Here is a 54,907-nt window from a genome sequence, read left to right as displayed (position 1 = left end):
TTTATTCTTTCAGCGATCCGATTTACTGTCAAATTCGGCGCTTCCGGAATTCCGACTTACCCCGTTTCCGGGGCAACCCCTCTAACTTACCAGCCGATCCGGACACATGCGAATCGTCCGTCATCGAGCGAGAAGAAGAGGGGAGTTGCGGGGCACCTCCGAGGCTCCTCAGAGCCTTCGGCTGCCCTGCGTCGGCAACTCTAGCAGCCTGACGCACCTGCTTTGTGCCACACAGGTAATCCCACGGTCCTTCCCTCCCCTCACGTCCTTCAAACCTCGCCATGCCCCACCTGACCGGACGAGGAGAGCCGGCTTGGCCGCGCGACAAGCCGACGTCAACCCATCCGCAATCGCCGAACGGTACGAAGTACGTACGAGCACTCTGCACCCATGGAGGTGTCCGCTATGACTCGCTCGGAGTTCGACGACATCCGTGCCTTCCTCGCCGATGAGGCGACCCACGCCGGTGACCTGCTGCGGGTCGCCCGGACTCTGATCGACGACCTGGAGCACGCCCGCATGCGCGAGGCCATCCTCCGGACGTACTACCTGCGTCTTCTCACGGCCGCCCGCGCGACCGTGGCGGCGGACAGCGTGGGCGCCCCCGACCCGCTGACCTTCCTCAAGCACGAGCTCGCCGAGCACGGCCAGCTGCCCGAGGACGGCGCGGCCGTACAGCGCATCCTGTCCGACGCGCGGGCGGCGGAGGCGCTGCTCGCATGCCTGGAGCAGAACGTCCAGCGCCGCCCGCAGGGGATGCGCCTGCGGCGTTGCGTCGGTACCGGCCGCCGGCTCTCCCACTGATGGGCCACCGACGGAGCACGGAGCGCCGCCGGCGGTCGCGCAGAGACCAGCGGTGCGCGATGCGCCGCCGCCGGGGTGACCGGATGACAACTCCGCAGATACCCGCCCTTGGTGCTATGGCTGTCAGACTGCGCGTATGTGGCAGCGAGGGTTGAATTGGGCGGCGGTCGCCTTTGTGGGGATATTCGGCCTGATGTGGGTTGGCGTCGTGATTTATGCGGACGCGGACTCCACCCTCTGGATGCGCATCGGAGAGACGATCTTCGGCCTCATTCTCACCGGCTGGGCCGTGCGAAGGGCGGCCATCATGATCATCAAAGTGTGAGCGCCATGAGCGAGCAACTCTACGAAATCAGTCATGACATGGGCGACGACGTGCAGGAGTCGCACGTCGCCATGTACCGCGACAGCTTCCCGCAACGGCATCGCATCGACGAGATCGACGACGAGGTGGCACGCGGCATCTCCCGATGGGTCCACGAGGAGGACCCACGGGAGTCGGACACGTACGTGGACCCGCTGGAAGAGTCCCGGTCGTACTTCGAGGACGGCAATCCGCGCTCGGACCGCTAGCACGTCGTTCAGGGCTGGTACGGCGGCGCGACGCCCCATCCCCACCGCGGCACCGGCGCGCTGGTCACCGGCGTGGCGTCCGGCTGCGAGTTGTGCAGCGCCAATCTGGTGCCCCACTCGATGTAGCCGGCGAACGCCGCCCTGAACTCGGGGTCGTCAGGCAGCCCCACCTCGTCGGCGGCGTCCATGAGGAGGCTCACCCAGCGGCGCCGCTGCGGCTCGGTGATCGCCTTGCCGAGATGCATGGACAGCATGTGCGCGTATCCACCGCGCTCCTCGGTGTAGCGGGTCGGGCCGCCGAACACCTCCCCCAGCCAGATGGCGACGTATCGGGGATGGTCAGGATCCATGTGCCGGAACAACGGCCCGATCAGGTCATCCTTGCGAACCTGCACGTAGAAGGCCTCGGTCAGGCGCGCCAGCGCCTCCGCCCCGCCCGCCCATTCGTAGAGCGTCGGCACCGTTTGATCAGTCATGTAATCATGTAATCATGCGCTGAGGGGCAACCTCAACCCGTTTGATCCACCGGGTGGCTCGTACAGCCGACTCTGCCTCGCCCTCCGGTCGGACATCAGCAACGGCCTGGCCGGTCAGGATGGCGTCGCCTGCAGGGCCGGCCCTCCGTTCCCGGGAAGCAGCCCCGCTGTGGTCGGGACAATCTCCGGATGACCTTCAATCACAACGATCACTACCACCCGGTGCTGATGAAGCAGATCCCGCAGGGGGCGCGCAGGGCGCTCGACGTCGGGTGCGGAACCGGGCGGTTCGCCCGCGCGCTGGCGGCCCGCGGGCTGGACGTCGACGCGGTCGACCCCGACAAGGCCGTGATCCACGCCGCGACAGGCACCGGGGTCACCTACGTCCACGGCGACATCACCACCATGGAGCTGTCTGCCGGTCACTACGACTACATCTCGTGCCTGGCGAGCCTGCATCATGTGCCCTTCGACACGGTACGGAAGTTGCGGGCGGCTCTCGCGCCCGGCGGGGTGCTGGCCGTGCTGGGCTGCTACCGCGCGAGTGCCCCCTCGGATTACCTGCACGACCTGGCCGCCATCCCGGCCAACGCGGCCATGCGGCTCGCGTTGATCCGGCGTCCCGCCCCGGAGGTCAGTGCACCGGTGACGGCGGCGAGCATGACGTTGGAGGAGATTCGGAGCGAGGCGGCGACACTGCTGCCGGGGGCGCGGATCAGGCGGCTGCTGTTCTGGCGGTATCTGCTGACGTATCAGGCGGTCTGACGCCGCTACCGGGCACCCGTCTGCTCGGGCCCGCCGCGATTGCCCGCCTGGACGGTCCCGCGCGGCGGGGCGCTTCTACGGTTGCCTGAACGGGATCTTGAGGGGAACGGGATGACCAGCAGGTCGGCCTGCCCGTGTTCGGTGGGCGGAAGCCCGGTACGCGTACCGGGCTGCGGGTCAGCCGATGGCCAGGGCCTCGTCGTTCGGGTCGTCCGCGAAGCCGGGGACCCAGCGGATCACCTCGTCGCGGAACCTCGCGGTCGTGTTGAGCTGACACAGGACTCCGATGCCGGCCGCGTGAACCCGGTGGATGAGGACGTACGACACCGGGAGGTTGAGCTGGCGTACCACGTTCGTGGGGCGCAGGTCCGTGACGCTGGCGGCCTGGGCCTGGAGCCATTCGCGGCTGAAGGTGAACTCCTCCACCGCCGTGGGCTCGACGTACGGGGCGAGGAACGCGCGCAGGGCGTCCGGGTCCACCTCTATCCCGGGGCGGATGAAGCCCTCCTCCCGCAACCCGTTGATCACGGTCTCCATGTCGCCCTTGTTGAAGATCCGCGTCAGCTGGCCGAACGCCTTGGGGTAGCCCTCGGGAAGCCGGTTGACCGCGCCGAAGTCGAGGATGCCCAGCTTGCCGTTCGGCAGCATGCGGAAGTTGCCCGGGTGGGGGTCGGCGTGCAGCATGCCGACACGGGCCGGCGAGCAGAAGAGAAAGCGGACGAACAGCAGCCCCATCCGGTCGCGCTCTTCCTTGGTCCCGTCGGCGATGATGCGGGACAGCGGCGTGCCGTCCATCCACTCGGAGACGAGGACCATCTCGTTGGCGGCGATCACGTCGGGGACGTGGAAGTCGGGGTCGTCCATGAACTCGAGGGCGAAGGCGTGCTGGGCCTCCGCCTCACGCAGGTAGTCGAGCTCCTCGGCGATGCGCTCGCGCAGCTCCTCCAGCACCGCCTTGATGTCGAGACCGGGCAGCACGACCCCGAAGAGCTTGCCGAGCCGGGCGAGCTGCGCGAAGTCACCGAGCAGCGCCTTGCCCGCCCCCGGGTACTGGATCTTGACCGCGGCTTCCCGGCCGTCGTGCCACACGGCCCGGTGGACCTGGCCGATGGAGGCGGCGGCGGTGGGCTTGTCGTCGAAGGAGATGAAGTTGTCGCGCCAGTCGTCGCCGAGCTGCTCGGCCAGCACCTTGTGAACGGTGGCCGCGGGCAGCGGCGGCGCCGCCTCCTGGAGTCTCGTGAGCGTGGCGCGGTAGGGTCCCGCGATCTCCTGGGGCAGGGCCGCCTCGAAGATGGACAGGGCCTGCCCGACCTTCATCGCTCCGCCCTTGAGCTCGCCGAGCACCTTGAAGATCTGCTCGGCGGTCCGCTGCTGGATCTCCAGAGCTACCGTCTCGGCCGGCTTGCCCCCGATCCGCTTGCCGAGTCCGAGGGCGGCACGGCCGGCGAACCCCAGTGGGAGAGAGGCCAGCTTGGCGGAGCGCGTGACGGCGCGGCGTGGAAGATCGCTCACACTGATGCGCGGCCTCTCGGGAAGAAGCCGCTCCCCCTTTCGACGGTCGTCGCCGGAACACGTCAGTCGCTGGTGGGCGACACGACCATTCTTAGCGAATAAGGATTGTTTCGCATACAACGACATTCGGGATGGGGTGTCCACGGCGTGCTGCCCCAGCGCCAGTCGGGGGTGACGTCCGCTGTGGAGTTGGTCACAGCCGATGCATGGCCGTCCAGCTGGGCCAGCGCGTGCCCGGCCGCGGCGGCGGCCACGACCGTCGCGAGGGTGGTGTCGCAGGCGATCTCTCCCGGCGGGTAGCCGCCCAGCCGGGCGGTCACCATCGCCCATCCGGGGTCGCGGTCGCGTCTGGTCAGATCGAGGCAGTGGAGGCATGCCGTACGGCCTGGCAGGACGAGCGGCCCGACGGACCCGTGCCCCTCGAAGGCGGAGACGAGCAGGTGGGGGATGCCGAGCTCGGCCAGCTCATTGACCAGCAGGAGGTCGAGCGGCTCGACGGGGGCGAGGATGACGAGGTCGGGGCGGTGCGTCCCGTCGCCGAGGTAGGGGCCGCCGGCTCGTACGAGGACGGAAGGCGTGCCGGGAGGGGCCGGCGGCGTGACGACCGGCGAGGCGCGGGCGTGATCTGGGTCCTTCACGGTACGCGCGCCGTCCTTCGTGGAGACGGGCTTCGGGCCGGCGTGCAGGGGACTGGGCTCCGGGCCGGCGTGGTCTTCGAGGGAGGCCGTTGTCATGGGAGCCGGGCCAGGGGGAGCGTGGTCCTTCACGGGACGGGTGCCGGCCTTCACGGGGCCCGGTCCAGGGCGTCGGCATCGGTCTGGGCGTGGGTCTGGCTCAGGGTGGGCGGTGTCTGCCGCTTCCGGAGGCGGCGGGGCTCCGCCGGACGTGAGGCGGCGGGCGACGGCCACCGCGCCGTCCTGACGGCTGAGGCCCAGCTCGCTCCACGTCAGGCCGCCCGGTGTGAGGTCGCGGGGCCGGACCGGACCCGGGTCCATCACGCGGATGTCGCCCACTCCGCACGATGCCAGCAGAGCGACGATCTGTGCCCCGACCCTGCCTGCTCCGTAGACGCGCACCCGTGCCCGTCTCCTTGCCTGGAACACACCGGAACCGCCGTCCGGGCCCGCCGACGCCAGGTCGAGGGCGTCGACGTCGGGCTCCAGCCGGTCGCGCTCGGCCAGCGAGAGCCCGCGCAGCGACACATGACCGGCTGAGGCGTCGTGGAGCACTCTTCGAGCGGTCAGCTGGTCGATCATGGCGCGGGCCATCGGCTCGTCCATGCCGGCGGCGGACGCGGCTCGCAGCACCTGCCTCATGTCGCGGCTGCCGTCGAGCAAGGCGATCCATCTCCGGACCGGGCCGGTCAGACCGGTCAGGACGACGGCCTTGGCGGGATGGACGCCGAGCTGCAGGGTGCGCTCGTCGCGGAGGATGCGTCGCAGGGCGGGCTTCACACGTGGCCTCATGGCCGGAAGGTTTCCACGTCGCGGCGGCTTCGCGCGGCGTCTTTCCGCGCGCTGTGGACAAGTGAGGAGGCGAGGGGGTGGGCTGTGGAAAACGCCGGTGCGATGGGCGGAGGCCGGGACCGCGCCGTCGCGGCATGAGCCGGACCTGGTGGTGGCGTAGACCGCCTGGAGTGCGGTGGGCGGTGGTCGTACGCTCCCCGCATGAGTGAGCTCCTCGTCGAGCGCGACCCCGACGGTGTCGTGCGGCTGACCCTGAACCGGCCCGACCGGCGCAACGCCATGACCGACGGCATGACCGAGCAGTGGCGCGACACCATGGCCGGGCTGGCCGTCGACCGGGACGTGCGGTGCGTGGTCGTCACCGGCGCCGGGTCCGCGTTCTGCGCCGGCGGCGACCTGTCCTGGCTGGGCGAGCGGAACGCCGAGCCCGTCCCGCGGCTGCGCGAGCGGATGCTCGGCTTCTACCGCTCCTGGCTGTCCATCGCGGCGCTGGAGGTGCCGACCGTCGCGGCCGTCAACGGACCGGCGGTCGGCGCGGGGCTGTGCCTGGCGCTGGCGTGCGACCTCGTGTACGCGGCCGACGACGCCCGGCTGCTCGCCCCGTTCACGTCGCTCGGCCTGCATCCGGGGATGGCGGCCACGTACCTGCTGCCGGCGAGGGGCGGGGCGGGGCTGGCGCGGGAGATGCTGCTCACCGGGCAGGCAATTTCGGGCAAGGAAGCAGAGATTAAAGGATTGGTAAATCGTTGTTTTCCACCAGCTGACCTCATGACGGAAGTGTCGGCGGTCGCCCGTAAGATCGCGCGGAACGCTCCCGTCGCCACCCGGCTCACCAAAGTCGCGCTGGCCTCCGGCCACGTAGATCTGGAAGCCGCGCTGCGCTGGGAGGCGCTCGCACAGCCCGTGACCATGGCCTCCGCCGACCTGGTCGAGGGGCTGGCCGCGCAGCGGGAAAGGCGCGTGCCCAAATTCACCGGGTCTTAATCATCTGACCAGGAGAAACAAGCACCTTCCCTCTGTGGAATTTCGCCGGTGTCGGCTAACGTGCATATGTGCCCCCCGAGACAGTCGAGGTCCGTCGCAGTTCTCGTCGCCGGCGTACGGTCTCCGCATACCGCGACGGCGACAAGACGATCGTGCTCCTGCCCGCCTGGCTGACCGGTCAGGACGCGGACGAATGGGTGAGCCGGATGCTCGATCGGCTTGCGGCCAGGGAGCGCCGGAGGAGGCCGACGGACGAGGGCCTCCTAGCGCGGGCCAGGGAGCTGTCGGCGAAGTTCCTCGATGGCAGGGCCGACCCGGCGAGCGTGCGCTGGGTGGACAACCAGCAGCACCGATGGGGTTCCTGCACTCCGGAGAACGGCACGATCCGCATCTCGACCCGGCTCAAGGGCCTGCCCGAATGGGTCATCGACTACGTGATCATCCACGAGCTGGTGCACCTGCTGGTGCCGAGCCACGGCCCCGCGTTCTGGAGGCTGGTGGAGCAGTACCCGCGGGCCGAGCGGGCACGCGGCTTCCTCGAGGGCTTCTCGGCCGCCGTCAGCGCCCCGCCGGAGGACGAGTGTTGAGGCGCGTCGCCGCGGTCCTCGTACGGCAGAGCACGGCGGGCGCCGTCCCCGAAGGCGTGGACCCGAGGGAGTTCCTGGAGGCGGTCGCCGAGGACGCCTACGAGGTGGTCGCCGGTCTCGACCTGGTGACCCCGGTGCTGGTGACGAGTGTTCCGGGGCTGGACGAGCTGGTCTGGCCGGGCACCGAGGTGATCGAGGTCGGCGAGGACGAGCCGTTGGCGGGCATCGCGGCGCGGCTCGACGGCGACCAGGCGGTCGTGATGGCGGCCGACGCCCCCGACCTGCCGCCGCTGCTGATCGGCAAGCTGTTCCGCGAGCTGGGACGAGCCCAGGTGAGCGTCTGTCCCGCCGAGGGCGGAGGGGCGGTCGCGATGGCGTTCGGGCTGCCGATGCCGGCGTGGGCGGGCTCCGGTCTCGACGAACCCGACCCGGTCACGGCGCTGCGCGCGCAGGCGCCGGGCAGGCGGACGGTGGCGACGGTCCCGGGCTGGCACCGGCTGCGTGCCGCCGGTGACCTGGCACGACTCGATCCGGGGCTGGAGGGGTGGGACAACACCCGCGCGCTGCTGTCCGAGGCGGGCCTGACCGCGCGCTGAGCTCACTCCAGAACGGGTTGCGGGCCGCATCGGCTCACTCCGAGGAACGGGTTCTACGGAACGGCGAGCTCGGCGAAGACCGCGCGGTGGTCCGTGCCCGGAACCGTGTGGACGCTGACGTCACGCACGCCGACCCGCCGGTCCACCAGCACGTGGTCGATCGTGATGATCGGCGGCACCCTCTTGTTGGCCGGCCACGTCGGGATGAGCCCGGCCCCGACCTGGTCGGCGGCGTCCTTGTAACCGCGGGACAGCACCCCGCGCATCGGCGCGTGGTCGAGCGAGGCGTTGAAGTCGCCCGCCAGCACGCGCACCACGTCCGTGGAGGCGGCCGGCAGCTCGCCGAGCGCCCGGCTCCAGTCCGCCGCCTGCCGCCCCAGCGGCGGGAACGGGTGGACGTCGACGAACTCGATCGGCTTGCCACCCGGCAGCGAGATCCGGGCGGCCGGCATGTTGTGACCGACGGACGGCGACAGCTCGGGCATCGCCTCCACCGGGTACTTCGAGAACAGGCCGCTCCCGGTGGCGCTCCACTCGGCCTGGAGCACACGGTTGGGCATCACCGTCTTCAGCCCCAGGGCGTCGAGCTCCTCCACGGCGCCGGGGGTCAGCTCCTGGGTGCTCAGCACGTCCGGATCGAGGCGGTGGACGAGGTCCATGACCGCCTGCGGGTCGGCCTTGCCGAACAGCATGTTGAGGGTGAGGACGCGCATCGGGCGGCCGGCCGTGGCGTCGGCCGTGCCCAGGGCGCGGGGCAGGACGCTGACGCCGAGCGCGGTCGTGGCGATCAGCGCGACAGCCGTGGCGGCGCGCTTGCGGCTGACCGCGGCCACAAGCAGCGGGAGGAGCGAGCCCGCCGCGACGTACGGCGTGGCGGTCATGAGCTGCGTCGGCAGTGATCCGCGTTCGAGGCCCGCGACCCTGGCCACGGCCCAGGCCGCGAACGGTGTGACGGCGAGCCAGGCCAGTGCGGTCGGCAGCCGGCGACGTGACCGCGCCGCGGTCACGATCGTGCCACCGACCCTGCCGTCGGCTGAGATCCCCACATCGCCCCCCTGTTGGAACGGTACGGACTCTAGCCGGACGGCTGTGAGCGCGGGGTAAGACGCGACAGGAGAACCTCCCTGCCGCGCGCCGCGAGGCGGCGGGTGGCCTCGTCGGACAGCTCGGGGATCTCGTCCACGGGGAACCAGCGCAGGTCGAGGGACTCCTCGCTGATGACCGCCTCCGCGCCCGGCGGCGCCACGGCGGCGTACTCGACGTCGAGGTGCCAGCTGCGCGGCGGGTGGCACCAGACCTCGTGCCGGTCGAGCGCCAGCGGGCCCGGCAGCAGCTCCAGGCCGGGGATGCCGGACTCCTCGGTGGCCTCACGCAGGGCGACGGCGCTCAGCGAGGCGTCGGACGGCTCGCAGTGGCCGCCCATCGGCAGCCACATGCCGGCCTTCGGGTGCAACGTGAGCAGCACCCGCCCGCCGTCGTGCGACAGCACCGCCGTGGTCGCCGTCAGGTGACCGGGGACGCACTCGCGCAGCATCGCGTCGTCGTGGTCGCGCAGGTGGCCGAGGAACCCGGTGCGGAGCCGCTCCTCCTCGGCGGTGGGCGCCGTCCAGCCGGACAGGACGGCCACCGCGTCGCCGTGCAGGCTCACTTCTGGTCGTCCTCGCCCTTCTCCTGGTCCTTCTCGTCGCCGCCGGTGCCCCCCACGCCGCCTTCGAGCTGTGAGATGTCCCACTCCGACTCGCCCCGTACGAACGCCCCGGGGTTGTCGAGGTCGTCGGCCGACGGCATCAGGTCCGGGTGGGACCACAGCGCGTCGCGCCCGTCGACTCCGCGCGCCTCCCGGACCGCCTCCCACAGCGCCGCGGCCTCGCGCAGACGGCGGGGACGCAGCTCCAGGCCCACGAGGGTGCCGAAGGTCAGCTCGGCCGGGCCGCCGGTCGCGCGGCGCCGCCGTACGGTCTCGGCGAGGGCGCCCGCGGACGGCAGCTTGCCCTCGGCGGCATGGCCGGCCACGGTGGCGACCCAGCCCTCGACCAGGGCGAGCGCCGTCTCCAGGCGCGCCAGCGCGGCCTTCTGCCGCTCGGTCTCCTCGGGCTTGAGCAGCGCGCCGCCGCTCAGCGCCTCCTGGATGGCCTGCGGGTTGTTGATGTCGAGCCCGCGGATCTGCTCCTCCAGGGCCGAGGTGTCGACCGTGATGCCGCGCGCGTACTCCTCGACCGCGCCCAGCAGGTGGGAGCGCAGCCACGGAACGTGCTGGAACAGCCGGTGGTGCGCGGCCTCGCGCAGCGCCAGGTAGATCCGGATCTCCTCGGACGGCAGCTCCAGGCCCTGGCTGAACGAGGCGATGCCGCCGGGAAGCAGCGCGGCCCGGTCGGACAGCGGCAGGCCGATGTCGGTGGTGCCGATCACCTCGCGCGCCAGCGAGCCGAGGGCCTGGCCGATCTGCTGGCCGACCATCATGCCGCCCATCTGCTTGAGCATGCCCATGAGCGGCCCCGCCATCTGCTGGGCCTCGGGCGGCAGGCCGGAGCCGCCGAGCGCGCCGCCCATGGTCTCGACCATGCGCGCGGCGATCGGCTCGCACAGCGTGCGCCAGACGGGGATCGTGTTCTCGATCCACTCCGAGCGGCTCCACGCCTCGGGCGCGCCGACGCCGCTGGGCAGCGTGGTGGCCTCGTTCAGCCACAGATCGGCCAGGCGCAGGGCTTCGACGATCTGCCGGCGCTCGCCCTCCATGACGCTGGGATCGCCCTCCGCCACCACGGCGTGACGGGCGATGTTCTTGGCCATGTCCCAGTTGACCGGGCCTGAACCCTGGGGTGCCGACAGCATGTCGGCGAACTGGCGCATCGCCTGAGCCATCTGCTCAGGGTTGCCGAACATGGCGAACGGGTTTTCGTTGGGGTCGTTTTCGCGACCTGGCAGGTCAGTCACCGCTCTACCTCGTGCAGGATGGAGGAGTCCACATCCGCCACGTTAGTCGTCCTGCGGCGGATCAGTGCAAAGTGAGGACCTGGTGCCTACCTCGAAACGCCCGCGCCAACCTGTCGTCGCCGTCACGGGCGCCGCCTCAGGGCTGGGCCGCGAGCTGCTCGCAAAGCTCGTATCCTCCGCGGATTTCCGCAGGGTGGTGGCCATCGACGAGGAGCGCGGCGACGTCCGGGAGGCGACCTGGAGAGTCATCGACGTCCGGGATCCGCTCTTGGCGAACCGGATCTCCGACATCGACGTCCTGGTCCACCTGGCCGGTGACTACGCGGTCGACTCCGACCCGCGTGAGCGCCGCGCGTACAACCTGAGAGCGGCGCAGACCGTGCTCACCGCCTCCGCCGCGGCGCGCGTGCGGCGGGTGGTGCTCGTCACGAGCGCGATGGTGTACGGCGCGGCGCCGGAGAACGACGTGCCGCTGCCGGAGGACGCCGCGGTCGCGGCCGAGCCCGACACCGGCGTCGTGGGCGACTACCTGGAGATCGAGGCGCTCGTGCGCCGGTCGCTGCGCAGCCATCCGGGGCTGGAGGTGACGGTGCTGCGGCCCGCCGCGGTCGTGGGGCCCGGGGTGGACACGGTCATCACCCGCCACTTCGAGTCGCCGCGGCTGCTCACGGTCAAGGGGTGCTCGCCGCGCTGGCAGTTCTGCCACGTGGACGACCTGCTCTCGGCGCTGGAGCTGGCCGCGCGGAGCGTGGTCACGGGCGTGGTCGGGGTCGGCTCCGACGGCTGGCTGGAGCAGGAGCAGGTGGAGGAGATGGCGGGGCTGCGCAGGTTCGAGCTGCCCGCGGGGCTGACGTTCGGCACCGCGCAGCGGCTGCACCGCCTGGGCATCACCCCGGCGCCCGCCACGGACCTGCACTACGTCGTCTACCCGTGGGTGGTCGACTGCGCCAGGCTGCGCGAGGCCGGCTGGAAGCCGGCGTGGACCAACGAGGCCGCGTTCCAGCAGCTCCTGGAGCTGCGCGAGAAGGCGACGACCGTGGTCGGCAGGCGCCTGCCGGTCAAGGAGGCCACGCTCACCGCGGCGGGCGCGACCGTCGCCGTCATCGGCACGGCCGCCATCGTCCGCCAGGTACGCAGGAAGCGCCGCCAGTGAGGCCCGGAGCGGTTCGGTAGGCTCTGGTCCGTGGACGTCATCCGGTTGCTCGGCATACGTGACACCTCGCTCTCCGTGGAGGAGGTGCTCGCCGCCGTGGGCGACCACGCCGCCGGTGGCACGACGCTGTTCGTGGGCACCGTACGCGAGCAGGACCACGGCAAGCCGGTGACCCGCCTGTCCTACTCCGCGCACCCGTCGGCCGGCGACGAGCTGCGCCGGGTGGCCGAGAAGGTCGCCGCCGACTTCCCCGTGACCGCGCTCGCGGCCGTCCACCGGGTCGGCGACCTGGAGCTGGGCGACATCGCCGTGATCGTCGCCGTGGCCGCCCCGCACCGCCAGGAGGCGTTCGCCGCCTCGCGCCGGTTGATCGACGACCTCAAGGCCGAGGTGCCGATCTGGAAACATCAGGCGTTCGCCGACGGGTCGGCCGAGTGGGTCGGCGCCTGCGAATAAGCTCGTCTCCATGTCGCGTCGCGCCTTGACCCTGCTGGTTGCGGGCTTCCTCGTGCTCTTGCTCGGCGTCGTGGGCGCGGTGATGAAGGTTCCGTACGTGGTGCTGAGTCCGGGGCCGACCGAGAACACGATCGGCCAGGTCGACAAGAAGCCGGTGATCACCATCTCCGGGCGGCAGACCTATCCGACCAGCGGCGAGCTCAATCTGGTGACCGTCGCCTACCAGGGCGGCCCCAGCAGCCGGATCGACCTGCTGACCGCGCTGCGCGGCTGGATCGATCCCACCGTCGCCGTCGTGCCCGAGTCGACGATCTTCCCCGAGACCCGCTCGCAGCAGCAGGTCGAGGAGGAGAACACCGTCGAGATGACCAACTCCCAGGACTACGCGACGGCCGCGGCGCTGGGCGAGCTGAAGATCCCGTACGGCACGGCCGTGTCGGTGCTGTCCACCGAGAAGGGCAAGCCGGCCGACGGCAAGCTGCGCAAGGGCGACGAGATCACCGCGGTCGGCGGCAAGACAGCCGCGAACGTGGACGCCATCTCCGAGGCGGTCAAGGCAGTCAAGCCCGGTGAGAGCGTGACGTTCACCATCACCCGCGGCAAGGACCAGCTCGACGTCTCCGTGCCGACCGTGCAGGGCACGGGCGGCAAGGCGGTCGTCGGCATGGTGATGCAGGCGAAGTACAAGTTCCCGTTCGACGTCGACATCAACGTGGGCGACGTCGGCGGGCCGAGCGCCGGGCTGATGTTCTCGCTCGGCATCCTCGACAAGCTCACGCCGGGCGAGCTGACGGGCGGCAAGGACATCGCCGGCACCGGCACCATCGACCCGTCCGGCGCGGTCGGCCCGATCGGCGGCATCGCCCAGAAGATGGTCGGCGCGCGCAAGGCCGGGGCGACCGTCTTCCTCACTCCCGCCGACAACTGCGCCGAGGCCCTGAAGGCCGTTCCCGACGGGCTTCGCCTGGTCAGGGCCACCTCGCTGCACGAGGCGGTACAGGCGCTCGACGCCATCCGCACGGGCAAGGGAGAGGTCCCGGCTTGCGCCGCGCGATGAAACTTCCGCCGACCCCCGTACGTTAATCGAAGCGCTGGCACAGCGGTGTAGGTTGCCAGACACGGACCGTTTGTTCATCACGACGAGGGGTTGGCCTTGAGCTTCCGGACCCCAGGCGCCGGCCGGGCGATGCGCTTGCCCCGCCGGCCGAGACTGCTTCTGCCTGTCGCGATCGCGCTCGTGGCGATCGTGGCGTTGTTCTTCCTTTTCTCCGGCATCTACACCGACTATCTGTGGTTCGACTCGGTCGACTACACCTCGGTGTTCTCCGGCGTGCTGCTGACAGAGATCGTGCTGTTCCTGGTCGGGGCGGTGCTGATGGTCGGCATCGTCGGCGGCAACATGCTGCTGGCCTTCCGCACCCGGCCGATGTTCGGGCCCGCCATGTTCGGCGGGGGCAGCGGAGCCGACCGCTACCGGATGGCGCTCGATCCCCACCGCAAGCTGATCTTCATCGTCGGCATGGGCATGCTCGCGCTCTTCGCGGGCTCCTCCTTGGCCGGGCAGTGGCAGACGTGGCTGGAGTTCGCCAACGGGGTGCCCTTCGGCAAGACGGACCCGTTGTTCGGGTTCGACCACTCGTTCTTCATGTTCGACTACCCGTTCATCCGGATGGTGCTGAACTTCCTGTTCACCGCCGTGATCGTCTCGATCATCCTGGCGGCGATCACGCACTACCTGTACGGCGGGTTCCGGCTCCAGTCGCCCGGCGTCCACGCCTCGCGCGCCGCGCGGGTGCACCTGTCGGTGCTGCTCGGCGTGTTCGTGCTTCTGAAGGCCGTGGCCTACTGGGTCGACCGCTACGGGCTGGTCTTCTCCGACCGGGGCTTCGTGGACGGGGCGTCCTACACCGACGTCAACGCCGTCCTGCCGGCCAAGACCATCCTGGCGATCATCGCGCTGATCTGCGCCGTGCTGTTCTTCGCGGGCGTCGTGCGGCCCGGCGGCATGCTCCCCGGCGTGTCGTTCGGCCTGCTGGTGCTGTCGGCCGTGCTGATCGGCGGCGTCTACCCGGCGCTGGTCGAGCAGTTCCAGGTCAAGCCCAACCAGCAGCTCAAGGAAGCCGCCTACATCGACCGCAACATCAAGGCCACCCGCGAGGCGTACGGCGTCGACGGCACCGAGATCCTGCAGTACTCCGCGGAGTCCGACCCGGCCAAGGTGAAGACCGACGGCGACGCGTCGGTGAGTGGCGTGCGGCTGCTCGACCCGGCGCTGGTGTCGTCCACGTTCGACCAGACGCAGCGCATCCGCGGCTTCTACGGCTTCTCGGACCAGCTCGACGTCGACCGCTACAAGGACGCGAGCGGCAAGCTGGTCGACCATGTCGTCGGCGTCCGCGAGCTGCTCGCCTCCCCCGAGGGCCCGAGCAACTGGATCAACGAGGCGCTGGTCTACACCCACGGCTACGGCATCGTCGCGGCGCCCGGCAACGAGGTCGACTACGGCGGCCTGCCGGCCTACGACGCCAAGGACATGCCGGTCACCGGCCCGCTGGTCAACTCCACCAAGCTGACGGAGTCGCGCGTCTACTTCGGCGAGAACAGCTCCAACGAGTACGTCATCGCCGGCGGCAACCCCCGCAACCCGCAGGAGCTCGACTACCCCGAGACCGGCGGCACCGGCCAGAAGAACACCACCTATGCCGGCAAGGGCGGCGTCCCGGTCGGCTCGTTCATCAACCGGCTCGTCTACGCGGCGAAGTACGGCGAGAAGAACATCCTGCTGTCGGGCGACGTCAACGACAGCTCGAAGATCCTGTACGTGCGCAACCCGCGGGAGCGGGTCGAGAAGGTGGCGCCGTTCCTGACCCTCGACGGCAACCCGTACCCGGCGATCGTGGACGGGCGCGTCACCTGGATCATCGACGGGTACACGACCTCGAACGAGTACCCGTACTCCCAGAGCGAGAGCCTGGGCGACATGACCCGTGACACGGCCGTCGACCGGCGGCTGGTCGCGCAGCAGCCGCAGGACAACATCAACTACATCCGCAACTCGGTGAAGGCCACGGTCGACGCCTACGACGGCACGGTCACGCTCTACGCCTGGGACGACAAGGACCCGGTGCTCAGGACGTGGGGCAAGGCGTTCCCCGGCATCCTGCAGCCGGCCTCGAAGATGAGCCCCGACCTGCAGAGCCACGTGCGCTACCCCGAGGACCTGTTCAAGGTGCAGCGCTACACGCTCTCGCGCTACCACATCACGAACGCCGCGGCCTTCTACAGCAACCAGGACGCCTGGAACGTCCCGAGCGACCCGTCGCAGGGCAACCAGTCGATCAAGCAGCCGCCGTACTACCTGACCACCACGATGCCGGTCCAGGACGCCAAGCCGTCGTTCTCGCTGACGACGACGTTCGTGCCGAGGGAGGGCCCGAACCTGGCGGCGTTCATGGCGGCCGGGTCCACGGTGGGCCAGGACTACGGGAAGCTGCGCATCCTGCGCATGCCGTCCAACACCGCGATTCCGGGTCCGGGCCAGGCGCAGAACAACTTCCAGAACAAGTTCTCCGGCGAGCTCGGCCCGCTGGGCCTCGGCAACGCCAACGTCAGGTACGGCAACCTGCTCACGCTGCCCTACGCGGGCGGGCTCATCTACATCGAGCCCGTGTACGTGCAGACCAAGGCCGGCACGGGTCAGGAGCCGTACCCGATCCTGCGGCGGGTCCTGGTGGCGTTCGGCAACAAGGTGGGCTCGGGCGACAAGCTGGAGGACGCGCTCGCGCAGGTCTTCGGTGAGAGCCAGCAGCAGGCGCAGCCCAACGACCAGCAGCAGGCGCAGCCCAACCAGCAGACGACGGCGCTGGCCCAGGCCATCACCACGGCGCAGAAGGCCTACCAGGACGCCCAGAACGCCCTGAAGGCCAACCCGCCGAACTGGGAGGAGTACGGCAAGGCGCAGAAGCGGCTGGACGAGGCGCTGAGGGCGCTGCAGGGCCTGGGCACCCCGGCGCCCACCACCACGACGGCCCCGTCACCGGCGCCCTCGGGGACACCGGCACCGACGGGAAGCCCGGCGCCCACGCCGAGCGCGACGCCCACCTCGTCGGCCTCGGCCTCGGCGACACCGCAAGGGGGAACGCAGCCCCGTTGATTTGCCACCGCCCCGCGCTCCCTATAGTCTTTAGACACACACCGACGCGGGGTGGAGCAGTTCGGTAGCTCGCTGGGCTCATAACCCAGAGGTCGCAGGTTCAAATCCTGCCCCCGCTACCAGATCAGAGGCCCGGAGGATTTCCTCCGGGCCTCTGCTTTTGTGGGACGCGTCAGAGGCGCGGCGCTCTGCATTTGCAGGGCACACCAAGGCGCGGCGCGCTGCTTCAGCGGCGCGGCAACGCCATGGTTTCCGGTGGGTGCGTCAACGGCGCGGCGTTCCTTTTGCCACATCGCCGGTATCCCTATAGGCTTCAGGTACACACCGACGCGGGGTGGAGCAGTTCGGTAGCTCGCTGGGCTCATAACCCAGAGGTCGTAGGTTCAAATCCTGCCCCCGCTACCAGGTCAGAGGCCCGGAGGATTTCCTCCGGGCCTCTGCTTTTGTGGGACGCGTCAGAGGCGCGGCGCTCTGCATTTGCGGGCGTACCAAGGCGCGGCGCCCTTTTTGGCAGGTCCGTCAACGCTGCGGCCTTTATGTGACGTCATTCACATAAAGGCGGTTATTTACGCGAAGGTCATGGAGTAGATGCGGCGCGGCAGGCCGTGATAGTCGGCCAGGCGTTCCAGGATGAGGCCGGTCTTCTCCGCGACGCGCTGGGAGGGGACGTTGTCCGGGTGGATGATCGAGATCAGCCGCTCCACCCCGAGGACGTCCCGCGCGTGGTCGCGGCAGGCCGCGGCGGCCTCCGTGGCGTACCCCCTGCCCTGGAGGGCGGTCGGCACCAGGTAACCGACCTCGGTGAAGTCCTCGCCCTCGATCGTCTGCCGGATCAGGCCGCAGTTGCCGGCGAACTCTCCGGTCTCGCGCACCGTGAGCAGCCACAGCCCGTGGCCGTGCTCGGCGTAGCTGCGCAGGCTGCTCTCGATCCAGCGCCCGGCCTCCTCGCGCGTCCGGGTGCGCGGGTAGTAGCGCATCACCTCCGGATCGCCGAGCAGGGCGGCCATGTCGTCGAGGTCGTCCGGTGTCATCTCGCGGAAGTCGAGCTGGGCCGTGGGGGCCGGGAGGCGGTGTTCGCTGATCACGCGGGGGTTTGGTCCCTTCTGGATGGGTCTGCGGTCAGGGGTTCACAAGCTGACTGTGGTAGTAAAGGTGCCCAATGTTGCATATGAGGCATGAGGGATCAAAATGACAACGCTAAGCCGGCGACGCCTGCTCCAGACGGGCGCCGCGGCCGCGCCCGCCATCGCGCTCGGATCGCGCCCCGCGCAGGCCGCGTCCAGCTCCTTGCTGGTCACCGGGGTCGTGCCGGCCTCGATGGCCGGGTTCGACACGGCGATGAAGAAGTTCATCACCGAGCGGGACATCTCCTGTGCCCAGCTCGCGGTGGCCAAGAACGGCAAGATTCTGCTGGCGCGCGGCTACGGCGTCTACTCCAAGAACCGCAGCCTCATCCGGGTGCAGCCGACGTCGTTGTTCCGGATCGCCAGCCTGAGCAAGAACATCACCGGCGCGGCCATCGCCCGCCTCGCCCAGGACGGCAAGCTGAGCCTCGGCGCCTCGGTCACGTCGTTGCTGGGCCTGTCGGCCACGGCCGATCCGCGGCTGGCCAAGGTGACGGTGTGGCGGCTGCTCCAGCACACGGCCGGCTGGGACCGGGGCGTGTCACCGGACCAGCTCTGGGCCGACCACACGATCGCCGCCTCGCTCGGCGTCTCGCTGCCGATCGACCACGCCGACATCATCAAGTGGGCCACGGCCAGGAAGCTCGACTTCGACCCGGGCACCAAGTTCGTCTACAGCAACTACGGCTACATGCTGCTCGGCCGGATCATCGAGAAGGTCTCCGGGATGAGCTACGAGTCGTACGTCAAGCAGAAGCTGCTGGCGCCGGCCGGCATCACCCGGATGCGGCTCGGCCGCAGCCTCCTGGCGGAGACCGGGGCGAGCGAGGTGACGTACACCTCGAAGTTCACCAACAAGACCGTGCTGGACGACTCGGGCACCGTCGTGCCGTACCCCTACGGCGGCTTCAACATGCCCAACCAGGACGCGAACGGCGGCTGGCTGGCCTCTGCCGTCGACATGGTCAAGTGGGGCTTCGTCTTCGACAAGGCCGGGACGGTGCTGAACTCCACGTCGATCTCCCGGGTCTTCGCCAAGCCCGAGATCGGGATGAACTCGGGCGGCTCCTGGTACGGCTTCGGCTGGAGCGTGCGCAACAACAACGTCGGGACCCTGAACACCTGGCACAACGGGTCGATGCCCGGCACGTTCAGCTTCCTGGCGCGGGTGCAGAACGGCGTCAGCTACTGCGCGATCTTCAACCGGCGCGAGGAGACGGGCAGCCCGGACTTCGACTCGATCGACCCGATCCTCGGGCAGGCGATCGGCACCGTGAAGACGTGGCCGACGACGGACCTCGCCCCCCGGTACTTCTAGCACTTCCGATCCCACGAGCAAGGGGCCGGGCGCGATGATCGCGCCCGGCCCCTTGTGTGTTCACGGATTCCCGCGAGGGGTCGGGTGTGGACGGGAGATCCTGCGCCGGCGGCAGGATCTCCGCGTCACGCCTGCTGGCTCAGCGCCCTGCGGAGCCGATCGTTGGCTCGCCGGACCTGTCGCCGCGCCCGCTCCACGCGCTGGAGGCGGGAGATGAGGCGCTGCTCCTCCGCCTCGCGGTGGAGGGTTTGTATTCGGTCGTTGACCATGTCATGGCTGAGATACGGGACTTCCAGGCTGTGGGACGTTCTGGTGCTCATGCGCTTTTCTGCTCTCTGGTGATGTGGTGATGTGGCGTGAAAGGGATGTCAGGCAGCGACCGGGTGCTTGCGGGGACGCCCGCGGGGCCGCTTGCGGGGGACGATGGTCCCCCGGAGGACCAGCTCGCCGCCCCAGACGCCCCACGGCTCCTCGCGCTCGAGCGCGCGGGCCAGGCAGGCCTTCTGGATGGGGCAGCCGCCGCAGAGCGCCTTGGCGAACTCCACGTCCTCCGGCGACTCGGCGAACCACAGGTCAGGGTCGGTACGACAGGGGATCTTGGCTTCGTCGATCAGGTCCATGATCGTCTTGGCCCCCATCTGCTTCTCCTTTTGATCGATCTTGTTGCGCTTGGTCGGCACCTCGAGGTGGTCGGGGATCACGGACAAACAAGAAGGCCGCGGATCCTTGGTGCGGATCCGCGGCCTGGAGGCTGCTCTTGTGCCGGTCAGGTTATGACCGGTACATCCCTCCAGGGTTGCGGACCGCGCATTCCACCCTTGGTGATCTGCTGGGTCGGCACGTCGGTGCCTGCTGCGAAGACAGGAGCGCCCTTGGCGTCGGCACCGAGGTGGACGCGCGGGTAGGCGGGGGCCTGACTACGGGCAGACTTCTCCTGCAGTGGCTTGGCGGGACCATCGACCAGTCTCACCGAGTCACGGCATGCGGAGGCGAGCCACTGCGTGGCCGACATGTCGATGCTGATCACTGGGACTCACCTCCACTCTGGGATCGCCGGACAGGACCGTCCGACTTGCTTGACCATGACCCTAAACCGGGAACGCAGAACCCGGCAACCTATTTTCCACCTGCGATTTCACGACTTCGTGACACGGATCATCGCCTCCTGCACGACGGACACCACGAGGTCACCCGACGCGGTGAACATCTCACCGCGCGCGAGCCCCCGCGCCCCTCCCGCCCACGGTGACTGCTGCGCGTACAGGAGCCAGTCGTCGGAGCGGAACGGCCGGTGGAACCACATGGCGTGGTCCAGCGAGGCGCCCTGGATGTCGGAGGCGCCCCAGGCCATGCCGTGGGCGAGCAGGACCGTGTCGACGAGCGTGAAGTCGGAGGCGTAGGCGGCCAGCACCACGTGCAGCAGCGGGTCGTCGGGCAGCTCGGCGTCGTAGCGGAACCACACGTTCGTCTTCGCGCTGCGCAGCTCGGGGTTGCGGTGGGCCTCCCAGGTCAGCGGCGTGGCGTAGCGGGCGTCCACCGGCCTGGGCCGCGACAGCCAGTCGCGGTACTCCGGCCGGTCGCCCACCAGCGCGTACATCCGGTCCTGGAACGTCGGCAGCGTCTCGGGGCCGGGCACCTCAGGCCGGTCCGTCGCCTGATGCTCCAGCCCCTCCTCGAAGATGTGGAACGAGGCCGACATCGTGAAGATGGCCTTGCCGTGCTGGACCGCCACGACCCGGCGCGTGGTGAAGGAGCGCCCGTCACGCACCCGCTCGACGTTGTAGACGATCGGGATGGACGGGTCGCCGGGCCTGATGAAGTAGGCGTGCAGCGAGTGCACCGCCCGGTCCGGCGGCGCCGTGCGACCGGCCGCGACGAGCGCCTGCGCGGCGACCTGACCGCCGAAGACCCGCTGGATGCGCTCCTCGGGGCTGCGCCCGCGGAAGATGTCGAGCTCGATCTGCTCAAGGTCCAGCAGGTCGAGCAGCTCCTTCAGCGCCTCGTTCACGGGTCCCCCTCGGGATGAGCCATTAGTACGGCAAGTGTGACTTGTCGCCCATCTCTTACCAAACTTGGGTCACCGGTACGTCAGCCGAGGTGAGGACTAGGAGGCACCGCGGCACAGCGACAGGACCGCCTCGCCGTACCGGTCGAGCTTGACGCGCCCGACGCCGGCGATCGACAGCAGCTCCTGCTCGGTGCGCGGCGCCCGCTCGGCGATCGCCTGCAACGTCACGTCCGTGAAGACGACGTACGGCGGGATCTTCGACTCCTTGGCCGTGGCCGTGCGCCACGCCTTCAGGCTCTCCAGCAGCTCCTCGTCGTAGTCGGCCGGGCAGGAGGCGCAGCGGCCCAGCTTCTGCTCGGCCGCCGCCGTGAGCGTCTTCGCGCAGACCCGGCAGCTCACCGGCGCGGCCACCTGACGGCGCTCCTTGGCCGCGGCCGGCGCGCGGGAGGCGGCCGCGGCGCGGCCGGTCAGGCCGTCGAGGAAGCGGGAGGGCCGGCGGCCCTTGCGCCCGCCCGGCGCGCGCGACAGCGCCCACGACAGCGCCAGATGGTGGCGGGCGCGGGTGATGCCGACGTAGAGCAGGCGGCGCTCCTCCTCGATCTGCTCGGGCGTCTCGGCGTAGATGATCGGCAGCATGCCGTCGGTGAGGCCCACCAGGAAGACGGCGTCCCACTCCAGGCCCTTGGCGGCGTGCAGGGAGGCCAGCGTGACGCCCTCGACCGGCGGCGCGTGCTGCTCGGAGGCGCGCCGCTCCAGCTCGGCGACGAACACCGGCAGGTCGGCGCCCTCGGTCGCCATGTCCTCGGCCAGGTCGGCCAGCGCCTTCAGCGACTCCCACTTCTCGCGGGCCTTGCCCCCGCCGGGCGGCGCCGGGGTCAGGCCGAGGCCCGCCAGGATGTGGTGCACCTCCGAGGCCAGCGGCTCGCCCGACGCCGAGCGGGCCGCGCCGCGCAGCAGGACGACGGCCTGGCGCACCTCCGGACGCTCGAAGAAGCGCTCCGCGCCGCGCACGACGTACGGCAGCTCCGCCTTGGCCAGCGCCTCCTCGTACGCCTCCGACTGGGAGTTGGTGCGGAACAGCACGGCGATCTCGCGGGACGGCACGCCCTGGTCGAGCAGCTTCCTGATCGCCCGCGCGACCCCGGCGGCCTCGGCCGGCTCGTCGTCGTACTCGTGGAAGCCCGGCTTCGGCCCGTCGGGCCGCTGCGCGACCAGCTCCAGGCGGTGCGGCGAGCGGCCCTTGGCGATGACGAGGTTGGCCAGGTCCACCACCTGCGGGGTCGAGCGGTAGTCGCGCACCAGCTTGATCACGGCGGCGTCGGGGTGCTCGACGGCGAAGCCGGTCAGGTAGCGCGGGGTGGCGCCGGTGAAGGAGTAGATGGTCTGGTTGGGGTCGCCGACCACGCACACGTCGTCGCGCCCGCCGAGCCAGGTGTCGAGCAGCAGCTTCTGCAGCGGGTTGACGTCCTGGTACTCGTCGACGACGAAGTAGCGGTACTGCTGGCGGATCTGCGCCGCCACCTCCTGGTGCTCGGTCATCACCGCCGCGGTCAGCTCCAGGATCGTCTCGAAGTCGACCAGGTGCCGCTCGCGCCTGATCCGCTCGTACGCCTCGTAGAGCCGCGCCACCTCCTCGGCCGGCAACGGCGGGGTGCGGTTGTGCTTGGCGGCCGCGGCCGTGTAGTCCTCGGGGCCGATCTGCGTGACCTTGGCCCACTCGACCTCGGCCGCGAGGTCGCGCAGCTCCGACCGGTCCGCGCCGCGGCGGAGCTGCCGGCAGGCCTCCGCGAGGACGGGCAGCTTGGACTCGATCACCGACGGCGCCTCGCCGCCGATCACCCGCGGCCAGAAGTAGGTGAGCTGGCGCAGCGCCGCCGCGTGGAACGTGCGCGCCTGCACCCCCGGCGCGCCCAGCACCCGCAGCCGCTGCCGCAGCTCCCCGGCCGCCCGTGTGGTGAAAGTCACCGCCAGCACGCTCGGCGCGTCGACCACCCCGCTGCGCACCGCGTGCGCGATGCGGTGGGTGATCGCGCGCGTCTTGCCGGTGCCCGCACCAGCCAGAACGCACACGGGCCCGCGCACGGCCTCGGCGACCGCGCGCTGCTCGGGGTCGAGGCCCGACAGGACGTCATCCACGCTGCTCACCTGTCAATCCTCCCAGCCGGTGGCGCTTACCCGTCCATTCTGGCAACATGCGGCCCGTCATCCGTTCATCGTCACCGAGATGCAAAGAACTGGTCTTTTCCCTCACAATGGGGCCCGACCACGTGCATGGGGGAAAGGGAAGACCGTGCGCACTGCGGTTCTCGTGGGGGCTCTCGCGCTCGCCGCCGTCACCGTCACCACACCGGCCACCGCCGAGGCGGCCAAGGACCCGACACCGGCTCCGGTGTCCACGTCCGACCCGTACGCGTTGAGCGGCCTGTCGTACGAGACCGTCTCCTACGGCCGGGAGCGCCGTCAGGACATGGACGTCTGGTGGACCGCCGACGGCACGCAGCGGCCGGGCGTCTTCCTCATCCACGGTGGCTGGTGGTCCAGCGGCGACAAGCGGCAGATGACCACCATCGCCCGGGAGTACGCCGACGAGGGCTACGCGGTCTTCAACCTCAACTACCGGCTCTCCGGCCAGGCGGCCTGGCCCGCGCAGCGCACCGACGTGCTGTCGGCCATCCAGACGGCCCGCAAGCACGCCGCCCGGTGGGGCCTCGACGTGAAGAACTTCGTGGTCGTCGGCTTCTCCGCCGGCGGGCACCTGGCGGCGTCGGTGGGCACGTACGGCGACGGGATGAACGGGCTCAAGGGCGTCGTCGGCCTGTCCCCCATCGTGTCGCCGCTGCGCGCCTACACCGACGGCGCCGTCACCACCGACCCGTACAAGCGCAAGCTGCGCGCCTCGGCGATCCAGCTCGCGGGCGGGTGCGAGCCCAAGGGCCGCTGCTCGCGGGTCTGGGCCAGCATGGAGGTGGCCTGGCACGCCAGCCGCCATGACGCGCCGATGCTGACGGCCCACTCGGCCGACGAGTTCGTCCCGCCGGCGCAGAGCCAGCTCCTCAAGCAGATGCTCGGCCAGGTCGGGGTGCCGGTCACGGTCATCACCACGCCGGGAATGGCGCACAGCTCGGCGATGTACCGCCAGCCGGGCGTCGCCGAGCAGGTGCACCAGTGGATCGCGGAGCGGCTCGGCGGCCAGCTCTGACCTCGCAGGAATGACGGGGACTCCAGCCGTGTTGAAGGGAGCGGCCAGTCTCCTTGACCTTGGAGGGAATCGTCCGACATGGCGCTCACCGTCTACAGCACCACGTGGTGCGGGCCCTGCAAGTGGCTGAAGTCGCAGCTCACCCGTGAGGGCATTGCCTTCAAGGAGGTCGACATCGAGCGTGACCCCGCGGCGGCGGAGTTCGTGATGAGTGTCAACAACGGCAACCAGACCGTGCCGACGGTCGTCATCGAGACCCCGTCGGGCCGCATCGTCCGCACCAACCCGTCGGCCCGCGAGGTGAAGGCGCTCCTCGAGGCCGCCTGACCCACACACCGAGGACCCGAGTGCGTCACGCACCCGGGTCCTTTCCGTCGCGGCGGCTGACCGCGGCTTACCAGTCGCCCGTGAGGCGGTCGCCGTACCAGGTCTCGATGAGGCGGCGGGCGATGGAGACGGGCGGCGGGAGGCGCAGCTCGCCGGAGGCGATGGCCTGGACGAGCTCCTCGCGGGAGAACCAGCGGGCCTCGACGATCTCCTCGGCGTCGGGCGTGAGCGTGGTCGTCAGGGCCTCGGCGAAGAAGCCCAGCATGAGGCTGCGCGGGAACGGCCAGGGCTGGCTGCCCAGGTAGCGCGGCCTGGCGACCTGGATGCCGACCTCCTCGGCGACCTCCCTGATCACCGCGTGCTCCAGCGACTCGCCGGGCTCCACGAAGCCGGCCAGGATCGACATGCGGCCCTCCGGCCACTGCGGGCCGCGGGCCAGCAGGCAGCGGTCGTCCTGGTCGCGCACCAGCATGATCACGGCCGGGTCGACGCGGGGGAAGTGCTGGCTGGAGTCGCGCGGGCAGACCCGGATGTGACCGCCGGCGCGCACCTCGGTGTGGCTGCCGCAGCGTGGGCAGAACTCGTGGGCCGAGTGCCACGCCTCCAGCGCCACCGCGTAGACGAGCATTCCGGCGTCGCGGTCGCCGAGCAGGCCTCCCGCCTGGCGCAGGCCCGCGGCGACGGTCTCGCCCTCGGGCGCGTCGAGCGGGCTCATCGGGACCGTGACACGGCCGTTGCCGTCGCCGGTGACTCCTCCGGGCAGCGGCGCCGCCACCGCGAAGTAGGCGACGTCGCCCTCGACGCCGAGCAGGTAGCGCTCCCCGGCCGGCGCCTCCTCCGGGCTGAACAGCACCGCCCGCACCTCGTCGCCGGAGCGCCGGACGAGTGTCTGGCCGTCCTGGATCACCAGCACCCGGGTCGTCGGCGCGGCCCAGGCACGTTCCAGCCACGCGGCGTCGGCGCGCAGCGCGGACGACCGGTCGATGGTGCCGCGTGCGAGGAGCAGCGGTCCGATCAGTTCCTCTTCCGCTCTCGTCTCCACGGTCCCACCCTTCCAAGTTCCGGATGTCATCCTATGACCCCGGCGTTAGCCTGAGGTTGCGGTGTACGGGCGTGGCGATGATCGTCGAGGGGCTAGGATCTGCGGTTAGGTAAGCCTTACCTGATCACATCCGGGGGTGCCACGCTTGCGGCTGTACCTGACCGCTCTCAAGCCGACCGACTCGGTGACCGACGGGTTCCTCCCGGCCGCCCGCGCGCTGGGCTGTGAGGTGACGATCCTCACCGACCGCCCCGAACGGCATCCGGACGCCGTCGGCTGCGACGTGCGCGACCCGCGCGCCCTCGTCGACACCATCGCCGTTCTCGGCCGGCCCGACGCGATCTTCTCCAACTCCGACCACCTCCAGGCGGAGACCGCGCTGGCCGCCGCCTACTTCGGGCTGCCGGGCAAGGACTGGCGGGCTTGCCTGTCGGCGAAGAACAAGTTCCTGACCCGGCGCGCCCTCGCCGAGGCCGGGGTCGAGCGGGTCCGGTCCGTACGGCTGGCCCCGGGCGACCCCGTGCCGGACGGCCTGCCGTACCCGCTGGTCGTCAAGCCGCGCGAGGGGGTGGCCAGCGAGGACGTGACGCTGGTCGAGAGCGACCTGGCGGGGGCGGTGGCGGAGGTCAGGCGGCGGCGGCCGGGCGAGGCGCTGGTCGTCGAGGAGTACCTGGAAGGCCCGCTGCGCACGCTGGAGACGCTGGGCGACGGGTCGGCGATCCGGGTGCTGGGCGGGTTCGCGACGACGCTGGGGCCGCTGCCGCACTTCGTCGAGGAGCGGCTGGACTGGGCTCCGGACGGGCCGCACGAGCATGTGCTGGCCGCGCTGGCGGCGCTGGGCGCGGGGTTCGGCGCGTGCCACACCGAGTACGTCGTCACCCCGGACGGGCCGCGGGTGGTCGAGGTGAACTACCGGGTGATCGGCGACCACTGCGACTTCCTGCTCGCCGACGTGCTGGGGGTGCCGCTGTTCGAGTGGATCCTGCGGGTGCACCTCGGGGAGCCGCTGTCCGCCCTGCCGGAGTCTCCCCCCGGCACCGGGTACGGCAGCGCGGTGAGCGTGGTGGCGGACCGGCCGGGGACGATCACGTCCGCGCCGGGTGCCGAGACCGTCGTGTCGGACGGCGTCCGGCTCTGGCACCGGCCGTTGCGCTCGGCCGGTGAGGTGGTGGAGCGCACGCACACCAACCGCGACTACCTGGGCGTGATCCGCGCCGTGGGGCCCGACCGCGACCGGGTGGAGGCGGCCATCGGCGGCTACCGGGCGACCCGGCCGTGGGTGATCGCGTGAAGGCCGTACGCGACCGGGCCGTGCGGGGTCAGGCGGACGACGGGCGCCAGCGGGCGGGCGGCGTGGGCGATCGGGCGGGCGATCGGGCGGGCGGGCGGCGGACGGGGCGGGAGGCGGAGCTCGCGGCCCGGGTGCTGAACGCGCTGCTGCGCGAGGACTACGGCCGCCTGTCGGCGCGGGTCAGCCGCAGCCGCGACGGCGTGGGGCTGCGACTTGCCGGGGACCGGGTGGTGCGGCTGACGCCGGGCGCGCTGTTCCAGGACTTCGTGGTCGCGCCCGGCGAGCGGCTGACGCTGGCCGAGGTGCTCGGCACGCTCAGGGCGGTGGCCGCCCCGGCCGACGCCGAAGGGGTGGCCGTCTTCGCCGAGGAGTGCTTCCAGGCCCTCACCGCCTGGGAGCTGCACGACGAGCACGCCGCCGCGGTGCTGGCCCGCGGGCCGTCGTACGAGACGCTGGCCGCGTTCGCCGACCACCCGGTGTACCCGACGTCCCGGGCCCGGCTCGGCCTGTCGACCGGTGACCTGCTCGCGTACGCGCCGGAGTTCGCCCCCGCGTTCGAGCTGCGCTGGGCCGCGGTGCCGCGCGTCCTGCTCGCGCCCGGCTCCGCCGCGCTGCCGCCGGACCTGACGCCTCCGCTGCCCGCGCCCGGCCCGGACGAGGTGCTGTTCCCCGTGCACCCCCTGGCCGTGGACGAGGTGCGGCGGATCGAGGGCGTACGGCTGCTGGACCAGCCGTGGACGACCGTACGGCCGACCCTGTCGATGCGCACGGTGGAGGTCGCCCCGCGCACCCACCTCAAGCTGCCCGTCCCCACGAGCACGCTCGGCGCGCGCAACCGGCGCTCCATCAAGCCCGGCACGCTGCGCGACGGGGCCGCGGCCGAGCTGCTGCTGCGGCGGCTGGCCGGTCCGGGCGTGCTGGTCGCCGACGAGCAGGCGTACGCGCACGCCGGCCACGAGTACCTCGCCTGGATGGTGCGCCGGCTGCCCGAGGGCGTGATCGTGCCGGTCGCGGCGCTCAACGCCCCCGGCGTCCTGGCCGAGCTGGACGACAGGACGGGCGGCGACGTGCTGCCCGCCTACCTGCGGCTGCTGCTCGGCTGGAACGTGCGGCTGTTCGTCCGCTACGGCGTCGCCCTGGAGGCCCACCAGCAGAACCTGGCGCTCGTCCTCCGCGACGGCCGCGTGGACCTGCTCGTCAAGGACAACGACGGGCTGCTCGCCTCCCCCGCCCGGCTGGCCGCGGCCGGGATCGAGACGCCCGCGTTCGCCGACGAGCGGATGCTGACCGACGACCCGCACGCGCTGGCGGACGTGTTCGTCACCATCACCCTGCACCTGGCCGCCGCGGCCGTCGTCTTCGGCGCCCTGCCGCACCGGCGGGCCGCCGCCCTGCTGCGCGACACACTGGCCGAGGCGCTCGACGAGCACGGCGACGACCCCATGGCCCGGCTGCTGCGGGCCCGGACCCTGGAGGCGGCGCGGCTCACCGGCAAGTCGATGATCACCGCCGGGACGCTGGTGGCCAAGGAGCGGTCGGGCGCCCGGGACGTCAACAAGTTCTACGGCACCAGCGGGCCCAACTACCTGAGGAGAGCTTGACATGCACGGTCTGGTCCTCGGTGCGCCCAGCTCGCCGGCCGAGGAGGCGACGCTGGCTGCGCTGCTGCGCTGCTGCGTGCGCGAGGTGGCCGGGCCGCGCGGCCTGGTGTGGCCAGCGCCGCCGTACGTGCTGCTGCGGGTGGGGGGCACGCTGCTGCGGGCGCGCACGCGCGGGGGCGCGGCGCTGCGCTTCGACGGGCCGCCGGAGCGGCTGGAGCGCGGCGCGTGGCGGCCGCTGACCTCGGACGAGCTGGTACGGCTGGCGGAGGCCGAGCTGCGCGGGACCGAGCTCCAGGGCGGGCCGAACGAGGAGTTCGCCGGGCAGGTGGCGGCCAGCCGGGAGGCGATGGCGGCGATCCTGCTGGCGCGGTCCGAGGCCGAGCCGCCGGCCGACCCGTGGCTCGCCTCCGAGCAGGCGCTGGTGTTCGGGCATCCGTTCCACCCGAGCCCCAAGGCGCGCGGCGGTGACCTCTGGGAGCGGTACGCGCCCGAGACGCACGCCCGCTTCCCCGTGCGGCTGCTCGCGGTCCGCGAGGACGTGCTGGCCGAGGACGGCGACGCGTCGGCCCTCGACCTGCTGGGCGAGGCGCCACGCGGGCGCCGGCTGCTGCCCGCGCACCCGTGGCAGCTCGACCTGCTGCTCGACCGGCTGGGCCCGGCGCTCGGCGACGCGCTGACCGACCTCGGGCCGGGGCCGTCGGTGTCGCCGACGTCGTCGGTCAGGACGGTGTACGCGCCGGACGCGGGGGTGTGCCTGAAGTTCAGCCTGGACGTGCGGATCACCAACTGCGTGCGGAAGAACGCCTGGTACGAGCTGGCCGGGGCGGTGGAGCTGACCTCGCGGCTCGGGCCGGTGTTCGAGCGGGTGCGTGCGGTGTTCCCGGGCGCGCGGTGGCTGCGGGAGCCGGGGTACCGGTCGGCCGCCCTGGGCACGCGGCTGCTGGAAGGGCTCGGGGTGATCGTCCGGGAGAGCCCGTGGCGGGTGTGCTCCCCCGGCGTGGCGCCGGTGCTGGCGGCGGCGCTCGCCCTGGACCCGGCGGCGGGCGGGCCGGCCCCGTACGGGGCGCAGGCGATGGAGCGGGACCCGCTCGGATGGTGGACGGCGTACGTGTCGGTGGTGGCGCCGCCCGTCCTCGACCTGTTCTTCACGCACGGCGTGGTCCTGGAGCCGCACCTGCAGAACGTCCTGGTCGGCCTCGACGCGACCGGCCTGCCGCGCGAGGCGGTCTTCCGCGACCTGGAGGGCGCCAAGCTGGTCGCCGGCCGCCACGACCTGGGTGGCGTGCCGTCCCGCGTGGCGGAGGCGCTGACGTACGACGCCGAGCGCGGCTGGGCCCGGGTCGTCTACTGCCTGCTGGTCAACCACCTCACCGAGGTGGCCGCGACCGTCGCGGCGCGGGGCGGCGATGAGCTGCTGCGCGAGCTGTGGCGGGCGGCCCGCGCCGTGTTCGCCGCCGAGGCCGACCGGCTCGGCCGGCCGCTGCCCCTGCCGGAGCTGCTGGCGGGCGCACCGCTGCCCGCCAAGGCGAACCTCGCGGTCCGCTGGGCCCGCGCCGCCGACCGGGCCGCCGGGTACGTGCCGATCGCGAACCCCCTCGCATGATCCCCGCCGGTGTCCGCGACGCCGCCGCCCGCCTCGGCGACCTCCCCGCGTACCTGTACGACCTGCCCGGCCTGGACGCCCATGCCCGGTCCGTACGGCAGGCCCTGCCGGGCGTCGAGCTGTACTACGCGGTCAAGGCCAACCCCGACCCCGAGCTGCTGCGCGTGCTGGAGCCGCACGTGGACGGGTTCGAGGTGTCGTCCGGCGGCGAGCACGCCCACGTGTCGGCGCTGTTCCCGGGCAAGCCGCTGGCGCTCGGCGGGCCGGGCAAGACCGAGGCCGAGCTGCGCCTGCCGCACCACCGTCTCCACGTCGAGTCGCCCGGCGAGCTGCGCCGCCTGCTGGCCACCGGGCTGGAGGCCGACGTGCTGCTGCGGCTCAACCCCGGGCTCGCGGTCGAGGGTGCCGCGCTGACGATGAGCGGGCCGTTCGGGATGGACGAGGCGGGGGTGGCGGAGTGCCTGCCGCTGTTCACCGATCACGTACGGCTGCGCGGCGTGCACGCCCACCTGGCGAGCGGCCTGGACGCGCCCGAGCTGCTCCGCCTGGCCCGCCACCTGCTCGACACCGATCACGACGAGGTCAACCTGGGCGGCGGCATGGCCGTGGACTACTCCGCGCCGGAGGCGAGGTTCGGCTGGGCGGCGTACGGCGAGGGACTGGCCCGGCTGCGGCGTCCGGGGCAGCGGGTGCGGATCGAGCCGGGCCGGGCGCTGACCGCGTACTGCGGCTTCTACGCGACCCGCGTCGTGGACGTCAGGCGCGTGCACGGCCGGGCGTACGCGATCCTGCTGGGCGGCACCCACCATCTGCGCACGCCCGTCGCCAAGGGGCACGACCAGCCGTTCGAGGTGCTGCCGGAGGGACGGGGCCAGGGGGTGACGGACGAGCCGGTCACGCTCGTCGGGCAGCTCTGCACGCCCAAGGACGTCTTCGCCCGCGACGTCGTCACCTCGGTGCGGGCCGGCGACGTGGTGGTGTTCGCGATGGCCGGCGCCTACGCCTGGAACATCTCCCACCACGCCTTCCTCATGCACCCTCACCCGGAGTTCCGCCATCTGACGGTCTGACCGGCACGGCCTCGACGAGCGCCACCAGGCCGTCGGCGTCGAGCAGGTCCACGGGGCGCACGGTCCGGTTGGCGCGCACGTAGTGGAAGGCGGCGCTGACCCGGTCGAGCGGCACGCCGGCCAGGTGCGACCAGGCCAGCCGGTAGGCGGCGAGCTGCACCGACGCGGCCCGCGCCTTCCTGCCCCTGGGCGGCTCACCGGTCTTCCAGTCGACCACCTCGTAGCGGCCGTCCGGCAGCTCGAACACCGCGTCCATCCGGCCGCGCACCAGCCGGTCGGCGATCATGGTCTCGAACGGCACCTCCAGGTCGAGCGGCCGGCGCTCGGCCCACTCGCTCTGCTCGAACCGCTCCTGGAGGTCCGCCAGCCGCACGTCGGCCTCCTCCACCTCCTCGACCAGGTCGAGGTCGAAGTCGTCGAGCAGCCGCTGCTGGTCCCAGCGGGTCTCCAGCCACTTGTGGAACGAGGTGCCGCGCCGGGCCAGCGGAGCCGGCTTGACCGGGACGGGCCGGCGGATCCTGCGGGCCAGCTCGCCGGCGTCGGCGGCGAGCGTCACCAGCGACGACACGGTCAGCTTCGACGGCAGCTCGACGGTCGTGGCGCCACGCCTGCGGTGCAGCTCCCGCTCGCGCAGCAGCAGGTCCGTGTCGCGCTCCCAGGCGCGCACGCGCTCCTCCTCGAACGGGCGCAGCGGCTCGTCCTCGGCCGGGGCGAGCGACCCGGCCAGCGCGTCCTCGACCAGCCGGGCGCCGTCCAGGACCGACTCGTAGCGCAGGCCCTCGGGTGTGACCGGCCAGACGGCGGCGGCCGGCTCGGCCAGCAGCGGGTTCGAGGCCCCCTCTTCGAGGTCGGGCGCCCAGAACGCCACCTTGTCGGCGGTGTCGCGGATCTCCAGCAGGAAGTCCGACGGCTCCAGCGGCCTGGTGGCGCTGCCCCACCGGTAGCCGGAGGCGATCAGGTGGTAGTGGGCGCGCGTGACGGCCACGTACGCCAGCCGCCGCTCCTCCATCAGGTCGCGCTCCCGGCAGGCCTCGTCGAACCCGGCCAGGTCCTCCTTGGCCAGGCCGGGCAGCCGGGGCAGGTCGGCGGCGTCGCCGCGCAGCGGGTAGGGCAGCTTGCGGGCGTTCTCCGTCCAGCGACTGTTGGTGACGGGCGTGGCCGGGAACATGCTGCCGGTGGCGATCGTGCCCTTGGAGCTGACGAGCTGCGACAGACCGGGCACGACCACGATCGGCCACTCCAGGCCCTTGGAGGCGTGGACGGTCATCAGCTTCACGCTGTTGCTGTCGCCGACCCGGCCGGCCTCCAGCCCGAACTCCTCGCTCTCGGCCGCCTGGAGGTAGGCGAGGAACGCGCCGAGCGTCGGGTCCTCGGAGTCGCCCGCGAACCGCGAGGCCGCGTCCAGGAACGCGTCGAGGTCGGCCCGCGCCGCGAACGCGCTGACCGTGCCGCCGCGCGCGGCGACCTCGATGTCCAGCCCGAGCCGCCGCTCCACCTCGGTGATCAGGTCGGGCAGCGGCTGGCCGGTGTGCGCGCGGAGCTGGCGCAGCTCCTGCGCGAGCGCGACGAGCCGGGCGCCGGCCAGCGGCGAGAACGACTCCAGCCACTCCTCCCGGTCGGGCAGCTCGTCGAGCGCGTCGACCAGGCTGCCGCGCTCCTCGGCCAGGTCGGCCACCACCTGGTCGAGCGGGTCGTGCCCGCGGTTGCCCGCGCGGGTCTCGCGGTTCAGCTCGCGGGCGTACTGGCCGAGCACCCGCAGGTCGGCGGGGCCGATGCGCCAGCGCGGACCGGCCAGCAGCCGGGCCAGCGCGTCGCCCGCCGTCGGGTCGTACAGGACGCGGAGCGTCGCGACGATGTCGCTGACCTCGGGGACGGTGAGCAGGCCGCCCAGGCCGACCACCTCGACCGGGATGTCGCGCTCCTCCAGCGCCTTGCGCAGCGCCGGGAACTGCGAGCGCTTGCGCGCCAGGATCGCCACGTCCTGCGGCTGGATCGCGAGCGTCTTCTTGCGCTCGCCCTCGCCCCACGGCAGGCCGTCGGGGGCGACCTCCCGGCCGAGGACGGCGGCCAGGCCGTCGGCGACCCACCGGGCCTCGTCCTCGGCGGTCTCGTGGAAGGCGCAGGTGACGCGGCCCCGGTCCACCCGGTTCGGGCCGGGCACGAGGACGGGCACCTCGCGGGCCTCCATGCGCAGCGGGAGCTGGACGCGGGCGGCCACGTCGAGGACCCGGTCGCCGTTGCGGAAGCTGACGCTGAGCTGCCGCACCGGGGCCGGGTCGCCGGTGCCGGTGCGGAAGTCGCGGGGGAAGCGGCGCAGGTTGCCGGACGAGGCGCCGCGCCAGCCGTAGATCGACTGGCAGGGGTCGCCGACCGCCGTCACCGGGTGGCCGCCGCCGAACAGGCTCCGGAGCAGGACGAGCTGGGCGTGGCTGGTGTCCTGGTACTCGTCGAGCAGCACCACCGCGAAGCGGGACCGCTCGATCTCGCCGACCTCCTTGTGGTTCGCGGCGATACGGGCGGCCAGCGCCATCTGGTCGCCGTAGTCGATGACCTCGCGCGCCCGCTTGAGCCGCTCGTACGCCTCCACCAGCGGCAGCAACTGCTCCCTGGCCGCCTGGACGTTGACCGGCCGGTGCTGGGCCTGCGTGACGCGGCCCGGCAGCCTCTCGTGCTGGTCGCGCAGCCAGTCGCCCAGCCGGCGCACGTCTCCGGCGCCGCGCAGGTGCTCCGACAGCTCCCCCGCGAGCTCCAGGACGGCGGCCGTGACGGACGGCGGGCCCAGCTCGACGCGGTCCATCGGCCCGTCGTAGGCGGCGACCACCCGTGAGGCGAGCTGCCAGGACACGGCCGGGGTGACCAGCCGCATGGTCGGCTCCAGCGCCTCGCGCAGCGCGTGGTCGGTGACCAGGCGGGCCGCGTAGGCGTGGTAGGTGGACACGGTCGGCTCCTCGTCGAGCGCGTCCGGCGTCACCAGGCCCGCCTCGGCCAGGCCGTTCAGCCGCTCCCTGACGCGGGTGGCCAGCTCGGCGGCGGCCTTGCGGGTGAACGTCAGGCCGAGCACGTTGCCCGGCTTGACCAGGCCGTTGGCGACGAGCCAGACGACGCGGCCGGCCATGGTCTCGCTCTTGCCGGAGCCGGCGCCGGCCATGACGACCATGGGTTCGAGGGGCGCCTCGATGACGCCGGCCTGCTCGGGGGTCGGCGGCAGGACGCCGAGCTTCCCGGCCAGCTCGACGGGGTTCAGCACACCTGGCCTCCGCTGTCGTTGACGGGACAGCTGGCCTTGGCGGCGCAGGTACGGCAGCCGTCGTTCGCCCTGGCCTGGAAGTACGGTCCGGACATGCCGGTCGCCACGGTGTCGACCAGGTCGGCGGCCCAGCCGGGGTTGGGGTCGTCGGCGAGGGCGCCCTGGCGCTGCTCCAGCGCCTCGTTGCGGCCGCCCGCCTTGCCGAGCTGGACCAGCGCGGCGCCGCCCGGCTCGGTCATGCCGTGGCGGGCGAAGGCGCCGAGCAGCGCGGCGAGCTGGTACACGCCGAGCTGCGGGTGGCGGTCCAGCTCGCCCGGCCGTGGCTTGGAGCCGCCGGTCTTCAGGTCGATGATCACCGCCCGGCCCTCGGAGTCACGCTCGACCCGGTCGACGCGGCCCTTGATCTGCACGCCGTCGCCGACCGTGGCGACGAACGCCTCCTCCAGAGCGACCAGCTCGCGGGGGTTCTCCTTGTGCCAGCGCAGGAACTTGCCGATCATCTGCTCGGCGACCTGGCGCTGCTTGCGGTTGAACCAGACGCCGCCGAAGTCGAGCTCGTGCCAGATCTCGTCCAGGCGGCTGCCGAGCAGGTCCTCGTTCGGCAGGTCGGTGGAGGCGAGCACAGCCAGCGCGTGGATGATCGTGCCGAGCCCCTGGGCGCTGCTGGTGCCGGCGGCGCCGACGGCCGTCTCCAGCAACCAGCGCAGCCCGCACTTGGTGAAGCTCTCGACCGCCGACGGCGAGATGCTGACGGTGTCGTCGGGCCAGCTCAGCGGCCGGTCGTCGGTCATGGTCGTCAGGGCGTACCACTCGTTGGGGTGGGCGCCCCGCACGCCGGCGGCGGCCAGCCGGGCGAGCTGCTGGGCGGCCTTGCGGCGCACCTTGGCGGGCCGGGTCGGGTCGGTGACGGCGCTGCGCAGGTCGGCGACGAGCGCCGCCATGTTGAGCCAGCGCGCCCGGTCGTCCACCGTGGCCGTCTCCACCGCACCCGGCATGAGCTCGCTCAGGAACCTCGACGGCCGCTCGTCGGTGTCCTCGCCGCCCACGGCCGTCACCACGAGCCTGCGCCGGGCCCGCGTCGCCGCGACGTAGAACAGCCTCCGCTCCTCGGCCAGCAGCTTCGAGGCCAGGGACGCGGCGTTCGGCCTGGCGCCCTCGGCCAGCTCCACCAGGTCGTCGGCGCCCAGCATCGACCCGCGCAGCCGCAGGTCCGGCCACACGCCCTCCTGCACCCCGGCGACGACCACCACGTCCCATTCGAGGCCCTTGGAGCGGTGGGCGGTCAGCACGCGCACCGCGTCGCCGTCGGGGGCCCGGTCGGCCAGCGTGTCGCCCGGGATCTCCTGCGCGGCGAGGTCGTCCAGGAACACCTCGGCCCCGGCCTTCGGCATCCGGTCCACGAACCGGGCCGCGTGGTCGAACAGCGCCACCACCGCGTCCAGGTCGCGGTCCGCCTGCGCGCCGCGGGCGCCTCCGCCCAGGCTCAGCTCGGTCCACCGCTCGGCCAGACCGCTCGCCTGCCAGATCGCCCACAGGACGTCCTCGGCCGTGCCCTCCTGGAGGACGGCCTCGCGGGCGGTGACCAGCAGCTTGGCGACGCGCTCGGCGGGCAGGGCGATGTGCGGCTCGACGCGGGTGAGCTCGCGGGCGTCCTTCAGCGCCGCGACGAGCAGCTCGCCGGACGTGCGGGGCCGGTCGCGGGCTTCGGGCTCTTCCGGCCGCTCCTCTTCCCGCTGCTGTTCTTCCCGCTGCTCCTCTTCCCGCTCGTCCAGGTCGGGTACGGCGGGCTCCGGCTCGGTGAGCGCGTACGCCTCGTTCTCGGCGATCTTCAGGGCTCGGCGGAGGCGCCGGACGCCGATCATGTCGGTGCCGCCCAGCGGGCCGGTCAGCAGCTCCTCGGCCACCGCCTCGTCCAGCGACGGGGGGTCGAGGGCCACACGCAGCATCGTCAGCAGCGGCCGTACGCCCGGCTCCTGGGCGATCGGCACCTCGTCACCGGCCACCATCGTCGGCACGCCCGCGCTGACCAGCGCCCGCCGCAGCAGCGGCACCTGGCGGATCGCCGAGCGCACGAGGACGGCCATCCGGTGCCAGGGCACTCCCTCGATGAGGTGGGCCCTGCGCAGCGTGTCGGCCACGACGGCGGCCTCCTGGCTGGTGCTGTCGGCGAGCAGCACCCGCACGTCGCCCGGGTCGGTGTCGGGCAGGCACAGCAGCTCCCGGTGGCCGTGCGTCCGTGCCCGCGCGGGCGCCGGGGTCTCGGCCGGGGTCCGCGCCGGGACCGGTACGGGAGTCCGGGACGGCGCCGGGTCCGGCAGGGGGGCGGCCGGGAGACGGGCGGCGAGGCGGCGGGTGGCCTCCAGCAGGTCCGCGCCGCTGCGGCGGCAGACCCGCAGCGCCAGCACCGGGGCGTCCCGGCCGTCGAGGGTGCGGAACCGCTGCGGGAACCCCATGATGCCGCGCACGTCGGCCCCCCGGAACCCGTAGATCGACTGGTCGGGGTCGCCCACGGCCACCAGGTCGCGCCCGTCGCCCGCGAGCTGCCACAGCAGCATCTCCTGCGCCGGGTCGGTGTCCTGGTACTCGTCCACGAACACCACGTCGTGCGCGGCCCGCTCCCTGCGCCGCACCTCCGGGTCGGCCAGCAGCGCGGCCGCCGCCCGGATCAGCTCGGTGTAGTCGAGCGCCGGCTCCGGGTCGAGGTCGAAGCGCCGGTCGTAGCGCCGGGCGAACCGGCCGGCCGCGACCCAGTCGTCGCGGCCGTGGCGCCTGCCGAGCTCCTCGATGCGGTCGCCGTCCAGACCCCGCTCGGCCGCGCGCGACAGCAGGTCGCGCAGCTCCTCGGCGAACCCCCGGGTCTTCAGCGCCTCCCGCAGCGTGCGCGGCCACTCCGTGGCGCCGTCCTCCAGCTCGCCGTGGAGCAGCCGCCGGATCTCCAGAAGCTGCTCGGGCCCGGTCAGCAGCCGGGGCGGCGGCTCGCCCGCCAGCACGGCCTCGCGGCGAAGGAGCGCGTACGCGTAGCTGTGGAACGTCAGGGCCAGCGGCGTGCGGGTGGTGCGCCGCAGCCGGGCGGTCACGCGTTCGCGCAGCTCGCCGGCGGCCTTGCGGCTGAAGGTGAGGATCAGCACCCGCTCGGGGTCGGCGCCCCGGCGCTCGATGCGGTCCACCACCGACTCCACGATGGTCGTCGTCTTGCCCGTGCCCGGTCCGGCGAGGACGAGCAGCGGCCCGCTCCCGTGGGCGACCACGGCACGCTGGTGCTCATCGAGCACAGGGGGCTCCGCCGGCCTCGCGCTCCCGCGCCGCACCAACCGCCAGGTCTGACCACTCACAGCACTAGATTCCATCAGACCACAGGGGTAGATCGTGCCGAGTTGACCGGTCTCGCGGAGACGATCCGCTCACGTTAGCGACACGGGGAGGGGTTCGCGCGGCGACACGCCACTGTGAGGTCAGGCGAGGCGGACTCCGGGGGTCCGCAGGAACGTCGTGACGAGGGCGTGGATGAGGCGTGCCAGCAGGGCCTCGGCCACCATGAGCGCCGCCTTGGCCAGGATCGAGACCAGGAGATCGGGCATGAGATACCTCACAGGAGAAAACGGCATGTAACGCCATATTTCACCACAAATCTGGCGTTGGGCGGCATCTTATGTGTCCGAAAGACGAACGCGGGATGGCCGACGCGCGTCCACCCGTTCGAGTGCCCTTTCGAGCAGCACCGCCGCGGCGGCGCAGCCGAGCGCGATCCCCCACCCCAGCGGCCCGATCGGACGGCAGCCGAACAACCGGCTCAGCCCCGGCACCGAGACGATCACCGCGAGCGCCGCCAGCGACGCGAGGGAGGCCAGCAGCACCAGCCGGTCCCGGCCGCCCACGACGAGCGTCTGCAGGAGCTGCGCCCCCACCAGCCCGACGAGCCCGATCGTGTCGGCCCGGTCACGTGTGCCGGTCATGCGGCCGAGCAGCCACGCCGCCGCGGCCGCCGCGGCGGTGGTGACGGCCCGCAGGTAGATGTCGCGGGTCAGGGCGGCACCCAGTGACGCCTCCGGCCCTTCGGTGAGGAGCCGGTCCGGGTCCGCGGCACTCGGCGGCCGCACCGCCACGGCCATGGCGGGGAGCATGTCGGTGAGGAGGTTCACGAGGAGGAGCTGGCGGGTGTTGAGCGCGCTGCGCCCGGTCAGCAGGCTGGAGCCGACGGTGAACACGATCTCGCCGAGGTTCCCTCCGAGCAGCATGCTCAGCGAGTCGCGCACCGACCCCCACATCGCCCGGCCCTCCACGATCGCGTCGATGATCGTCTCGATGCGCTCGTCCACCACCACGATGTCGGCGGCGGCGCGGGCGGCCGGGGTGGCGCGGGAGCCCAGGGCCACGCCCACGTCGGCGAGCCGGATGGCGGGCACGTCGTTCGCGCCGTCGCCGGTGACGGCGACCACCCGGCCCATGCGGCGCAGCCCGGCGACGATCCGGGCCTTGTGCTCCGGCGTGACCCTGGCGAACACCGCGACGTCCGGCAGCGCCCCGGCCAGCGCGTCGTCGTCCAGCTCCTCCAGCTCCGGGCCGGTCATGACCCGGCCGCCGTTCAGGGCGTTGATCTCGGCGGCGATGGCCTCGGCCGTGCTCGGGTGGTCACCGGTGATCATGACGACGCGGACGCCGGCGCGCATCAGCCCCTCCACACTGCGCCTGGCGGTGGGCCGCACCGGGTCGGCCAGGCCGAGGAAGCCGAGGAAGCTCAGCCGTTCGATCCTGGACTCGTCGAGGTCGGCGCGGCTGGAGGCGGGCCGCTCGGCGACCGCCAGCACCCGGTGGCCCTGGCGCGCGAGCCGGTCCACCTCCTCCTCCAGCTCCCGCCTCGCCGCCTCGTCCAGCGGCACCGTCCCCCCGCCGCGCCGCAGCTCCGTGCAGCTGCTGAGCAGTACCTCGGGCGCGCCCTTGACGCTCAGCACCTGCCGCGCCGCGCCGCCCGGGTCCTCCGTCATGTCCCCGTACGTCCCCAGGACGGCGTGGTAGCCGCGCGCCGGCTCGAACGGCAGCTCGTCCACCCGCCGCCATCCCTGGAGCCCGTCCTCCGGTGACACGCCCAGCCGCTCCGCGCCCTCCACCACGGCCCGGTCCGTGGGATGCGGGATGGCGCGCCCGTCCTCGTGGCGGGGGCACGCCCGCAGCGCGGCGCCCACGACGGCCCGCAGCTCGGGTGTCAGCTCGTCCACGGCCCGCTCGGTCCGCCCGTCCGACACCCGGCCCAGGCTGATGCGTCCCTCGGTCAGGGTGCCGGTCTTGTCGAAGCACAGGACGTCCACGCGGCCCAGCGCCTCGATCGTGGACGGGTTCCGTACGAGCGTGTCGCGGGCCGACAGCCGCTTGGCCGACGCCAGCTCCGCGACCGTCGCCACGAACGGCAGCCCCTCGGGAACGGCGGCGACCGCCAGGCTCACGGCGGGCGCGACCGCGGCGGCCATCGGGGTGCCCCGCAGCAGCTCGGTCACCATGAGCGCCACGCCCGACCCGACGGCGACGGGCAGGATGCGGCGGCTCAGCGCGCGCAGCCGCAGCTCCACCCCGGTCGGCGGCGGCGCGGTCGCGGACAGCCTGGCGGTCCTGCCCGCCACGGTCGCCTCGCCGGTGGCCACGACCACGGCCAGGCCGTGACCCGCCGCGACCGTCGTCCCCTGGTACACCATCGACGTCCGGTCCGCGACGGCCGGCGCCGCCGTCGGCGCCTCGCCCTTGGCCACGAGCTGCGACTCACCGGTCAGCGTCGACTCGTCCACCTCCAGGCCCGACGCCTGGACCAGCCGCGCGTCCGCGGGCACCGCGTCGCCCGCGCGCAGCTCGATCACGTCGCCCACCACCAGGCCGTCCGCGACGCCGGCCACCGCGCCGGCCGGGCGGCGCAGCCGGACATCCGTCGCCGTGATCCGGGTGAGACGGTGCAGGATCCGGTCGGCGTGCCAGCGCTGCGTGCCGCCGAGCAGCGCGCCGACGCCCATCACGCCGCTGATCAGCGCGGCGTCCAGCACCGAGCCGACGGCGAGCGACACGCCCGCGCCCGCGGCGAGCACCGGCGTGAGCGGGTTGGCGATCTCCTCCAGACAGGCGCGGGCCAGCGAGCGCGGCCCTGCCCGCGGCGTCACCGGCGCCGCCCGCCGTCGCGCCGCCTCCTCCTCCGCGAGCCCGTCAGGAGACGTGTCGAGCCTGGACAGCACGTCGCGGGCCGCCATGGCGTGCCAGGGCGTGTGGTCGACGGGCGGCGGCGGCATCTCCCGGCGCGCGCGGCGGGCCGTCCACTCCCCCACGACGAGCGCGGCCACGGACGTGCCGTTGCCCACCAGGTGCACCCGGGCGAGCGCCGTCCGCGCCGGGCCCAGGAACGCCAGCCCCGCACCCACCGCCGCGCCGGCCGCGGCCACCCGCACGCCGCGCCGGCCGGCCTTCCTCGCGTACGGCAGACCGCGCAGCAGCAGGTGCGCCCCCTCGAACCCACCGATCACGTCGGCGTCCCACGGGACCGGGCGGGGCCTGCCGAGCACGCCGACGCCCACGTCCGCCATGGCCAGCGCTCGCCCGCCCCGCTGCGACACCACCGCCACGCCGTGCCCGCCGGCCTGCATCGCCCGCACCTCGGAGGCCAGCCGCGATCCCCCGCGCACCACCCGCTCCACGCCCAGCCGCCCGGCCAGCCCCGGATCGCCGCCGGCCAGCACCACCTCGCACCCGCGCCCCGGGGCGGCGACGAGAGCCTCGGCCAGCGGGTGCAGCTCGGGCTCCAGCCCGACGACGGCGGCCACCACGCCGTGCCTGGCGACCGCCACCAGCCGGATCCCCTCGTCCCGCCATCGCCCCACCTCGGCGGGCTCCCCGCCGCCGATCGTCCCGGCCGGCTCGTACGGGGCGACGCTCCAGCCGTCGATCTCCCGGCGGGCCACCGGGGCGGAGCGGTCCGTGAGGTCGATGAGCGTGTACAGCCGGGAGTGCAACTCCTCCACACCGGCCTGTTGCGCGCCCTTCAGATCCTTGGCGGCGGTGAGCGGCACGATGCCGTGGATCGCCCACGCGCCCGTGGTCAGCAGACCGGCGTCCACGACGACCGTGTCCACGCGGTCCATCCGGTGCAGCGCCTCACGATCCAGCACGATCGTGTCCCGCCCCGCCAGCGCGCGCACCACCGCGCTGGTGAACGCGGCCCGGCTCAGGGCCGCCGCCTTCGGCACCCCGGCGACCAGCATGGTCAGCCCCCGCCGGTGATCGCGGCTGAGGAACGTGGTCACGCCCTGCCCGGCCACGGCCAGCATGCCCGCCGCGTCCGCGTACCTCTCGACGGGCCCGCGCGGCAACGGCGCCCCGCGCGGCGGGACCGCCGCGCAAATGTGGCGGTAGGCCCCGTCCTCGGCGGCGAAGACCTCCTCGCGCCGCTCCCACGCCGCGCGCCCCGCACGCGCCTCCACGAGCCGGCCGGCCGCCGCGACGGAGTCGACGAGCAGGGAGACGGGCCGCAGCGCGAGCGTGTGCGTGGTGATCCGCCCGGTCGTCAGCAGCGCGTCGCCGATCGGCTTGCCGACCCGATCCTCCAGCTCGCGGCGGATCCGCGGGGTGTGCTCCACCAGGGAGACCAGGGCCGGGACCAACGGGGGCAGCCCGGGCACCCGGACGACCTGCCCGGCCAGCGCCGCGCCGGCGCCGAGAAGGTGCAGGCCGAGGCTCACGGCGGCGCGCGCCTGCTGCTCCACACCGTCGAGCGCCCGCACGCACTCCCTGTCCGCATCCTCTTGGACGCCGGGGTCCTGGATGCCGGAGCCGCCTGGCGAGTCCCGTGTCCCCTCGTCCAGCTCCTCGACGATCGCCACGAACTTGTCCAGCTCCGACGCGTCAGGGTCGCAGGAGACGTACACGGAGCCGAGCACGCCGTTCACCTCGGCCCGCTCGGCACCGGCGGCGCGCAGGCGCTCCTCCAGGACGCGGGCCGCCCGCTCCGTGCCCGGCCCGCCCAGGGCGCGCAGCTCGACCCGCACCCCACCCGGGCACGCGCGGACCCCCCGAGGGCGCGGGAGCAGCCCTCGGACCGGCTCGGGAAGCATGGTCAGCAGCGCGCCGGCAACGGCGTGCACGCCGGGCAACCGCATGTGTTCTCCTTCTCCCGTCGAACAGGTGTGTCCTGCCGGGGGAAGGTCGGACAGACGGACGTCTCAGGCACTCGCTCATCGCCCGGCCGGGGGCTCTGGCTCACCGGACCGGCCGATGACGGGTCCAGGCCGCCCCGTACGCGTGGACGGCCGCTGGTGTGGGCGCTAGGTGCCGGAGTCCTTCTGGCCGGAGGAGGCGCCCCGGCTCCTCGGAGAGGCGGCGCCCCTTCTCGTCGTGGAGGCGGCCGCGGCCTCCGATGACGGCGCGCTGTTCGCGGGTCCGCTCCTCGCCCTCGTGGACGTTCCGCCCCGGCCGCGCGTCGCCGGGGACGTCCGCGCCGTGGAGGCCGCGCGTGCGACCGCCTCGGCCGCCGCCCGCGTCGCCTGGGACTCCCGCGCGGTGGTGCCGCCGACGACGCTCCCCATGGAGGTCTCCCCCGTACGGGCCCGCTGCGCGATGATCGCGCCCGCGCCGATGGCCGCCGCGACGGGCCATTCGATCACGCCCATGACCGCCATCGCCCCCAGGGCCCCGTAGTAGGCCACCCGCTCGGGCGGCGGCAGCATCGACCGCGCGACGTCGGCGGCGTGCCCCATCTCCTGACGGTTGATCCTGGGAACGGGCAGACGCGGCATCGACACGCGCGGCAGACGTACCCGTGGAGGGCGCACCTCGATGCTCATCATCGGCAGGTCCAGCGTGAACCGTCTGGCGGAGCCGTCCGCCGGCCCGGCGCTGTCGGACGAACGGGTCTGGGCCTCGGTCATGACGTCGCCTCCGGACTGGATCCCTCTCCGCTTCCCTATCCCCCGACCGGGCGGTTCATGCCCTACGCAGCCTTTTTGACCCTTTCCCTACTCTCCTTCGCACGGCCTTCCGCCTTCCTCGGCTTCGAGGAAGGGTCAGCCCTTACGCTGAGATGCCGAGTGAACACCTGATCTGGAGACGCGAATGACAGCATTGCCTGACGACAGCTGGCTCCTCACCATTCGCCCCCAGCCATCACGCGTTACGGCAGAGGAATACGAGCTCCTGCCCGAGGAGATCGCGAAAGCCATCGAGATCGTCGACGGCTTCGTCGTCTACTGCGAAGCTCCCACGCCCGACCATCAGATCGCCGGAAGGCGACTCGCGAACCTGCTCGAACGTCACGCTCGCGCGGCGGCGAAGGAAGGCCACGGCTGTCTGACGGTGAACAACGACGTGGACCTGCGTCTGCGTGACGTCCCCCTGCTGAACCGGCGCCCCGACGTGGTCCTCTACCGCTGTCTCGACCGGGACGGCGGTGAGCGGCTGCGGGCCCAGCACGTCCTTCTCGCCGTGGAGATCGTCTCCCCCGGCTCGGAGACCCAGGACACGACGGACAAGCTCGGCGAGTACGCGAAGGCGGGCATCCCGCACTACTGGGTCGTCCGACTGGACCGCACGGGCGTCTCCATGATCGAGCGCTACCGGCTCGATCCCGCCACAAGGCTCTACAAGCACATGGGCACCTTCATGAAGGACGAGCTCGGCGAGACGCCGCTCGTGAGCAACCCCATCCCGCTGGTGATCGACTGGTCGGAGCTGGAGTTCGACGCCGCGGGTTGACCCCCTGCGGGCCGGGGTCAGGGCTTGCGGGCGATGCCGCCGTACATGAGGCGCTGGCCGACCGTCAGCTCCGCCGGCACCGGGCCGTCCGGGCGCCACAGGGGCAGCGGGACGACCCCCGGCTCCAGCAGCTCGAACCCGTCGAAGAAGCCGGTGATCTCCTTCTCCGTGCGGAAGCGGCCCGTGCCGAGGAGGGCGAGGTACTTCTTCTCCGCCTCGCGGGACTCCTCGCTGGAGGCGCAGAAGTGGGTGATGAACAGGTAGCTGCCGGACGGCACCGCCGCCATGTACTTCTCGACGATGCCCCGGGGGTCCTCGTCGTCGTGCAGGTGGTGCAGGATGCCGACCAGCATCACGCCGACCGGCCGGTCCAGGTCGATGAGCCGCCTGACGTCCTTGTCGGCGAGGATGGCCGAGGGGTCGCGCAGGTCGGAGGTGACGACGGCGGTGCGGTCGTTCTCGGCGAGCAGCGCCCTGCCGTGGGCCAGCACCATCGGGTCGTTGTCGACGTAGACGACGCGGGAGTCGGGGTTCGCGCGCTGGGCGACGTGGTGGGTGTTCTCCAGGGTCGGCAGCCCCGACCCGAGGTCGATGAACTGGCTGACGCCCTGCTCGACGAGGAACCGCACCCCCCGGCCGAGGATCTGCCGGTTGTACGTGGCCACGTCGTAGATCTCGGGGACCACCTTCACGATCTCCGCGACGAACGCGCGGTCGACCTCGAAGTTGTCCTTGCCGTTGAGCACGACGTCATAGGCGCGGGCGATGCTGGGGCGCGTCGTGTCGATGGCGCTCTTCCACTGATCCGGCGTCTCGGCCACGTCGGTCCCCTCTCGATGCTGCGACGACCATGATCCTAGTGTCGTGAACGCGAAGGCCTGACGCGTTTAGGGCATCCTGAGGGACATGTCCGGCACCTCCGCCCGCCTGCTGACTCTGCTGTCACTCCTGCAGACCCCGCGCGAGTGGCCCGGCAGCGAGCTCGCGGACGGCGGAGGAGCTGGAGCGATAGGCCCGAGCGAGCCCTGATCGCCAGGTACGCACATCACGGATGTCCTAGTTTTGCCGGTGCCCGGCCGGCGCCAGCCGGTATCGTGGTCGTCTCGTTACAGAGCGTGGGAGGTGGGCGTGCGCAGGTCGTTCAAGTTCCAGTTGCGCCCCACCGTCAAGCAGGCCGCCGCGCTCACACAGTGCCTGGAGGATCATCGGCAGTTGTACAACGCCGCGCTGGAGCACCGCCGCACCGCCTACGGCAAGGCCGGTGTCACGATCGGCTACGGCGACCAGGCGGCGGAACTGAAGGAGATCCGCAAGGCGGACCCCGACGGTCAGGGCCGCTGGTCGGCAGGCTCCCAGCAACAGACCCTGCGCCGTCTGGACAAGGCATTCGCCGCGTTCTTCCGCAGAGCCAAGGCCGGGCACAAAGCCGGGTATCCGCGTTTCAAGGGCCGGGGCCGGTTCGACACCGTGCAGTGGCCTGCCGTCAAGAACGGCGCGAGCTGGGACTCCCAGCCGCGTGATCCGGTGACGCGCGTCTACCTGCTCGGCATCGGGCAGGTGCGCGTCCACCAGCACCGCCGCGTGGCAGGCATCGTCAAGACGATCAGCGTCAAGCGGGAGGGCGCCCGCTGGTTCGTCCGGAGACCGAGATCTTCCCGTCCGCCGGCGAGCGACCCGGAGCCTGACCCGCCGGAGCTCGATAAGTATTTCTGATGCGGGGGTCAGGAACCTTTGTTGGCCTTTGAGCGGCTCACTGCCTCAGAGTGGCCGCATGTCTGAGTCCACGCGTCTTCACCCCGATCACGCCGCCACCCCTTCGCCTGAGGCTTTCCGCTTGGCCCGCGCGGAGGGGAACGAGCGGCTGCGCGGCAGCGGTGAGTTCTTCGAGTCGTTCTTCGCCCTGGACGCCGCCGCCTACCAGGCGGGCGCCCTGCCCGTCACCACAAAGGAACTGCTCGGCCTCGTCGTGTCCGTGATGAAGGACTGTGAGGAGTGCGTCTACTACCACCTGGAACGCTGCAACGAGGAGGGGGTCAGCCGTGATGAGGTGCTCGAGACGTTGCAGATCGCCCTGGTGGGCGGCGGATCCGTGACCGTGCCGCTCCTTCGCCGGGCCATGAGCTTCATGTCCCGGCTTCCCCGCCTGGGGGCGAGCTGATCCGTCACCCCGTGGTCTCCGGATCTCGGGGTCACCTCGCGATGCCAGGGGCTGTGCCGGTACCGCGTGTCAGCGGGTTCCGCGTGCGTGCGTCCCACGCCGCACCTGGGGCGAAGCCGGCGGGCGCAGCCCGCCCTCAGGAAGGCGGCCGAGCGGAGCGAGGGCCTCCAGGGGCCGGGACCGGGCCCGGCTGGGAGAACGGCTGAGCCCCCGGCGCGAAGCGCCGAGAGCGAAGGCCTTTGGGCGCGCACGTGCAGTCACCATCCCTGCCGGCAAGGGACCGGGCTGAGTTAGGGTGACCCGCGTGAGCCCACGTGAGGTGGTCGCCGGCCGATTATCGTGCCTGGTCGCTCGTGCGCGGTCAGCCGCACTCGTCGGGAGGACGGGTGGACGCCCCGCCCCGCTCGTCGAAGCGGCCGGTCTGCTGCTCGTGATCCTGCTCTTCTCACGGCTTCATGCCGCCGCCGGGAAGGACGCCGCGGCCGCCACCGCCAACGCTCTGGCCCTGCAGTCCATCGAGCGAGCGGCCCACCTGGACATCGCGCTGCGGGCCAACCAGTGGCTGACCGAGCATCCGGCCCTCATCCAGCCGGCGGTGTACTACTACCGCCTGTACTACCTCGCGATCATCGGCGTGCTGGTGTGGGTCTTCGTCCGGCATTCCGGGGTCTACGTCAAGGTGCGCCGGACCCTCGTCGTGATGCTCGTTCTCGTGCTGCCCGTCTACTGGGCGCTGCCCATGTCGCCCCCACGGCTCGCCCTACCGGGCGTCGTCGACATCATCGCCGAGAACGACCTCCTGGGCGCCCATGCCTCACGAGAGATCCAGAGCGGCCAGAACATTCATTCGGCGATGCCCAGCATGCACGTGGGGTGGTCGTTGTGGTGTGCGTATGCCGTGTGGTGCGCGCTGCGGGTCTCCCATCCGCGATGGGCGTTGCTGGCGTGGATCTTTCCGCTGGGTATGACGGCGGTCGTGCTCACCACGGGGAACCACTATGTGCTCGACGTCGCCGGAAGCGCCGTGTTGCTGGTCGTCTCCATCGCTGTCGCATCGGCGTGGGGCCGCCTCGCCGAGCGCCGGCGTGCTCGGCATTGAGCGCCTGCGGGCAGGACGGCCTCGGCGAAGCGGATGCCGGCCGGTGGGGCCTCCTGTCAGGCCGGGGCGTCCCATCGCTGCCCGGGCGCGCGCTGACGTGGAAGGCCCCGGCAGTGCCGGGGCCTTCCACGTCAGGAGAGCTTTCGCGTCAGGAGAGCTTTCGCGTCAGGAGAGCTTTCGCGTCAGGAGAGCTTTCGCGTCAGGAGAACTTTCGCGTCAGGAGAAGAGGTGGTCCACCACGCGGGCCGTGGCCTTGCCGTCGTCTCTCGGGGCGTAGGTGGCGCGGAAGGCGTCGTAGCGGTCCCGGTGGGCCGCCGCCACCTGGTCGATCGAGCGTAGGGCCTCGACGACCTCGGCCGAGGTGGACAGGACCGGGCCGGGGGCGATCTCCGGCAGGTCCACGTACAGGCCGCGCCGGGAGGAGTACTTGGCCAGGTCGTACGCGTAGAAGACCATGGGGCGGCCCGTGGCGGCGAAGTCGAACATGACGGACGAGTAGTCCGTGACCAGCACATCCGCCACCAGCAACAAATCCGCCATATCCGGATAAGTCGTGACGTCGTGGGCGATGTCGGGGACAGCGGGCATGGCCTGCATGGGGTGGGCCCGGACCAGGAGCTCGTGGTCGGCTCCCAGCTCCTCCCGCGCCTTGGCCAGGTCGAGCTTGACCATGGCGTTCTTACGGTCGTAGTCGCGGTACGTCGGCGCGTACAGCACCACCCGCTTGCCCTCGGCCAGCCCCAGCCGATCGCGCACCTGCGCGGCCAGCCGCTCGCGGTCGGGCGAGGTGAGCACGTCGTTGCGCGGCAGCCCGCTCTCCAGGACCTCGCCCTGGTAGCCGAACGCCTTGCGCAGCACCGGCGTGGCCCACGGCGACTGCGACAGCAGCACGTCCCAGCCGCGTACCTCGGCCGCCTGCCGGTGCCAGATCGGCGGCCGGGGGTCGCGGGCCATGTGCGGCTGGTCGTTGCCGATGTGCTTGGCCGGGGTGCCGTTCCAGGTCTGCAGGACGATCTGGTCCTCGCGGGCCCGGAACCAGACGGGCAGGAAGGAGTTGGTCACGATGTAGCGGGACCTGGCCAGCGCGGCGTGGTGCTCGCGGCTGCCCGCGCGCACCACGGTGGCGCCGCCCGGCGGGGTGAACGCGCCGTCCTTGACGATCCAGATGTGCTCGCGGTCGTCGCCGCGCCGCAACCGCTCCTCATAGATGGCCCGGACGCTGTCGGCGTAGAGCCGGCCGTCGTTGACCACGTACACGGTCGCGTCGGTGAGCGGCTCGGTGCGCTGGGCCGGGTAGAAGACCCGGCGCAGCACGTGGGTGCCGGCCACGCCCTTCTCGTCGGCGGGCCGCGACTCCTCGACCGTGATCACCGGCACGTCGAAGCGGGTGGACACCATCCGGAACGTGTGCCCGCCCAGCTCGCGCGGCTCCTCGTCCAGCCCCGGCAGGGCGGCGTGGTCCATGCGCAGCGGGACGATCTCGCCGGAGGGGTGGCGGATCGACATGTTCCAGGTGCCGGAGGACAGCGGGAGGCTCTCGCCGAAGCGGTCCATGGCCGAGGGTGTGATCCGGACGGAGAAGCTCTCGCCGTCGCGCTCCATCGGGATGCCGTAACAGAGCCCGGAGCGGTGGCGCAGGGTGAGGACGCGGTGCCCGGGGGCGTCGGGGTAGCGCCCGCGCAGCACCAGGGCGGACCCGTCCCACACGGCCGAGGAGATCACCGGGCGGATGCGGTGGGCCGAGACGATGACGCGGTCACGCCGGTCGCCGAGCACGGTGATCTCGCGGTCGCCGATGGTGGCCCGGGTGTCGACCAGGTCGGCCAGCATGACCGAGGCCGCCGGGTCGCCCTTGGGCTCGACCCAGAGCCGCCGGCCGTCCTTCTCGTGGAGCAGCGCGGAGACGGCCTGGACGACCACGACCTCCGTGCCGCCGTCCTTGGGCGTGAAGTCGGCCGCCATGCGGTGGCCGCCCAGCCGGGCGTGCCCCTTGGTGACGGTACGGCCGGGCAGGAAGATCTTCAGCTCCAGGCGGTCGCCCTCGACGGAGACGCCGGTCAGCTCGGCCCGGTTGGGCTGGAGGACCACCTGGAGGGCGCGGTCGGACGTCCACGTGGGCCTGACCCACCAGCCGGGCCGCAGCTTGAGCCCGGCGGGACGCTCGGGGCGGCCCACCGAGGAGCCGCGCAGCAGGCCGGTGGCCCGGGCGCCGCGGCTCCAGAACACGATCTCGGCCCGCCACGTCGTGGCGTCGGCCACGGCCGGGCGGTGGCGCATCCGGCGGCGGGCGGCGTGGACGATGCCGCGCACGGCGCCGCGCCAGCGCAGCGACCACGGGCTCAGCTCGGCCGAGAACCCCGACCAGTCGTAGTTGCAGCCCGGCTCGCGGGCGCCGTGGGTGGCCTCCGGCTCGAACGTCCGGCGGGTCCGCAGGCGCACAGGCGGCAGCCAGCGGGGCCCGCGCAGCACGACGGTCGCCCAGTTGAAGCGGCGGCTGCGCACCGACAGCCCGGCGAGGTAGGCGAACCCGGTGATGCGCAACTTGCCGTCGACCCACTGGATGTCGTCGATGTGGGTGACCGGCACCATGTCGGAGCGCCGCAGCTCGTACAGCGCGGACGGCAGCTCGTCCTGGAACGGCAGGTCGGCGTACCAGCGCAGGCCCTTGCGGATGCGCTTGGACGGCTCGGCCGCGGCGGCGACGGCCGTCGCCAGCGTCTCGCCGTCGATGAGCTCCTCGTCGGGGCGGTGCTCGACGAGGTGGCAGATCAGGCGGCGGGCGACGGGCAGGTCGCGCTTGACGCGCTCGTCCACCCCCGCGAGGTACGGGCGCAGCAGAGCGACGAGCTCGCGCCGACGGGCGGGCCCGCGTTTGACGGCGACGTCCATCCGCGCGCCCAGCGGACCGCTGAGCACCTGGGCGTCGAACGCCGCGTCCTGACCGCCGGGGCCGACCGCGCGCATGATCACGTCGAGAGGTTCGCCACGATCGCAGAGATCCTGGACTACCTTCAGACGATCGGCGGCCGGAACTCCGCCCTGGCTCTGGGCTGTTACGCCGGTGGCCATGGGGGGCACCGCCTTTCGGACCGCCATCACCTGTTTTGCCCATGCTAAGGGGAGTCTCGTACCGCAGATACACCGTCGGGGCGAATCCGCAGCTCAAACGTTTTACTGAGAATCCACTGAACGCCCGTCCCAGCGCGCGGCCCGCATGTCCGCCTTCTCCCCCCGCCTGGGAGTGCCCTCGGCACGCCAGTACGCGAGGCACTCCTGGAGATGACCGGCCGAGGCGGCGCCGCCGTCGGCGTGCACGACGCGCCACCACGGCACGCCGCCGCCCCACGTGGACATCACGGCGCCGACCTGGCGCGGGCCGCCCTCGCCGAGATACTCGGCGATGTCGCCGTACGACATGACGCGACCCGGCGGGATGGACTCCACCACCTGGAGGACGCGCTCGGCGTACGGGTTCACCGGCGCTCCCGCGGCGTCACGGTCCCCACGCGGCGGGACCCGCGTCGATGATCTCGTCGAACTTGCCCAGATCGGTCGTGGTGCCGCCGGCCGTCACCTGGACCACGCCGTCTCGCACCGTGTAGCTCTCACCGTCCTCGCCGACCAGCCGGGCGCCGAGAAGCGCGGCCAGCCGGACGAGCTGTGCCACCTGCCAGTCGGATCCGGGCTCGCCGACCACCTGGTCGGTCCAGCGTGCCACGGTGTGCGCGCCGCCGCCGTGCCTGGCGACGATCTCCCGCGATCCGCGCAGCTCGAACCCGGCCGGCGCGATCGCCCTCGCGAGGTCGGCGTAGGCGATCGGCGCCTCCCGGACCACGCGCAGCTCGTATCCCATGACGCGGGACCATAGCGGATCTTTCACCCTCTACGCTGATTGAGCGCCATGATCGCCCCGCTGAACGTGACCAGCGCCACGAGCGCGGCCCCGCCGAACAGCCAGAGCCGCCAGGGCTCGGGTCCGGGCGGCGACGGCACCGGGCTGTCCTCGCCCTCGCCGAAGTGCAGGTCGTCGGACACGTCCGGCGCGGGCTTGGCCTGCGCGAGACGCTCGGCGGCGTTGAGTGCGGCGCCCGCGTCGACCACGCCGAAGCCGACCTTGTCGTCGTACCCGGCCGCCGGACGGCCCCGCGCGCTGGACGACAGGGCCTGCGCCACCCGCTCGGGCGGCAGGGCGGGGTAGCGGGCCTTGATCAGCGCGGCCACCCCGGCGACGAGCGCGCCGGCCGAGCTGGTGCCCTCGGACGGCGCGTAGCCGCCCCCGAGCCTGGCCACGGGCACGCCCACGCCGGGCGCCGCGACGAGGACGGACAGGTTGTCGCTGCTGAACGGGGCCCGCCTGCTCTGCCTGTCCACGGCCGCCACGCCGATGACACCCGGGTAGCCGGCGGGGAAGCTCCAGTAGGAGGTGCCCTTCTGCTGGGCGTAACCGGTCTGCCCGTCGTTGCCCACGGCGGCGACCAGCACCACGCCCTTGCCGAGCGCGTACGAGACGGCCTCGCGCTCGGACTTGAGCGGGCCGTAGCCGCCGATCGACATGCTGACGACCTGGGCGCCGTGGTTGGCGGCGTAGCGCAGGCCCCTGGCCAGCGGGCTCTCCAGGCCGGAGTCCTCGTCGGGACGGGGGGCGGGCTGCGGCTCGATGGTGCCGATGCCGGGCTCCTCGTCCAGGGCCAGCGGCACGGACAGGACGCGGGCGTCGGGCGCGATGCCGACCAGCCCGTTCCCGGCGCCCGAGCCGGCGACCAGCGCGGCCATGGCGGTGCCGTGCTCGCCGGGCCTGGCCTCGCGCTGCACGGACGAGGTGCTCATGTCGGGGCCCGTCGTCACCTTGCCGCGCAGTTCCTTGAGCTTCGGGTCCACGCCGCTGTCGATGACGGCGACGGTGACGCCGCGGCCCTTGGTGACGGCCCACGCCTGCTCGACGTTGAGCGCGTCGAGCACCCACTGCTGCTGCTCCCGTACGGGGACGCTGGCGGGGGACTGCAGGGTCAGGGCCGCGGCGGCGAGCACGCGGACGGCGGCGGTCAGCACACGTTCCCCTGGGTGCAGGGCGGGACCTTGGGCGGGTCGGCGAGGAAGTAGGCGATCTGGTTGCCGATGGACTTGGCGGCCGGCCACAGCTCGCTGTGCAGGATCTCCTCCGGCGGGACGGCCGCGCGCGTGCGCCCGTCGGCGTAGCCCGCGGTGGAGAACACGATGTACGGCCCGGCGCCCACCCAGCCGGCGCGCTGGCGCTGCTCGGTGCCGAACCGCTCGGTCACCGTGCCGGGGAACGCCACGGGCAGCACGCCCACCCGGTCGTCCTGGCTGAGCTGCTCGGTCGCCGACAGCCGGGCCTCCTCGTCCTTGAGCACGGCCACGCCGACCGTGAACACGAACGTGGCCGTCTGGTCCACGTACGTGGCGCGGAGCATGGTCACACAGCCGTGGTCGTCGAGGACGGCGGCCACCGAGGCGTCAACGCCCCCGCGGCACTCGGTCTCGGGGGCGATGCCGACGCGCCGGGCGTACTGCTGGGCGCTGTCGAGTCCCTGGTACTTGACCTCTTCCGGGAACACGCCCGTGGCCGGCCACGCCTGCCAGCGGCGGGCGATCTCCTCCTGCTTGTAGCGGTTCTGCTCGGCGGGGGTCAGGGGGCGGGAGCGGGTCTCGGCGAGCAGCCCGACGGTGCCGAGCAGCACGACGACGGCCGACATGGCCATGACGGCGCCGACGAGCACGACGAACCAGCGGCGGTAGCGCACGCCACGCCGCAGTGCCTCCCGCTCGGCACGTTCCCGGGCGGCCGTGCCGGCGCGGGTGGTGGCCGCCGGCCAGGCGCGCACCCGCGAGCGGCGACCGGACTGGGAGCCCAGGGGATTTCGCCGTCCCGGTGTCCCTCCAGCGCGCGGGAGCCCCGAATTCGTCCTACGTGCCTTCACCACCGCCTCGTTCCCGGGGTCGCTCGGTGTGTATTTCGTCCCCCTTGGCACGCGGATCATGCGTCTTGGGGGCTGTGTGCGCGGCGCACGCGCCTGACCAGGAGGTACACGGCGGCCACGGAGGCCAGCGCCCCGCCCCCCGCCACGGCGGCCACGGCGACGTAGATGTGGACCCTGTCCCGGTCGCGCGCGACCACCTGGACGGCGGCCGACGGCCCGCCTCCCACAGGGTAGGCCGGGTCCTGAGCCTGGCCGCCGGTGGCGGTCTCGGTGTGGCGGGCCAGCCGGGCGGCCTCGGCCAGGGCGCGGCGGGCGTTCACGACGCCGAAACCGGTGCCCGTGTCGTAGCCGCCCGGGGGCCGGTCGGTGGCGCTCGCGGTGAGGGCTCGGGCGACCAGTGGCGGCGACATTTCCGGATATTTCGCTTTTATGAGGGCGGCTACTCCGGAGACCAGCGCGGTCGCCTGCGAGGTGCCCCGGCCGATCCAGTACTGGTCGCCCGGCCCCGCGCCCATGATGTCGACGCCCGGCGCGGCCACCACCACCGAGGAGTTGCCGTTGGAGAACGTCGCTCGCCGCAGCCGCCGGTCCGTCGCGCCCACCGCCACCACGCCGGGGAACGCCGCCGGATAGGAGTACGGCGCCGCATGGCCGGTGCCGCCCCCGCGCGCCCCGTCGTTACCGGCCGCGGCCACGAGCACGACGCCCCTGGAGATCGCGTACCCGATCGCGGCCCGCTCCTCCCTGGTCGGCAGCTCCTTCGACAGCGACAGGTTGATCACGTCGGCGCCCTTGTCGACGGCGTAGCGGATGCCCCGCGCCACCACGTTCTCGAAGCGCGGGTGCGTGTTGAACACCCGGAACCCCTGCTCCTCGTCCTCCAGGATCACCCGCACCGAGAGGATGTCGGCCTCCGGGGCGACGCCGATGACGCCGCGCAAGCCGTCCGGGCCGTGCCCGTGGCCCGCGATGAGCGAGGCCATGTACGTGCCGTGCAGGCGGAGGGGGCGCACGCCCGGCGGGTTGGCGCCCTTGGTGAAGTCCTTGCCGACGGTCACGGAGCCGGCCAGGTCGCGGTGCAGGGAGTCCACACCCGAGTCGAGCACGGCCACGGTGACGCCGCCGCCCCTGGTGGCCCGCCACGCCCTGGGCAGCTCCAGGGTGTCGATGACCGGCTGCTGCTCGCCGCGGACGTCGTCGGCCAGCGCGGGCGCCCCGGCGACCAGCACCGCCCCGGCCGCCACCACACCGGCGCTCGCCGCCCGGAATCTCAGGGCCCGGCATCGCAGGGCCCGGGGGCTCAGCATCGCCACTCCGGGGCCGCGCAGTCGGGCAGGGTGGGCGTGGTCAGGCCGTGCAGGACGTGCGCGGCCAGCTCGCTCCCGTACGAGAAGACGGCCGGCCGCTGCTCCCCCGCCGTCCGCGCCGGCCGCCCGTCGGCCTGTCCCGCCGTGGTCAGCACCACGTACGGCCCGGCCTGGCGTACGGACCCGGCCTGCCGTACGGACGGGGTGAAGCGGTCGGCGACCGTGCCGCGGAACGCGAGCGGACGCAGACCCGGAACCGGCTCCCCCGCCTGCGGGAAGGCCGCCGTGGCGCGGGCGGCGGCGCGCTCGTCGGGGAACGCGGCGACGCCCACGGTGACCAGCACGCCGCGCAGCGCGTCGATGTAGGTGGCGCGGAGCACCGCCCGGCAGCCGGCCCGGCG

At 72.4% G+C, this 54,907-nt stretch carries 48 protein-coding genes, 2 tRNA genes and 1 pseudogene; 25 read left to right on the top strand and 26 right to left on the bottom strand.

Annotation, left to right across the window (positions count from 1 at the left end; genetic code table 11):
• Positions 1-405 precede the first annotated feature (405 nt).
• The 3 genes from AB0H64_RS40010 to AB0H64_RS40000 all read left to right on the top strand — a co-directional run bounded on the left by AB0H64_RS40010 (position 406) and on the right by AB0H64_RS40000 (position 1,377).
• A complete protein-coding gene (locus AB0H64_RS40010; RefSeq protein ID WP_357635724.1) occupies positions 406-804 on the top strand; it encodes a hypothetical protein in 399 nt (132 codons plus the stop codon).
• 136 nt (positions 805-940) lie between these two features.
• Positions 941-1,129: a hypothetical protein gene (locus AB0H64_RS40005; protein WP_310713079.1), complete on the top strand. Its 189-nt coding sequence runs from the start codon at positions 941-943 to the stop codon at positions 1,127-1,129.
• A gap of 5 nt (positions 1,130-1,134) precedes the next feature.
• Positions 1,135-1,377: a hypothetical protein gene (locus tag AB0H64_RS40000; protein WP_357635720.1), complete on the top strand. Its 243-nt coding sequence runs from the start codon at positions 1,135-1,137 to the stop codon at positions 1,375-1,377.
• Between the two features lie 8 nt (positions 1,378-1,385).
• Here AB0H64_RS40000 and AB0H64_RS39995 read toward each other — a convergent pair whose 3' ends face one another.
• A complete protein-coding gene (locus AB0H64_RS39995) occupies positions 1,386-1,853 on the bottom strand; it encodes a group II truncated hemoglobin (RefSeq protein WP_357635716.1) in 468 nt (155 codons plus the stop codon).
• A gap of 189 nt (positions 1,854-2,042) precedes the next feature.
• Between AB0H64_RS39995 and AB0H64_RS39990 the strand changes: the two genes are divergently transcribed.
• The gene (locus tag AB0H64_RS39990; protein WP_357635714.1) at positions 2,043-2,618 is read left to right on the top strand and encodes a class I SAM-dependent methyltransferase; all 576 of its coding nucleotides are present in this window, start codon (positions 2,043-2,045) and stop codon (positions 2,616-2,618) included.
• A 177-nt stretch (positions 2,619-2,795) separates the two neighbouring features.
• Here AB0H64_RS39990 and AB0H64_RS39985 read toward each other — a convergent pair whose 3' ends face one another.
• Positions 2,796-4,130 carry an AarF/UbiB family protein gene (locus AB0H64_RS39985; protein WP_357635711.1) on the bottom strand — a complete coding sequence of 445 codons (1,335 nt, stop codon included), beginning with the start codon at positions 4,128-4,130 and terminating at the stop codon, positions 2,796-2,798.
• A gap of 62 nt (positions 4,131-4,192) precedes the next feature.
• Entirely contained in the window at positions 4,193-5,596 is a 1,404-nt protein-coding gene (locus AB0H64_RS39980; protein ID WP_357635708.1) for a ThiF family adenylyltransferase, read from the bottom strand.
• 201 nt (positions 5,597-5,797) lie between these two features.
• Between AB0H64_RS39980 and AB0H64_RS39975 the strand changes: the two genes are divergently transcribed.
• From AB0H64_RS39975 to AB0H64_RS39965, 3 genes are all read left to right on the top strand, one after another.
• Positions 5,798-6,580, top strand: coding sequence for an enoyl-CoA hydratase-related protein (locus tag AB0H64_RS39975; RefSeq protein ID WP_357635704.1), 783 nt, complete (start codon positions 5,798-5,800; stop codon positions 6,578-6,580).
• Positions 6,581-6,648: 68 nt separating this feature from the next.
• Positions 6,649-7,167: a M48 family metallopeptidase gene (locus AB0H64_RS39970; protein WP_357635701.1), complete on the top strand. Its 519-nt coding sequence runs from the start codon at positions 6,649-6,651 to the stop codon at positions 7,165-7,167.
• The gene (locus tag AB0H64_RS39965) at positions 7,164-7,763 is read left to right on the top strand and encodes a hypothetical protein (protein ID WP_357635699.1); all 600 of its coding nucleotides are present in this window, start codon (positions 7,164-7,166) and stop codon (positions 7,761-7,763) included. Before AB0H64_RS39970 ends, AB0H64_RS39965 begins: the two co-directional genes overlap by 4 nt.
• A 53-nt stretch (positions 7,764-7,816) precedes the next feature.
• Here AB0H64_RS39965 and AB0H64_RS39960 read toward each other — a convergent pair whose 3' ends face one another.
• From AB0H64_RS39960 to AB0H64_RS39950, 3 genes are read right to left on the bottom strand one after another with little or no spacing between them, the layout of a single operon-like run.
• Entirely contained in the window at positions 7,817-8,809 is a 993-nt protein-coding gene (locus AB0H64_RS39960; protein WP_357635697.1) for an endonuclease/exonuclease/phosphatase family protein, read from the bottom strand.
• Between the two features lie 29 nt (positions 8,810-8,838).
• Positions 8,839-9,411, bottom strand: a complete 573-nt coding sequence (locus tag AB0H64_RS39955) for an NUDIX hydrolase (RefSeq protein ID WP_357635695.1) — start codon at positions 9,409-9,411, stop codon at positions 8,839-8,841.
• The gene (locus tag AB0H64_RS39950; protein ID WP_357635736.1) at positions 9,408-10,646 is read right to left on the bottom strand and encodes a zinc-dependent metalloprotease; all 1,239 of its coding nucleotides are present in this window, start codon (positions 10,644-10,646) and stop codon (positions 9,408-9,410) included. The genes AB0H64_RS39955 and AB0H64_RS39950 overlap by 4 nt, the downstream gene beginning before the upstream one ends.
• Before the next feature lie 130 nt (positions 10,647-10,776).
• Here AB0H64_RS39950 and AB0H64_RS39945 point away from each other — a divergent pair, with 130 nt between their 5' ends.
• From AB0H64_RS39945 to AB0H64_RS39920, 6 genes are all read left to right on the top strand, one after another.
• Positions 10,777-11,850, top strand: a complete 1,074-nt coding sequence (locus AB0H64_RS39945) for an NAD-dependent epimerase/dehydratase family protein (RefSeq protein WP_357635733.1) — start codon at positions 10,777-10,779, stop codon at positions 11,848-11,850.
• Positions 11,851-11,880: 30 nt separating this feature from the next.
• Positions 11,881-12,306 carry a molybdenum cofactor biosynthesis protein MoaE gene (locus AB0H64_RS39940; protein WP_357635692.1) on the top strand — a complete coding sequence of 142 codons (426 nt, stop codon included), beginning with the start codon at positions 11,881-11,883 and terminating at the stop codon, positions 12,304-12,306.
• Positions 12,307-12,316: 10 nt separating this feature from the next.
• Positions 12,317-13,363 carry a PDZ domain-containing protein gene (locus AB0H64_RS39935; RefSeq protein WP_357635689.1) on the top strand — a complete coding sequence of 349 codons (1,047 nt, stop codon included), beginning with the start codon at positions 12,317-12,319 and terminating at the stop codon, positions 13,361-13,363.
• Between the two features lie 129 nt (positions 13,364-13,492).
• A complete protein-coding gene (locus tag AB0H64_RS39930; protein ID WP_357635686.1) occupies positions 13,493-16,459 on the top strand; it encodes a UPF0182 family protein in 2,967 nt (988 codons plus the stop codon).
• A gap of 45 nt (positions 16,460-16,504) precedes the next feature.
• Positions 16,505-16,581, top strand: a tRNA-Met gene (locus tag AB0H64_RS39925).
• 206 nt (positions 16,582-16,787) lie between these two features.
• Positions 16,788-16,864 (top strand) — tRNA-Met (locus AB0H64_RS39920).
• A gap of 161 nt (positions 16,865-17,025) precedes the next feature.
• Here the strand turns inward: AB0H64_RS39920 and AB0H64_RS39915 are convergent.
• The gene (locus tag AB0H64_RS39915) at positions 17,026-17,544 is read right to left on the bottom strand and encodes a GNAT family N-acetyltransferase (protein WP_357635683.1); all 519 of its coding nucleotides are present in this window, start codon (positions 17,542-17,544) and stop codon (positions 17,026-17,028) included.
• A gap of 103 nt (positions 17,545-17,647) precedes the next feature.
• On the opposite strand from AB0H64_RS39915, the gene AB0H64_RS39910 reads away from it, so the two are divergent.
• Positions 17,648-18,901, top strand: a complete 1,254-nt coding sequence (locus tag AB0H64_RS39910) for a serine hydrolase domain-containing protein (RefSeq protein WP_357635680.1) — start codon at positions 17,648-17,650, stop codon at positions 18,899-18,901.
• A 125-nt stretch (positions 18,902-19,026) separates the two neighbouring features.
• On the opposite strand, the gene AB0H64_RS39905 is transcribed toward AB0H64_RS39910, so the two are convergent.
• The 5 genes from AB0H64_RS39905 to AB0H64_RS39885 form a co-directional block, all read right to left on the bottom strand.
• Positions 19,027-19,221, bottom strand: a complete 195-nt coding sequence (locus AB0H64_RS39905) for a hypothetical protein (protein WP_357635678.1) — start codon at positions 19,219-19,221, stop codon at positions 19,027-19,029.
• Positions 19,222-19,269: 48 nt separating this feature from the next.
• The gene (locus AB0H64_RS39900; RefSeq protein WP_344883713.1) at positions 19,270-19,539 is read right to left on the bottom strand and encodes a WhiB family transcriptional regulator; all 270 of its coding nucleotides are present in this window, start codon (positions 19,537-19,539) and stop codon (positions 19,270-19,272) included.
• Between the two features lie 128 nt (positions 19,540-19,667).
• Positions 19,668-19,928 carry a hypothetical protein gene (locus AB0H64_RS39895; RefSeq protein WP_357635675.1) on the bottom strand — a complete coding sequence of 87 codons (261 nt, stop codon included), beginning with the start codon at positions 19,926-19,928 and terminating at the stop codon, positions 19,668-19,670.
• A gap of 108 nt (positions 19,929-20,036) precedes the next feature.
• On the bottom strand, positions 20,037-20,909 hold the full coding sequence (locus tag AB0H64_RS39890; protein WP_357635672.1) for an acyl-CoA thioesterase II: 873 nt from the start codon (positions 20,907-20,909) through the stop codon (positions 20,037-20,039).
• Between the two features lie 96 nt (positions 20,910-21,005).
• Complete coding sequence (locus AB0H64_RS39885) at positions 21,006-23,045, bottom strand: ATP-dependent DNA helicase UvrD2 (protein WP_357635730.1); 2,040 nt, start codon at positions 23,043-23,045, stop codon at positions 21,006-21,008.
• 154 nt (positions 23,046-23,199) lie between these two features.
• Here AB0H64_RS39885 and AB0H64_RS39880 point away from each other — a divergent pair, with 154 nt between their 5' ends.
• Together AB0H64_RS39880 and AB0H64_RS39875 are read left to right on the top strand one after the other, a co-directional pair.
• Positions 23,200-24,108, top strand: coding sequence for an alpha/beta hydrolase (locus tag AB0H64_RS39880; protein ID WP_357635670.1), 909 nt, complete (start codon positions 23,200-23,202; stop codon positions 24,106-24,108).
• Between the two features lie 78 nt (positions 24,109-24,186).
• Positions 24,187-24,435 (top strand): mycoredoxin, encoded by a 249-nt coding sequence (locus AB0H64_RS39875; RefSeq protein ID WP_357635667.1) that lies wholly within the window; start codon positions 24,187-24,189, stop codon positions 24,433-24,435.
• Positions 24,436-24,502: 67 nt separating this feature from the next.
• Here AB0H64_RS39875 and nudC read toward each other — a convergent pair whose 3' ends face one another.
• Complete coding sequence (gene nudC / locus AB0H64_RS39870) at positions 24,503-25,477, bottom strand: NAD(+) diphosphatase (RefSeq protein WP_357635664.1); 975 nt, start codon at positions 25,475-25,477, stop codon at positions 24,503-24,505.
• 145 nt (positions 25,478-25,622) lie between these two features.
• Here nudC and AB0H64_RS39865 point away from each other — a divergent pair, with 145 nt between their 5' ends.
• The 4 genes from AB0H64_RS39865 to AB0H64_RS39850 are packed head-to-tail and all read left to right on the top strand — an operon-like array spanning position 25,623 to position 31,042.
• Positions 25,623-26,768: a siderophore biosynthesis protein gene (locus AB0H64_RS39865; protein ID WP_357635662.1), complete on the top strand. Its 1,146-nt coding sequence runs from the start codon at positions 25,623-25,625 to the stop codon at positions 26,766-26,768.
• Positions 26,765-28,369, top strand: a complete 1,605-nt coding sequence (locus tag AB0H64_RS39860) for an IucA/IucC family protein (RefSeq protein ID WP_357635660.1) — start codon at positions 26,765-26,767, stop codon at positions 28,367-28,369. Before AB0H64_RS39865 ends, AB0H64_RS39860 begins: the two co-directional genes overlap by 4 nt.
• Position 28,370: 1 nt before the next feature.
• The gene (locus AB0H64_RS39855; RefSeq protein ID WP_357635658.1) at positions 28,371-29,972 is read left to right on the top strand and encodes an IucA/IucC family protein; all 1,602 of its coding nucleotides are present in this window, start codon (positions 28,371-28,373) and stop codon (positions 29,970-29,972) included.
• Positions 29,969-31,042 (top strand): type III PLP-dependent enzyme, encoded by a 1,074-nt coding sequence (locus tag AB0H64_RS39850; protein ID WP_357635656.1) that lies wholly within the window; start codon positions 29,969-29,971, stop codon positions 31,040-31,042. Before AB0H64_RS39855 ends, AB0H64_RS39850 begins: the two co-directional genes overlap by 4 nt.
• Here the strand turns inward: AB0H64_RS39850 and AB0H64_RS39845 are convergent.
• From AB0H64_RS39845 to AB0H64_RS39825, 5 genes are all read right to left on the bottom strand, one after another.
• On the bottom strand, positions 31,002-34,289 hold the full coding sequence (locus AB0H64_RS39845; protein WP_357635653.1) for an ATP-dependent DNA helicase: 3,288 nt from the start codon (positions 34,287-34,289) through the stop codon (positions 31,002-31,004). The genes AB0H64_RS39850 and AB0H64_RS39845 overlap by 41 nt on opposite strands.
• Positions 34,283-37,561: an ATP-dependent DNA helicase gene (locus tag AB0H64_RS39840; RefSeq protein WP_357635650.1), complete on the bottom strand. Its 3,279-nt coding sequence runs from the start codon at positions 37,559-37,561 to the stop codon at positions 34,283-34,285. The genes AB0H64_RS39845 and AB0H64_RS39840 overlap by 7 nt, the downstream gene beginning before the upstream one ends.
• Positions 37,562-37,741: 180 nt before the next feature.
• Positions 37,742-37,867, bottom strand: coding sequence for a hypothetical protein (locus tag AB0H64_RS39835; protein ID WP_357635647.1), 126 nt, complete (start codon positions 37,865-37,867; stop codon positions 37,742-37,744).
• Between the two features lie 69 nt (positions 37,868-37,936).
• Positions 37,937-42,412 carry an HAD-IC family P-type ATPase gene (locus AB0H64_RS39830; RefSeq protein ID WP_357635644.1) on the bottom strand — a complete coding sequence of 1,492 codons (4,476 nt, stop codon included), beginning with the start codon at positions 42,410-42,412 and terminating at the stop codon, positions 37,937-37,939.
• Positions 42,413-42,577: 165 nt separating this feature from the next.
• Complete coding sequence (locus AB0H64_RS39825; RefSeq protein WP_357635641.1) at positions 42,578-43,180, bottom strand: hypothetical protein; 603 nt, start codon at positions 43,178-43,180, stop codon at positions 42,578-42,580.
• A gap of 184 nt (positions 43,181-43,364) precedes the next feature.
• Here AB0H64_RS39825 and AB0H64_RS39820 point away from each other — a divergent pair, with 184 nt between their 5' ends.
• Positions 43,365-44,003, top strand: a complete 639-nt coding sequence (locus AB0H64_RS39820; RefSeq protein WP_357635638.1) for a Uma2 family endonuclease — start codon at positions 43,365-43,367, stop codon at positions 44,001-44,003.
• Between the two features lie 17 nt (positions 44,004-44,020).
• Here AB0H64_RS39820 and AB0H64_RS39815 read toward each other — a convergent pair whose 3' ends face one another.
• Positions 44,021-44,824 (bottom strand): SAM-dependent methyltransferase, encoded by an 804-nt coding sequence (locus AB0H64_RS39815; protein WP_357635635.1) that lies wholly within the window; start codon positions 44,822-44,824, stop codon positions 44,021-44,023.
• A gap of 85 nt (positions 44,825-44,909) precedes the next feature.
• Here AB0H64_RS39815 and AB0H64_RS39810 point away from each other — a divergent pair, with 85 nt between their 5' ends.
• The 4 genes from AB0H64_RS39810 to AB0H64_RS39795 all read left to right on the top strand — a co-directional run bounded on the left by AB0H64_RS39810 (position 44,910) and on the right by AB0H64_RS39795 (position 47,260).
• Positions 44,910-45,032, top strand: coding sequence for a hypothetical protein (locus AB0H64_RS39810; protein WP_357635739.1), 123 nt, complete (start codon positions 44,910-44,912; stop codon positions 45,030-45,032).
• Positions 45,033-45,131: 99 nt separating this feature from the next.
• Positions 45,132-45,716, top strand: a complete 585-nt coding sequence (locus tag AB0H64_RS39805; RefSeq protein ID WP_357635632.1) for a transposase — start codon at positions 45,132-45,134, stop codon at positions 45,714-45,716.
• A gap of 121 nt (positions 45,717-45,837) precedes the next feature.
• Entirely contained in the window at positions 45,838-46,161 is a 324-nt protein-coding gene (locus AB0H64_RS39800) for a carboxymuconolactone decarboxylase family protein (protein WP_357635629.1), read from the top strand.
• A gap of 304 nt (positions 46,162-46,465) precedes the next feature.
• Complete coding sequence (locus tag AB0H64_RS39795) at positions 46,466-47,260, top strand: phosphatase PAP2 family protein (RefSeq protein ID WP_357635626.1); 795 nt, start codon at positions 46,466-46,468, stop codon at positions 47,258-47,260.
• Between the two features lie 216 nt (positions 47,261-47,476).
• Here the strand turns inward: AB0H64_RS39795 and AB0H64_RS39790 are convergent, their stop codons facing one another.
• From AB0H64_RS39790 to AB0H64_RS39760, 7 genes and pseudogenes are all read right to left on the bottom strand, one after another.
• A complete protein-coding gene (locus AB0H64_RS39790) occupies positions 47,477-50,224 on the bottom strand; it encodes a CDP-glycerol glycerophosphotransferase family protein (protein WP_357635727.1) in 2,748 nt (915 codons plus the stop codon).
• Between the two features lie 207 nt (positions 50,225-50,431).
• Positions 50,432-50,737: an MGMT family protein gene (locus AB0H64_RS39785; RefSeq protein WP_357635624.1), complete on the bottom strand. Its 306-nt coding sequence runs from the start codon at positions 50,735-50,737 to the stop codon at positions 50,432-50,434.
• 16 nt (positions 50,738-50,753) lie between these two features.
• A complete protein-coding gene (locus tag AB0H64_RS39780; protein WP_357635621.1) occupies positions 50,754-51,113 on the bottom strand; it encodes a hypothetical protein in 360 nt (119 codons plus the stop codon).
• 23 nt (positions 51,114-51,136) lie between these two features.
• Complete coding sequence (locus AB0H64_RS39775; RefSeq protein WP_357635618.1) at positions 51,137-52,309, bottom strand: S8 family serine peptidase; 1,173 nt, start codon at positions 52,307-52,309, stop codon at positions 51,137-51,139.
• Positions 52,303-53,103: a hypothetical protein gene (locus AB0H64_RS39770; protein ID WP_357635615.1), complete on the bottom strand. Its 801-nt coding sequence runs from the start codon at positions 53,101-53,103 to the stop codon at positions 52,303-52,305. Before AB0H64_RS39770 ends, AB0H64_RS39775 begins: the two co-directional genes overlap by 7 nt.
• Positions 53,104-53,255: 152 nt before the next feature.
• Entirely contained in the window at positions 53,256-54,506 is a 1,251-nt protein-coding gene (locus tag AB0H64_RS39765) for a S8 family serine peptidase (RefSeq protein ID WP_357635613.1), read from the bottom strand.
• Positions 54,500-54,907: pseudogene (locus AB0H64_RS39760) on the bottom strand (hypothetical protein); the annotation flags it as partial. The pseudogene AB0H64_RS39760 and the gene AB0H64_RS39765, both read right to left, overlap by 7 nt.

Source organism: Nonomuraea sp. NPDC050733 (assembly GCF_040654215.1).
In the GTDB taxonomy this organism is placed as follows: domain Bacteria; phylum Actinomycetota; class Actinomycetes; order Streptosporangiales; family Streptosporangiaceae; genus Nonomuraea.
The sequence above is the reverse complement of the archived record's forward strand: the minus strand, read 5'-3'. Positions and strand labels throughout refer to the sequence as shown.

What these genes read in the sequence shown, in the direction of transcription:
- AB0H64_RS39825 (WP_357635641.1), bottom strand. Translation starts at nt 43,180, where the DNA reads ATGACCGAGGCCCAGACCCGTTCGTCCGACAGCGCCGGGCCGGCGGAC.
- AB0H64_RS39790 (WP_357635727.1), bottom strand. Translation starts at nt 50,224, where the DNA reads ATGCGCGCGGTCGGCCCCGGCGGTCAGGACGCGGCGTTCGACGCCCAG.
- AB0H64_RS39935 (WP_357635689.1), top strand. Translation starts at nt 12,317, where the DNA reads ATGTCGCGTCGCGCCTTGACCCTGCTGGTTGCGGGCTTCCTCGTGCTC.
- AB0H64_RS39820 (WP_357635638.1), top strand. Translation starts at nt 43,365, where the DNA reads ATGACAGCATTGCCTGACGACAGCTGGCTCCTCACCATTCGCCCCCAG.
- AB0H64_RS40010 (WP_357635724.1), top strand. Translation starts at nt 406, where the DNA reads ATGACTCGCTCGGAGTTCGACGACATCCGTGCCTTCCTCGCCGATGAG.
- AB0H64_RS39975 (WP_357635704.1), top strand. Translation starts at nt 5,798, where the DNA reads ATGAGTGAGCTCCTCGTCGAGCGCGACCCCGACGGTGTCGTGCGGCTG.
- AB0H64_RS39990 (WP_357635714.1), top strand. Translation starts at nt 2,043, where the DNA reads ATGACCTTCAATCACAACGATCACTACCACCCGGTGCTGATGAAGCAG.
- AB0H64_RS39875 (WP_357635667.1), top strand. Translation starts at nt 24,187, where the DNA reads ATGGCGCTCACCGTCTACAGCACCACGTGGTGCGGGCCCTGCAAGTGG.
- AB0H64_RS39900 (WP_344883713.1), bottom strand. Translation starts at nt 19,539, where the DNA reads ATGGGGGCCAAGACGATCATGGACCTGATCGACGAAGCCAAGATCCCC.
- AB0H64_RS39780 (WP_357635621.1), bottom strand. Translation starts at nt 51,113, where the DNA reads ATGGGATACGAGCTGCGCGTGGTCCGGGAGGCGCCGATCGCCTACGCC.
- AB0H64_RS39810 (WP_357635739.1), top strand. Translation starts at nt 44,910, where the DNA reads ATGTCCGGCACCTCCGCCCGCCTGCTGACTCTGCTGTCACTCCTGCAG.
- AB0H64_RS39905 (WP_357635678.1), bottom strand. Translation starts at nt 19,221, where the DNA reads ATGAGCACCAGAACGTCCCACAGCCTGGAAGTCCCGTATCTCAGCCAT.
- AB0H64_RS39995 (WP_357635716.1), bottom strand. Translation starts at nt 1,853, where the DNA reads ATGACTGATCAAACGGTGCCGACGCTCTACGAATGGGCGGGCGGGGCG.
- AB0H64_RS39830 (WP_357635644.1), bottom strand. Translation starts at nt 42,412, where the DNA reads ATGCGGTTGCCCGGCGTGCACGCCGTTGCCGGCGCGCTGCTGACCATG.
- AB0H64_RS39850 (WP_357635656.1), top strand. Translation starts at nt 29,969, where the DNA reads ATGATCCCCGCCGGTGTCCGCGACGCCGCCGCCCGCCTCGGCGACCTC.
- AB0H64_RS40005 (WP_310713079.1), top strand. Translation starts at nt 941, where the DNA reads ATGTGGCAGCGAGGGTTGAATTGGGCGGCGGTCGCCTTTGTGGGGATA.
- AB0H64_RS39765 (WP_357635613.1), bottom strand. Translation starts at nt 54,506, where the DNA reads ATGCTGAGCCCCCGGGCCCTGCGATGCCGGGCCCTGAGATTCCGGGCG.
- AB0H64_RS39980 (WP_357635708.1), bottom strand. Translation starts at nt 5,596, where the DNA reads ATGAGGCCACGTGTGAAGCCCGCCCTGCGACGCATCCTCCGCGACGAG.
- AB0H64_RS40000 (WP_357635720.1), top strand. Translation starts at nt 1,135, where the DNA reads ATGAGCGAGCAACTCTACGAAATCAGTCATGACATGGGCGACGACGTG.
- AB0H64_RS39950 (WP_357635736.1), bottom strand. Translation starts at nt 10,646, where the DNA reads ATGTTCGGCAACCCTGAGCAGATGGCTCAGGCGATGCGCCAGTTCGCC.
- AB0H64_RS39855 (WP_357635658.1), top strand. Translation starts at nt 28,371, where the DNA reads ATGCACGGTCTGGTCCTCGGTGCGCCCAGCTCGCCGGCCGAGGAGGCG.
- AB0H64_RS39910 (WP_357635680.1), top strand. Translation starts at nt 17,648, where the DNA reads ATGACAACGCTAAGCCGGCGACGCCTGCTCCAGACGGGCGCCGCGGCC.
- AB0H64_RS39930 (WP_357635686.1), top strand. Translation starts at nt 13,493, where the DNA reads ATGCGCTTGCCCCGCCGGCCGAGACTGCTTCTGCCTGTCGCGATCGCG.
- AB0H64_RS39835 (WP_357635647.1), bottom strand. Translation starts at nt 37,867, where the DNA reads ATGCCCGATCTCCTGGTCTCGATCCTGGCCAAGGCGGCGCTCATGGTG.